Source organism: Pseudofrankia inefficax, assembly GCF_000166135.1.
GTDB lineage: Bacteria > Actinomycetota > Actinomycetes > Frankiales > Frankiaceae > Pseudofrankia > Pseudofrankia inefficax.
The window spans coordinates 6,364,604-6,420,481 of record NC_014666.1; the positions used below are offsets into that span (position 1 = coordinate 6,364,604).

The following is a 55,878-nucleotide window of genomic DNA, read 5'->3' on the forward strand; positions in this document are numbered from 1 at the left end:
GCGGCGTCGGTCAGCCGCAGGTTGCCGCCCTTGGGCAGGGTCACGCTCATCGGACACCGGCCCGGTCGTGGGCGCCGGCAGGTGCCCCGCCCAGGAGCTCGGGCGACGGCCCGGCCGTCACCGGGTCGGCGTCTTCGGCTGGACGCGGACGGTCCAGGTCTTCAGTGGTCAAGGCGGGTCGCCCGGTCAGTCGAGGTCGAGGTCGGAGCGGCGGAACTTGGAGTCCAGGAACCGCGCCTGGATCGCGAGCTTCGCGGCATCTCCGGTGTACACGAGATCCTGCAGCTCGTTCACGCCTTCGTCGAGCAGCACGAGCTGGCGCAGCAGGTCGTCGGCGGGCGAGCTGCCGGTGAGCCCCGGCCGTTCGGCGTACCGCGCCGGCAATGCCAGGTAGTCGCCGAGCGCCCGCGGCAGGTAGTCGCTGATGATCGCGGTGAGGTTGCGCAGCTCCTCGGCCTGCGCGGACCGGGCCTCGATGTAGCGCAGCAACGGGCGCAGGACGTCGTCGATGTCGCGTACGACCGGGACCGCGCCGGGTGGCAGCCTGGCGCCGTCCCGGTCCGCCTGGGCGACGATCCCGGCCAGCTCGGTCCCCAGCTCGCGGGCCCGCCCGGCGGCCGCCGTGCGCGGGTCGTTCTCGCCGGGGGCGACGCGGGTGCCGCTGCCTGGGTCCTCCGCGTCTCGCCGTCGCCGGAACACCGCTCCTCCTGTTCGTCACTCAAGCCGAGCGGTTCCGCGCGCGCCGGACCGCCGACGGTCGGCCCGCGTTCGCGGTCAGCGCTCGTTCGCGCGGGCCCGCTCCAGGTACGACTTCGATCGTCCCACCTGGGTCTCCAGCGCGGCGACCGTCGTGGCCATGCTGTCGACCGCCTTCGCGCGGTAGGTGTCGATCGCGTCCATGGTGGCGAAGATGTTGTCGAACGCGGTCTGCAGCGCCTCGACGCTGACCGTGCTCGAGGCGGCCTGCTCCTGGATCTCGGCGGACTGGGTGCGCAGCAGCTCGCTGGTCCGCACGATCATGTCGTTCGTCGTGGCGTTCAGCGCGTTGATCTGGTCGAGCACCAGCTTCTGGTTGGCCAGCGCCTGCGCGACGATCACCGCGGTGCGCAGCGCGGCGACCGTGGTCGTCTGGGCCCGGTCGACGCCCTTGATCAGCTCGATGTTGTTCTTGCGGACCAGGTCGAGGGCCAGGTAGCCCTGCACGCTGACGGCGAGCTGGGTGAGCAGGTCCTGCTGGCGCTGGCGGATCGGGAACAGGCCGTCGGAGCTGAGCGCCTCGGCCGCCTGCGGGTCGGTGTACCGCAGCTGCTCGACCTTCGCCGTGACCGCGCCGTCCAGCGCCTTGGCGAGGGTGGCGTACTCGGTGAGCTTGCCCATCGCCGCCCAGAGGTTCGCCTTCTCCTGCTCGATGGCGGCGTTGTCCTGGCGCAGCTCGTCCTGGCCGGAGCCCAGCGCGGTGATGATGGCGTCGAGCTGCTTCTGGGCCGACTGGTAGCGCTGGAAGTAGGCGGCGATCTTGTTGCCCATCGGCACCATGCCGAGCAGCTTGCGGGCGCCCTTGAGGTCGGCGCGGCCCGGGTCCAGGTCGGTGACCGTGTGCCGCAGCTCGACGAGCGTGCCAGCCACCCGGGTCTGGGCGTCGCCGACCGGGCCGCCGCGGCCGCGGCTGGCCTTCATCGCCGCCGCCGGCCGGTCGAGCATCCGGTTCGACACCCGGGCGGACGCGATGATCTCGCGCTCACCCATCCGGGCGATGTCGTTGATCTTTTCCTGGAACGCCGGGCTGCGCGGGTCCTGGCTGGCGAGGTCGTCCGCGAAGGCGGCGGCCCGCTGGCGCAGCTGGGCCCGCGTCGACTCGTCGATCGGGACCATGCTGTCGACCTGGTCGTCCGGGATCACGGCCACCGGCGCCGGCGGAGTGAGCTGTACCGGGCTCACGCCGGGCTTGGTCGTGGAGACGGTCGGCGGCGTCAGCGGCCCGCCGAGATTCAACGCATCCGACATGTCGGCCCTCCCGCCGCGCCCCGCCATCCGTCGCTCCGAGCAGTGCTCGCTCTCGAGCTCACGCGGGGTGTTCCACTGTGCTCGACCCTACGCCGACATATCTAGCAGACGGTCTCGCGCGCGTCGGTCGTCCAGCGGACAGGCTGGCAGCGGTGGGTGTCCGGGCCAGCGCGGTGATCGTTACCGGCTCGCCGGGCGGTGTCGGGGCGGGCGTGGCCCCGGGACAGCCGTCGGGCGTCCCGGGGCCACGCGCCCGTCGGGTCAGCCCATGATCGGGCCGACGGTGAGCTGCTGGACCGAACGGTTCAGGCAGGCGTTCGTGCCCTTGGCCGACAGGTAGCGCGGGAAGCCGCCGCGCGGGGCGGTGATCCGCAGGCCGGCCGCGGGGCGGTAGGTCTTCGCGGTCTCACAGCCGACCTGCAGGCCCGCGTGGACCTCGCGCAGGGTGATCGTCGCCTTCCCGCCGGGCCGCAGCGTCACGAGCTTGGGTGGGCCACCGGTGCGGGCGGCCGTGGCGCCGAGCTGGTGACCGTGCCCGTCCACGAACGCCACGCCCGGATAACCGCTCACGAAGCAGGTCCGCGACCCGACGTTGCGGTAGGTGATCGTCCAGTAGGTGCTGCCGGCGGCACCCTCGGTCTCGGTGACCGACGGGCTCAGCGCCACGCAGGGAATCCCTCGGTGCTCGGGGACCGGGTGCTGGGCCGGCGGTCCGCCCGCCGCGGCTCCGGTGGCGGCGGCGCACACGACGCCAGCCGACAGGGCTGCGGCCACCACAGACTGACTGATCCTTCGCATGGCCTCTCCCTTCGCGCCCACAGGCGCGCCGTCGCGACGGTCACGACGGTCGCCACGACTTCCCGCGCGGCGGCCCCGGTGACGGACCGCCAGTCGACGGTGACGCTCCGAGTCAGCCTCGCGAGAGCGTCCTTCCCCGTGAGCCGTCCGCCGAACACAGACAGTGACCGCGAGACTCGCCGCCGGGCCCACGCCACCACCCGGGAGGCGCACCGGCCAGGGCAACGCTCCGCGCCGTCGCGGCACCCTCACGGCGGATGCGCCCGGCTACGTAGTAGCTTGTAGTAGTCCAGGCGGCCGACGGGCGGAGACGATCGTGGTGCGTGCGGTGACGTCTCCACGAGTGGCGCCGACCAGCCCGCGCTCCCGCCCCGGCCGACGGCAGCGCGACCGGGCCTCGCGCGGGAGCCGCTGATGCGCGGGGCGGTCGCCGTCGTCGACGACGACCAGGTGCTGCGCGCGACGATCGTCCGGATACTGCGCCTGGAGGGGTTCGCCGTCGCGTGGTCAGCCGGCAGCGGAGGCGAGGCCCTGCGCCAGGCGCAGGGCTCGGCGCGGCCGGACGCCCTGCTCCTGGACATCGCGCTGCCCGACACCGACGGCCGCGACCTGCTGGGCGCGCTGCGCGGCCGTGGCGTCGCCGCGCCGGCGCTGCTGCTCTCCGCCAAGGGCTCGGTGGCCGACAAGGTGCTCGGCTTCGGCGCCGGCGCCGACGACTACCTGACGAAGCCGTTCGCGATCGACGAGCTGCTCGCGCGCCTGGACGTGCTGGTGCGCCGCTCGCCGGTGCCCGCGGCGCGCGAGCTGGTGCTCGACCCGGTCCGCCACGTCGTCGCCGGGCCGCACGCGGCGGTGCCGCTCTCGCCGACCGAGTACCGCCTGCTGGCCGCGCTGGTCAGCCGGCCAGGCGAGGTCGTCCGCCGGGCGAGCCTGATCTCCAGTGCGTGGCCGCCTGGCGCGGTGGTCCGGGAGAACACCCTGGACAGCTACGTCACGCGGCTGCGGCGCACCCTGCGCGTCGTCGGGGCTCAGGCGTCGATCGCCACCGCCCGTGGCGTCGGCTACCGGCTCGACTGATGCGCCGCCGGCTGGTGCTGCTCACGGTCACCGTGCTGGCGGCGTCACTCGCGCTGTTCACGGTCGCGTTCTGGCTGCTGCTGCACGGCTGGCTGCGCCACGACGCCAGCGCGCTGCTCGCCTCACGCGCCAGGGGCGCCACGGCTCTGGTCGCCGTGGACGGTGGCCGCCTGGTGCTGGAGGAGACCCCGGGAGACGAGGCGGTCGAGCCGGTCCTCTGGCTGTACGACCCCGGGCTGACGCTGGTCGCCCGCCCGCCTGGCGATCGTTCGCTCGACCAGGCGGCCCGGGCGTTGGCGTCCGGTGGTCCGGGCACGCGGGTGGTCGGCCAGGTGGAGCTGCGCGCCGTCGGCGTCCAGGACGGGACCCGTCACGTCGGCATGGTCGTCGTGGCCCTGAGCCTCGCCCCGTACACCCACAGCGAGCGGCTGGCCGTGGGTGCGGCCGTGCTGCTCGACGTCCTGGTGCTGGCTGGGGCGGCGCTGCTCGCCCGCCGGCTGGTCGGTTCGGCGCTGCGCCCGGTCGCCGCGATGACGGCCTGTGCCCGTGACTGGGGCGCGCACGCCCCGGACCAGCGGTTCGGGCTCGGACCGCCGCGCGACGAGATCACCGGCCTCGCCGCGACCCTGGACGGGCTGCTCACCAGGCTCGCGGCGAGCCTGCGCCACGAGGCTCTCGTGACCTCGCAGATCGCGCACGAGCTGAAGGCGCCGCTCGCCCGGCTGCGGGCCGTGGCGGAGACCTCGGCGCGCTACGACGCGGGCAGCGAGCCGTTGCGCGCCACCCTCGGCCAGGTCGTCGACGAGGTCGATCAGCTCACCGGAGTCGTCGAGACCCTGCTGAAGGCCCACGGCGGCTCCGCGACCACCGGCCGGGTTGATCTCCTCGCCGTCGCCACCCAGGCCGCGGGACCCGCGGGGCCCGCAACCGTGGTCAGCGTGAGCGGGACCACCGCGGTGGCCCTCTGCGACCCGGGGCTGGCCGAACGCATGCTGGCACCGATCGTGGCCAACGCGCTGCGCTACTCCCGTGGGTCGATCGTGCTCCGCCTGGACCAGCCCGGCGCGAGCGCCGGCTGCCGGGCGGTGGTCCGGCTCGCCGTCCTCGACGACGGGCCGGGGTTCGCCGCCGAGGAGGCGGAGGCGGTGTTCGAGCCCGGCTACCGGGGCAGCGGCGCGACCGGTGACGGCGCCGGGCTCGGCCTCCCGCTCGCGCGCAGGCTGGCGCGGCTCGCCGGCGGCGATGTCCGGGTGGTGCCCGAGGCCCGCGGCCACGTGGTTCTCACGTTGCCCGCGCTCCCGGAAACCGGCTGGGACGACGCCGGTCCCGACGCCACCGGACGGCCGCTCGCCGCCGCCGGCACCCTGGGGGGGCAGGGCGCCAGCGGCGGCGAGGTCGGAGCGACCGGATGACCGGCCGCCGTCTACCGCTGGCCGAACCGGCCAGCCGACTCGTCCATCCAGCTGTCGTCCCGCGACCCCGCGGCGTAGTCCCGGGCCGGTGGGATGACCGACGGGTCGGCTACGGCGGCACCGCTCGCCCGGCCCGCCTGGACGACCTCCGTCCGGTCTCGCCCGGTGATGCTCAGGTAGACCACCGTCAGGGTGATCGCGGCCAGGAACAGCAGGCTCGTACCCAGCGTGCCGAGGCCCGCGCCACCCTCGTCGGGGCCGAGGCTCAGGTAGTCCCCGGTCGAGCCACCGAGCGGACGGGTCAGCACGTAGGCGATCCAGAACGACACCATCGGCCCGAGGCCGAGGAACTGGTACGCCGCGAAGACGACCGCGAGCGCGGCCGCGTAGGTGATGACCGCGGTCAGCGGGGAGAAGCTCAGCCGGTCGATCAGCAGGTCACCGGCGGCCGTGCCGAGGGCGAAGGCGAACAGCACGACGAGCCAGTAGTACGCCTCACGCCGGCCGGTCACGATGCTGTGGATCGACAGCGTGCCCTCGGACCGGTACCAGAACGCGAAGGTCAGCGCCAGGAGCGCGGAGAACGCGATCGTGCTGACGATCAGGCTCACGTGCAGGCCGTCGGTCAGGTTGTCGGTCACCAGGGTGCCGACGACGCTGATCAGCACGACCGCCGTCCAGTAGACGCCCGGAACATACCGGTCCAGCCTGAACTGGGCGACCAGGGCGATGACGAGCAGCACCGCCATCACCGCCGTCGTGTTACCGAGGCCGAAACCCAACGTGCTGTTGATGTAGTCGGCGGCACTTTCCCCGACCGTCGTGCAGAGGACCTTGATTATCCAGAAGTAGACGGTTATCTCGGGGACCTTGTTGAGCATCGTCCGGCCCGCGCGCCGCCTGCTTCCCGCCGAATTTGTCAGGTTCACGGTCGAGACACTCGCAGCATCGACCTGAAAACAACCTGACCAGCCCCGACCGGCGGTGGGCCTGGGCGCGGAGCCAACCCGCCACGCTGATATGTATCAGTTCACGCGCCCTTTGACCGACAAGACCGAACAACCGCCTGGTGCGCCGCGACCGCGCGGCCCCCACCGGCTGCGACCCCGAAAGGAGCGCAATGACTTCGTCATCTCACGGCGGGAGATCCCAGGGCGGGAGGCACCACGCGGCACGGCAGGTCGCGGCGAAGGTGCCCGAGATCACCGTCATGTTCTGGATCGTGAAGGTCCTCACGACGGGAATGGGTGAGGCCGCGTCCGATTTCCTCGCGAACAAGAGCGTCCCGGTCGCCGCGGCGCTCGGGCTGCTCGGGTTCGCCGTCGGCATGATCCTGCAGCTGCGCACCCGCCGGTACGTCACCGCCGTCTACTGGTTCGCGGTCGCGATGGTAGCGCTGTTCGGCACGATGGCCGCCGACGGCTTCCACAAGCTGATCGGAATTCCGTATGCGGTGGTGACCGCCGGCTACGCGATAGCCCTGGCTGTGATCTTCTATCTGTGGCACCGGTCCGAGGGCACACTGTCGATTCACAGCATCAACACCCCCCGCCGGGAGATCTACTACTGGCTGACCGTGCTGGCGACGTTCGCCCTCGGCACGGCCGCCGGTGACTTCACCGCGTTCACGCTGAACCTGGGCTACGCGGCATCCAGCGTCCTTTACGCGGTCTTGATCCTGGTGCCGCTCATCGCCTACCGGATGCGTTGGATGAACGAGGTCGTCGCATTCTGGTTCGCCTATGTGCTCACCCGGCCGCTGGGGGCGTCGATCGCCGACTGGCTCGGCAAGGACAAGACGAAGAACGGCCTGGGTTACGGCGACGGGACCGTCACGATCGTCGCCGCGGTCCTGATCGCCGTCTTCGTCGCGTACCTGGCGTGGACCGGGGCTGACGTCCAGGCCCACGACGCCACGATGCCGGCCGCACCCGAGCGGACCGCACAGGGACGGACTGCGCCCACGCGAACGGTGCCCGGCCAGTACGGCGAGACCTACCGCGATGCCCCCTATGGCGAGCCCTACGGCAACCGGCGCACCGTCGAGGCGGAACCGACAGACTGGTGAGCGGCCGCGGACGCGCGGCGAGAGCGGGAGGTGGCGGGTGCGGGTAGACGGCACACTCGGCGGCCTGGAGACGGCGGCGCACCAGGCCACCGCGGCCGAGGCGGCGGGTTACGACGGGATGTGGACCGGCGAGGTCAGCTCGGACCCCTTCCTGCCGCTGGCGGTCGCGACCCCGGCCACGTCGCGGCTGCGGCTGGGCACGTCGATCGCGGTCGCGCTGGCCCGCTCCCCCGTCGCGCTCGCCTACACGGCCAACGACCTGCAGCGGTTCTCCGGTGGCCGGTTCTCTCTCGGCCTCGGCTCGCAGGTGAAGGCGCACATCACCCGCCGGTTCTCGATGCCCTGGGGCCGGCCCGCCGCGCAGATGCGGGAGTTCGTGCTCGCGATGCGGGCGGCCTGGACGAGCTGGGAGCAGGGCACTCCGCTCGCCTTCGAGGGCGAGTACTACCGCCACACGCTGATGCCGCCGGCCTTCGTGCCGGCGGCACACCCGTTCGGGCCGCCGCGGATCCTGCTCGCCGGGGTCGGCGACGGGATGACCAGGGCCGCGGGCGAGGTCGCGGACGGCTTCTTCTGCCACTGGTTCACGACGCCGCGCTGGATCCGGGAGCACACGATTCCCGCGCTGGCCGAGGGCCGCCGGCGCGCCGGCCGGACGCTGGAGGACTTCGACATCGTCGTCGGCGGCTTCGTCGCGACCGGCACCGACCAGGAGATCACCGAGGCGGTCGGGCGGATGCGCGCCCAGATCTCGTTCTACGGCTCGACGCCGGCCTACCGCGCGGTCCTCGAACTGCACGGCTGGGGGGACCTGGGCACCGAGCTGACCGCCCTGTCCAAGCAGAACCGCTGGACCGAGATGGCCGCCCTCGTCGACGACGAGGTGGTCGAGACGTTCGGCATCGTCGCCGCGCCGGACGACCTGCCCGCCCGCGTCGCGCAGCGTTACGGCGACCTGGCCACCCGGCTCACCCTCAACCCGCCGGCGTCCTTCACCGCCGAGCAGACCGGCGCGATGATCGCGGCCATTCAGGCCCTGCCGGGCGCCACACCGAAGACACTCGCCGCGGCCGCCGCGCCCACCTCCTGAGCCGGGCGCGTCCCGCGGCGTGGCGCCCGCCTCAACCGCCCGCGCCGCCGAACGGGGAGGTCAAAGGCCCAGGTCACTCAGCCCGGGATGGTCGTCGGGCCGGCGGCCGAGCGGCCAGTGATAGAGGCGGTCGGCCTCCGCGATGGGCAGATCGTTGATGCTGGCGTGCCGGCGGACCATCAGGCCCTCGTCGTTGAACTCCCAGTTCTCGTTGCCATACGAGCGGTACCACTGCCCGGAGTCGTCGTGGCACTCGTAGGCGAACCGCACCGCGATCCGGTGCCCGCCGAACGCCCAGAGCTCCTTGATGAGGCGGTAGTCCAGCTCCCTGGTCCACTTGCGGGCCAGGAACTCGGTGATCTCGGCCCGGCCGTTGACGAACTCGGCACGGTTGCGCCAGCGGCTGTCCGCCGAGTACGCCAGCGCGACGGCACCGGGATCGCGGCTGTTCCAGGCGTCCTCGGCCTTGCGGACCTTCTCGCGGGCGCTCTGCGCGGTGAACGGCGGCAACGGTGGGCGGGGTGAGTCGGGCATCGCCTCTCCTCGGGTGCTCCCGCGCGGCACCTGGCACCGCCCGGCCGGCTGACGACGACCACGATAGACAGCCCGCCACCGCGCCCCGCCACGCGACGCGGCCGACCCGGGCCGTACCGCGACCGCCCTCGATCCCATGATCGGGGTGACTCGACCGTCGACGGCACCGGCGGAGGACCGGTGACGCGCCGGGCGAAACGAACGTACGGTGACGAACAGGCAGCCATCGTCCGTCTGACCACGCCTGACCGGCGGTGGGCCCGCTGTCGCGCGCACCGCGACTGGCTCGGTGACCGGTGGTCCACGGCGACGGGAGTCGGATGCTGATCTTGACCTGGCAGGCGGCCGTCGTCGTGGCGGGCGTGCTCCTGGCGGCGGCGCTGACGTGCGCGGTGGTCAATCACTTCCGGCCCCACCGCGCGCTGGAGATCGTCTCGGCGGCCGCCCGGGAGTCGGGGATCATCCTCGCGCTGTTCGGGCTGTGGCAGGTCGTGCGCATCCTCGCGATCACCCGCGTGGCCGGCGGGATCCGCAACGGGGAGTGGCTCTGGCACACCGAGCAGCGGCTGCGCCTGCCCAGCGAGCTCGGCCTGGAACGGTTCATGCTCCGGCACGAGAGCGCGCTGCGGCTGGCCAACACCTTCTACAGCAATGTGCACTTCCCGGCCATGATCGCTTTTCTGTGCTGGCTGTTCATCCGGCACCGCGCCTGCTACCCGTCGGCGCGCAACACGATCGTGCTGCTGACCGGCTCGTGCCTGCTCATTCAGGTCTTCCTGCCGGTGGCGCCGCCGCGGATGCTCACCTCGGTCGGTTTCGTCGACGAGGCGGTCCAGCTCGGCCAGTCGGTGTACGGGGAGTTCGGCAGCGGCGTGGCCGCCCAGCTGTCGGCCATGCCGTCGGTCCACGTCGCGTGGGCGTTCCTCATCGCGGTCGAGGTGATCCGGGTCAGCCCCAGCCGCTGGCGCTGGCTCATCGTCGTGCACCCGGTCCTCACGACGTTCGTCGTGGTCGTCACGGCCAACCACTACTGGGCCGACGGGATCGTCGCGGTCGTCCTGCTGGCGCTGGCCGAGCTGGGTAGCTGGGCCATCGCGGAAGGGCGGCGCCGCCACTGGCCGGCCGGGACCCTGCCGGCCTGGCCCCGGCAGCGGGTCGGCCAGAGCCAGCCGAGCGGCGTTCCGGGGTCACGCACCAGCACCGACGAATGGGCGGTCAACGGCTGACGTCGAACGGCCCGCCACGCCGGGCCGCGGCGGCGCGGCGGCGCCGGGCCTGTGGCGCGCGGGGCGAACGTCGCGACGGACCGCGATAGTGTGCCGACTGACCTGGGGAGTGTGGATGAAGTACCGCAAGTTCGGCCGAACCGGCGTCGAGGTCAGCAGCCAGTGCCTGGGCGCGATGATGTTCGGGGTCATCGGCAACCCCGACCACGACGCGTGCGAACGCATGATCGGCCGGGCGCTCGACGCCGGGATCAACTTCATCGACACCGCCGACATCTACTCCCGCGGCGAGAGCGAGGAGATCGTCGGCCGAGCCGTCAAGGGGCGGCGCGACGACGTGGTCATCGCGACCAAGTGCTTCAACCAGATGGGCGACGACCGCAACCAGCGCGGCGGGTCCCGGCGGTGGATCATGAAGGCCGCCGAGGACAGCCTGCGCCGGCTCGGCACCGACTATCTCGACCTCTTTCAGGTCCACCGGCACGACTGGGACACCGACCTCGAGGAGACCCTCGGCGCTCTCACCGACCTGGTCCGCCAGGGCAAGGTGCGCTACCTCGGCTCGTCGACCTTCCCGGCGGACTGGATCGTCGAGGCGCAGTGGGCCGCCCAGCGCCGCGGCAGCGAGCGCTTCGTCAGCGAGCAGCCGCAGTACTCGATCTTCGCGCGGTCCGTGGAGCAGTCCGCGCTCCCGGCCTGCCTGCGCCACGGCATCGGCGTGATCCCGTGGAGCCCGCTGTCCGGTGGCTGGCTCACCGGCAAGTACCGCCGCGGCCAGGCCGAGCCGGCCAGCTCCCGGTACGCCGCCGGCAGCGTGTTCGCCCGGGGCCGCACGATCTCCGCCGACCCGGCCTCCGAGGACAGGTACGACGCGGTCGAGGAGCTGTCGAAGATCGCGGCGACGGCCGGCCTCTCGCTCACCCACCTGGCGCTCGCGTTCGTCGACCGCCACCCGGCGATCACCTCGACGATCATCGGCCCCAAGACCATCGAGCAGCTCGACGACGTGCTGGCCGCCGTCGACGTGGTCCTCGACGACGCCACCCTCGACGCCATCGACCAGGTGGTCCGCCCGGGCACCGACATCGCCGGCGTCTTCCACATGACCGGAGACCCGTCGCTGCGCCCCGAACATCGCCGCCGGCCCTGACGGGCCTCGGGCTCCGTCAGGCCGGGTGCGTGGACGGCGGGCTCACCGGCGCAGGGCGGTCTCCCGCTCGACGCGCGACAGCTTCTCGGGATTGCGCACCGCGTAGAGCCCGGTGATGAGGCCACCGTCGATCCGTACGGCCACGACGGTGTCGATCTCGCCCCCCAGCCGGAGCACCAGCGCCGGGTAGCCGTTGACCTGGACCGGCTGGAAGGACGCGGCAGCGACGGTCTTGCGAAGCCCGCCGGTCAGCAGGCGGGCCACCTTGTCGGACCCGACAACCGGGCGCGGCACGGCCTGCCTGACGCCCCCGCCGTCGCCGAGCAGGACGACGTCCGGGGCCAGAATGTCCAGCAGGCTCTGCAGATCGCCGGTCTCGACGGCTCGCTGGAACGCGTCGAGCGCCCCTCGGGTCTCGGCCGCCGAGACGACCTCACGCGGGCGGCGCGCGGCGACGTGCGCCCGGGCCCGGTGCGCGATCTGCCGGACCGCGGCCGGGCTCTTGTCGACGGCCTGCGCGATCTCGTCGTACCCGAAGGCGAACACCTCGCGCAGCACGAACACCGCCCGCTCGGTCGGCCCGAGCGTCTCCAGCACCAGCAACATCGCGATCGAGACGCTGTCCGCCAGCGCGACGTCCTCGGCCACGTCGGGCGCGGTCAGCAGCGGCTCGGGCAGCCACGGCCCGACGTAGGACTCCTTGCGCCGGCCGAGCGTACGCAACCGGCTCAGGGCCTGGCGGGTGGTGATCTGCACCAGGTAGGCACGCGAATCCCGCACCGCGTCGAGATCGACGCCCACCCACCGCAGCCAGCTCTCCTGCAGGACGTCCTCCGCGTCCGCGGCCGAGCCGAGCATCTCGTAGGCGACGGTGAACAGCAGGTTGCGATGGGCGAGGAACGCCTCGGTGGCGGGGTCCGGGCGGCCGTCCTGGTCCATTCGCTCCTCGCGATCTCCAGGCGCGGTCCTCGACGTGCCGGCCATGGGTGACTCCTGTTCGCGCTCGACGGTGTCACCCACCAGACGCCCGGGCCAGCCGGTTTGTGACACCGCGGCACGTCGTCAATCGGGCCGCGCGCTTGCCCGCCCCGACTGGGCGCGTCGACGGCAGGGCCGCCATGGTGACGCAGGTCACGCGGGCCGGGCCGTCACAAGGACCGGGGTCGGCGGCATCTGGTGCTCGTCCGCTGCGGCAAACCCGCGACGACCGAGGTGAGGACGACATCATGGAAGCCCGGTTCAACCTGTTCGACAACGAGATCTCCGCCAAGTTCGGCAAGCGGTTCGCCGGTGCGAGCCTGGTGATCGACCAGTCGGAGCTGCCGAAGGCCACCCGAGAGCTGGTGTCCCTGCGCGCCAGCCAGATCAACGGCTGTGGCTTCTGCGTCGACATGCACACCAAGGAGGCCGCGGCCGCCGGTGAGACCCCCGTCCGGCTCAACCTGGTCGCCGCCTGGCGCGAGGCCACCGTGTTCACCGACGCCGAACGGGCCGCGCTGGCGTTCGCCGAGGAGGGAACCCGGCTCGCCGACACCCACCACGGCGTCTCCGACGAGACCTGGGCCCACGTCCGCAAGCACTACGACGACAACCAGCTCGCCGCGCTCATCTCCCTGGTCGCCCTGATCAACGCGGCCAACCGGTTCAACGTCATCGTGCGCAACCCGGCGGGGTCCTACACGGCCGGCCTGGCCGCCAGTCTGAAGAGCTGACCGGCCGCCGCGTCCCGGCCCGACCTCGCGCGAGGCGGGCCGGGACGCCTGGCCCAGCCGTCAGCGGCTCTCGCCTTCCTCGGCGTAGACCCGGGCGGCGTATTCCTCCAGCGCCCGCTCGCAGGCGTCGAGGGCCTCCAGGGTGGATCTCGCGCGGGAGGCGCCGAAGACGTCGCGGGCGCGGACCTTGGCGTACCAGTTGCGCAGCTTGGTGAGGTCCTCGTCGTTCTCCTCGAGCTCGGCATAGGTGAAGTGGCTGGCGGCGTACTCCTTGCGCAGCTGAGCCTGGAAGTCCGCGCATTTGTCGACGATCTCGTCGTACTCGTCGTTACGCGCCGCCTCGAAGGCGGCGAGCACGTCGGCCTCGCCGGCCATCACGTCGCAGCCGAGCAGGTGGGCGGTGCCCCCCATGTCGGTGATCTCCTTGCGCAGTGTGCGCAGCGCACGCTCGCCGCCCGGGGTGATCACGGGCAGCGCGGCGACCGAGTTCTGAAGATAGATCGCGCCCAGTCCCTTGAGCTTGCGCCATACCCCGGCGCGCAGCCGGGTTGGCTCCGAGGGCACCCGGTACACGAGCAGCAGCCACCGGGTCCCGTCGGCCGCACCGCCCGCGGCGTCCGGACGGTCCTGTTCGGCGGGCGCGGCCCCGTCATGTGGCCGAGTGGGTGGCAAGATTGACCTCCAGCGAGCCGGCAACAGACGAGGCGGGCGAATATGTACGGAGTCCGACACCCGGCCGCCAGCCTATGACGCGCACACCGGGGCAGGCCTCCGCCGGTCCACCGGAGGGTGGTCCGCCGGAGGTCACGAGTGCCGGTCAACTATCGTCGCTGTAGTAGATGATCAGCCAGCGTTCACCGGGCCGCCATGCCCGTTCTCATTGCGGTACACGTCCATGCTCGATGTTTTCGTAACAGCCGTTACATCTTGAGTGAGACGACTCGTACTGGGAGAGAACGATGGCTGCTCGACGTCACAGGTGGGGCTTGGCTGTTGGCGGGGTGAGCGCCGCCGTCGCGGTCGCGCTGACCGCTGCCTGCGGCGGTTCGACGACCGGCGGCTCGACGCCGTCCGCGGCGGCGACCGCTGGCGCGTCCGGCGCGGCGAAGGTCCCGCTGACGGTGTACTCGGCGCAGGGCTACGACTCGGACGTGGTCAAGGCGTTCACCAAGGCGACCGGCATCGACGTCAAGCTCGTCGACGACTCCACCGGCCCGCTGCTGACGAAGATCTCGGCGGAGCGCAACAACCCGCAGTGGGGCCTGCTCTGGGTCGACGGTGACACCGCGTTCGCCGCACTGGACAAGCAGGGCCAGCTGCTGCCCTACACGCCGTCCGCGCCCCTGACCGACGTGGGCCAGCAGATCGTGCCGTCCGACCACGCCTACGTGCCCACCGGCACCACGGTGATGGCCGCCCTCATCTACAACGCCGCCAAGGTCACCAATGTCCCGACCTCCTACCAGGACCTGCTGACCCCGGCGTACAAGGGCCTCGTCGGCATGAACGACCCGTCCCAGTCCGGGCCGACCTACCCGTTCATCGCCGGCCTGATGAACCAGCTCGGCGGCCAGGCCGACGGCGTCGCCAAGGGCGAGGACTTCTTCACCCAGCTGAAGAAGAACGGCCTGCACGTGAACCCGACCAACGGCGACACGCTGCACGCCCTGGAGACCGGCCAGATCCAGTACGGCCTGATCCAGAGCTCCGCCGCCACCGGCGAGACCCTCAAGGCCCAGAAGAGCGCCACCTTCGACCCGAAGGTCGTCTACCTGCCCAAGTCGACGCTGCTGCCCAGCGTCATCGGCATCGACAAGGCCGCGCCGCCCGCCGAGCAGGCCGAGGCCAAGCAGTTCATCGACTTCGTGCTGTCGCCGGCCGGCCAGAAGGTCATGCAGGGCGCCGACGCGACCGGCGACTCGCTGTTCTGGCCGGTCGTCCCGGGCGTGACCGCCCTGTCGGGTCTGTCGGCCTTCCCGACCGACTACCAGAAGATCGACCCGTACTTCTGGGGCCCGCTGGAGGGCCAGGTCAACTCCTGGTTCGACGGCAACATCAAGTAACCCGGTGACCTCTGCCGTAAAGGACGATGCCCGGGCCGACACGGCCCGGGCATCGTCGCGCCTCTCGCGCCTACGTGGCGTCCCTGGCTTCGACCCGACCAGAGCGCGGCTCGCGGCCTCCCGGCTGGGCGGGACGCCGCTGGTCGCGTTCTGGCTGCTCATCGTCGCGATCCTCGTCCTGCCGATCGTCCTGTTCCTGTTGAACGCCTTCCTGCCGCGGCTGTTCGGCCAGGGGCAGGCGTGGTTCACCCTGGCCGGTTTCCGCGCCGCGTTCACCGGCGTCCTGCTGCGCGGAACGCTCGACTCCCTGCTCGTCGGCGTGACCAGCGCGGTGGTCGCGACCGGGGCCGGATTCGCGGTCGCCTGGCTGACGGGGCGTACCGACGTGCCGGGCCGTCGGCTGTGGCCGGGGGCGATGTTCGTGCTGCTGCTCGCCCCGAGCTACCTGATCGCGCTCGGCTGGGAACGGCTGCTGGAGCCGGCGGGTGTGCTCGACCTGTTCGGCGTTCCCGACGCGACGGCGCGACGGCTGCTGTACGGGCCGGTCGGGGTGATCGTCGTGCTGACCGTCAAGGGCGTGCCGTTCGCGTACCTGGCGATCTCGGCGGCGCTGCGCGGGCTGGGCGAGGAGTTCGAGGCGGCGGTCCGGGTGCACGGCGGGGGCCGGGGCGCCGCGTTGCGGGTCGTCGTCGCGCTGCTCGCCCCGGCGGTCTGGTCCGCGCTGGCGATCGTGTTCGCCGAGTCGGTCAGCGACTTCGGCGTCGCGGCGACGCTCGCCAACGACGCCCACTTCCCAGTCGCGACGTACACCCTCTACAACGCCGTCGACGCGTTCCCGGTGCGGTTCGCCGTCGCGGCGGCCGTCGGCTGGGTGCTGCTGGGCCTCGCGGGGATCGCGCTGGCCGCCCAGTCGCTGGCCCTGCGCGGCCGCAGCTACCAGGTGCTCGGCGGCCGCAGCCGACCGGCGCGCCGGCACGTGCTGTCGCCGCCGGCGAAGGCGGGCGCCGTGGCCTTCCTCGCCGCCGTCGTCATCGTCGGGCTGGGCGTACCAGCCTTCGGCGCCGTGTCGGCCTCACTGATCAACGGGCTCGGCTCGCTGGTCGGTGGCCACGGCTTCACTCTCGCCAACTACGACCGCGTGTTGCGGGACGCCGACATGCGCGCGTCCCTGGCCTTCTCGGCCAGGCTCGCCGCGATCACGGCGACCGCGGCGACCGCGCTCGGCCTGGTCACCGCCCGGCTGCTTACCCAGCGAGGGAGCAAGGTCGGTGCGCGCGTCCTGGACATGGTGCTGCTCACCGCCGTAGCGCTGCCCGGGATCGTGTTCGCCGCCGGCTACATCTTCACCTACAACCTGCCGTGGGTGGCCCACGCGGGCATCCACCTGTACCAGACGACGACGCTGCTGGTCCTCGCCTACGTCGCCACGGCGCTGCCGCCGGTGTCCCGCGTGCTGGTCGGCGCGGTCGGCCAGGTGCAGGACTCCCTGCGGTCCGCCAGCCGGGTCCACGGCTCGGGCGCGCTGGGCTCGTGGCTGCGGGTGGTCCTGCCGCTGCTGGCCCGGCCGTTGGTCACCGCGTGGCTGCTGACGTTCGCCGCGACGCTGCTGGAGTTGCCTGTCTCGCAGCTGCTCTACCCGCCGAACCATCCTCCGGTCGCGGTCGGCATCGAGAAGGCGCTGGCCAACTACGACTTCGGCGGTGGCACGGCGATGGAGGTCATCGCGATCGGTCTCGCGCTGGCCGTCGTCGCGGTGGCCTGGGGCCTGTACCGGCTGCTGTCCCCCGCCGGCTGGCGCCGCGTCGGAACCACCCGATGAGCGTGGCCCTCGACCGCGACCGCCACCCCATCCGAGCGGAAGGAAACCTCGTGACGGCTACCGCCGCATCCGACGCTCCTTCGAGCCGCGGCCATCGGCTGCGGGTCGCTGGAGCGGTCAAACGCTACGGCCAGGTCACCGCGCTGCGCGACGTCGGGCTGGACATCGCCGCCGGCCGGTTCCTCGTCCTGCTCGGCCCGTCCGGCTCCGGCAAGTCGACGCTCGCCCGGCTGCTCGCCGGTGTCGAGAAGCTCACCGACGGCACCATCCGCCTGGGCGACGCCCTGGTCGCCGACGGCCGCAGCCACCTTCCGCCCGAGCGGCGGGACCTGGCGATGGTCTTCCAGGACTACGCGCTGTGGCCGCATCTGACCGCCGCAGGCAACGTCGGCTACGCGCTGCGCCGCCGCAGGCTGCCGACAGCCGAGGCCCGCCGCCGGACCCACGCCGCGCTGGAGCGAGTGGGCCTCGGCGCGCACGCCGACCGCTACCCGCATGAGCTCTCGGGTGGTGAGCAGCAGCGGGTCGCGCTCGCCCGCGCCGTCGTCGCCGAGCCGGGCCTGCTCCTGTTCGACGAGCCGCTCTCCAACCTGGACGCCGACCTGCGCGAACGGCTGCGGGTCGAGATCGCCACGCTGACCCGTGAGTGCGGCGCGACCGCTGTCTACATCACCCATGACCAGTCCGAGGCGTTCGCGCTGGCCGACGAGATCGCGGTTCTCGACCGCGGCCGGCTCGTCCAGCTGGCCACCCCCGAGACGGTCTACCGGCGACCGGCGACGCCGTTCGTCGCCCGCTTCACCGGCCTCGCCGGCGAGCTGCCCGGCAGCCTCGCCACCGCCCGCGACGAGATCGCGACCGTTCGCGTCGCGGGACGCACCGTCACGGGCCGCCTGGCCGGCGACGCCAGGCCCGACGAAGCCGTCAGTCTCCTGGTCCGTCCGGCCGCCACCCACCTGCTCCCGGCGAGGCCCGGCGACGGGGACACCGCTGGCGACGGGCTACCCGGCACGGTCCTCGACCTCGCCTACCGCGGCCGCGGCTACGACCATGTGATCGTCACTCCCGCCGGCACGCTCACGTCCGTCTTCGACCAGCACCCGCATGCCCGCGGGACCGCCGTCACGGTGTCGCTCGACCCGGACGGTTGCTTCGTGTTCCCGGTCAGGCCTGAACCGGCCGGCCTGGTCAGCGTGCCGGATCTGCGCTCGCCGCCGCCCGGCGCGAGTTCGAGCCCGCTGCGCATCCCAGCGTGATCCGTCCTGGCGAGCGGCGGACGTCGACCCGGTCGTCCTGATCTTCGGACCAACCGACCACCTCGCCTACCTTCAATCGTTCGCTGCCAGATCTAACAGCCGTTAGACTTGCGACGAATTGATCGGGCGCCCGCCGAAGGACGCCCGCACACGATGCGTCGAAGGGCGACGGCGTCCCAGTCCAGGCATCGTGGTCCGAGTGAGCCTGTCCCCACCGGGGCAGCTAGGAGGTCACATGACCACCGCATCGCTGTTCATTGCCGTGTTTCTCGCCTGCGCGGTGGAGGCCGTCGAGGCGACGACGATCGTGCTGGCCGCCGGTACCGCCCGCGACCGGCGTTCGACGGTTCAGGGCCTGTTCTGCGCCCTGATCGTTCTCGCCGTGGTCGTCGCCGCGCTCGGACCCGCTCTCACCGCCGTGCCGCTGGGGGCGCTGCGCGTCGTCGTCGGCACCCTGCTGCTGATCTTCGGCCTGCAGTGGCTGCGCAAGGCGATCCTGCGCGCGAGCGGGCACAAGGCGCTGCACGACGAGAACGCGCTCTACGAAGAGCAACTGGCCGAGGCCCGGCTGGCCGCGGCGACGAGCCGTGGCGTGGTCCGCGACTGGTACGCCTTCACCCTGTCGTTCAAAGGTGTCCTGTTGGAGGGCCTGGAGGTCGCGTTCATCGCGGTCACCTTCGGCTCCAACCAGCACGACATCCCGACGGCCGCGATCGCGGCCGTCGCCGCCGTTGTCGTCGTCGCGGGGGCTGGGCTCGCGGTGCGAGCGCCACTGGCCCGGGTGCCCGAGAACACCATGAAGTTCGTCGTCGGCGTGATGCTGACCGGCTTCGGCACCTTCTGGGCCGCCGAGGGCGCCGGCGGCCGCTGGCCCGGCTCCGACGCGGCCCTCCTGATCCTCGTGCCGGCCATCGGCCTGTTCGCGCTCGGCCTCGTCGCCGTCCTGCGCCGACACCCGGCTTCGCCGGCCCTGAGCGCCGCCGCGCCCGCCACGAAAGCGAGCTGACCGATGACCGCGAAGATCCGCGCGTTCTTTGCCTTCTGGTACGACTTCATCGTCGGTGACGACTGGCGCGTCGCCCTCGGGGTCGCGCTCGGAGTCGCCGCCACCGGTGCGATCCACACCGCCATCCCGGCCTGGTGGCTGCTCCCACTCGCGGTGGCCGTCCTGCTCCCGTTCACCCTCTGGCGAGCGAGCCGGTCGCACTGACTCGCCGGGTGGTCGGTCCCGACAGGGCCTGCCAGCAATGCAACAGCGCCCTGCGAAACCACTGGTCAACGGCCCGAAATCGAGTTCGGGCGCGGCTACGTGAAGAAGGACGGAATACGGATCTTCCCGATGTCGATCTTCCAGTCCTTGGCCGGACCTGGTGGTCCGGGAGGCCCAGCCGGCCCGGTAGGTCCAACGGGTCCGGCAGGTCCGGCGGGCCCCTCGGGTCCGGCAGGTCCGGCGGGCCCACTGGGTCCTGCGGGTCCAGCAGGTCCTACCGGTCCTGCGGGCCCAGCGGGTCCGGCAGGACCAGCCGGACCGGGCGGCCCAGCGGGTCCGGTGCCGGAGTGCAGGGGGATCGAGGTGATCGAGGGCTTCGAGGTCACCGTGGAGCCCGAATTTGGCGTCGCGCTCGCGGTCGCCACGTTCTCGACCTTCCCCGCGTCGACGTCCGCCTGCGTGGTCACGTAGTTCGCCGTGCAGATCGTCGTCACGGCGACGGCGAGAGTCGTCACCGGGCAGTCGACGGCCGACAGGCCGGGCATCGGGTCGTTGACCACGAGCTTGCTGAGTGTGACCGGGCCGCCGTTGGTGATGATGTAGAGGTAGGTCAGCCGCTCACCCGCCGCGGTGAAGGACGTCGCGTTGACGGTCTTCACCAGCGACAGGACCGACACCGACAACGTCGTGATCGCCGGCTCGGAGACGGCCGACAGACCGGACGGTGGCGTGCCCGCCGCCCACGCGCTGTTGCTGAGGGTGCCCTTGTCGACGTCGGCCTGTGTCGTCACGTAGCTGGCGGTGCAGCCCATCGACTGGTTCGCGGCGAGGGCCGTCGCGTCGCAGCGCAGCGGCGACACACCCGCCAGCGCGTCGTACACGAACACGTTGGTCAGCGGCTGGCTGCTGGTGTTCGTCGCACGGTAGGTGTAGTCGATCTGCTCGCCCGGCCCGGTGAAGGACCTCTGGGCCGTGGACTTCGTCAGCGAGATCGTCGCTGGCACCAGCGTCGCGGTCGTCCGGAAGGGCGTCGAGGTCACCGGTGGCCCGGAGGCGCCCTGGCCGGTCGCCACCGCGAGGCTGTACACCGAGCCCCGGGCGAGGTCCTGAGCGTCCGTGGTGTGCTGGGCGGTGCAGATCATCGACACACCAGGCGGCAGTGGTGGACCGCTCGGGCATGACACCGGAGTCGTGTGCAGCGCCTCGGTGAGCCTCACATCCAGCGGGACATCGCCGGTGTTCGTCACCAGGTACGAGTAGCTCAGCGACTGGTTCACGGCGGAGAAGGTGGTCGGCTGCACCTGCGCCACCAGGGCGATGCCTGGACTGGGCTGTCGCGCGGGTGGGCCCGGCGTCGTCGTGGCCGCCGCGGCGGAGACCACCGGCGGAGCGCCGGGCACCGATCCGTAGGCGAACGCGACGTTGTTGACCTGGCCGGCGTTCGCGGCGGCGTCGCCGGTGACGTAGGAGGCGGTGCAGGTCATCGCCGCTCCGGCGGCCAGCGTCGTCGCCGGGCAGGTGACCGGGCTCAGCCCAGGCAGGCCGTCCAGGATGCCGATGTTGGACAGCCCGACCACGCCGGTGTTCGTCACCAGGTACGAGTAGCTCAGCGTCTGGCCCGTGCCGGTGAACGTGGCTGGCGCGACGGACTTGGCCAGGGAGAGCGCGCCAGTGGCGGGCGGGACGGGCGGGCCACCGGTGCTCGGCGTGGCGGTGGCCGACGGCGGCGACGCGACCAGCACGCCCGCGGGGTCGAACCCGACGAAGTAGGCGACGTTCGCGAGGAAACCGGCGTTGACGTCGGCCTGGGTCGATACGGCCGAGAGACTGCAGGAGGTGCGTTGGCCCGCCGGCAGTGTCTGCGCGCAGCTCACCGGTCCAGAAGTTGATCGGGACGACACGAGTCGCACCCCGGTCAGGGTGACGTTTCCGCTGTTGAACGCGCTGTAGGTGATTTCGACCCGCTGGCCAGCCGCGCTGAAGCTACCGGCAAAAAGCGGGGTCAGCTGAAGGCTCGGCTTCTGAACGGCGGCCACGGAGGCCGTCGCCGGTGCCGAGGTCACCCACTGGCCGCCCGGGAGCCGGCCGCTGGCGACGGCGCTGACGTAGATCGCTCCTCGGTCGAAGTCCGCGGGAGTCGAGGTTGTCTGCAGGGCGCAGGTCATCGACTGACCGGGCGCGAGTACCTGCGCCGGGCAGGTGGCCGCGGGGCCGGGCCGGCTCGTCTCCAGGATGGAGACCTCGCTCAGCGGCGCGGCGCCGGTGTTGGTCACGACGAAGGTGAAGCTCAGTGGAGTGCCGCTGGCGCTGAAAGAGGGCTGATCCGCCGAGCCAGTGATGCTGAGCGAGCCGGGCAGCGCGGTGGACGTGAGGCTGTGCGCCGGGTCGGAGGTCACCGGAGGGCCGGACGGCGGCGTGCCGTTCGCGACCGCGGTGTTCACGACCCGTCCGCGGTCGACGTCCGCCTGGGTCGTCACGTAGGTGGCGGCGCAGGTGGTGGTCGCCCCCGGGACCAGTTCCGCGGCCGTGCAGGTCACCGGCGACACGCCCGCGAGCGCGTCGTGGACGACGACGTTCGTGAGCGGGGTGTCGCCGCTGTTCGTCACCAGGTAGGAGAAGTCGAGCGTCTGCCCGGCGCCGGAGAACGAGCCCGGGGCCGCGGAGGTGGCGACCGTGATCGCGGGAGTCAGCGTCGCCGCGGCGAGTGGGAGTCTGCCGGAAGCGGACGGATCGCCGGCAGCGGGCCTCGCGACGGCCATCGCCGGCGCCGCCGTCGCAGTCAACACGGTCAGCGCGACCACGGCCGCGACGAGCCAGGCCATTGGGCCCGCGGATCCGGCTGATGCGAGCAGCCGCTCGCGGCGCCCCGCTGGACGTCTCGACATGCTCGCTCCTCGGCGTGGCCACCCGCCGAGACCCGAGACTCTGGCGGGCCGGCGGCAGACGTTGATGGACCGGCACAGCGCGGTCCCACGTCCCAGCCAGGTCCGGGACGCCCGGCGAGGATTACACAGAGTGATCGAAGATCGGCGGAGCTCGTACGCGGCGAGTCGGGTCTCGGGCCGAGCCCTCGGAAGCGGCGGCTGACGTCCGCCACACCCGTGCGCGGACGCGGACCGAGCCGCGGAGATCGGCGCGCTACGGCGATTTCGTCGCGACGACGACCGTCAGCACCTGGGAGCGCGATCTCCGCAACCTTTTCGCCCTGGGCTGGCCGAGCAGGAAGTTCGCGGGCCGCAGGGTGAATTCCGGGGCCCTCGACAGCGCGTAGACCCTACGGTCGGTCAATCCGTGGCCGCAGCCGTGCCTTCAGCCGGCCGTGATCGGCTTCGATCAGTTGTTCGCGTACCGGGCGTCCACGTGATGGGCAGCGGGCAGCTGCTCGTCGAGGACCCGTGGGTAGGCCGCGGCCCGGTCGGTGGTCACCTCGACCGGCCGGGCTGTGGCGGCACGGCCGGGCCACGTCGATCAGCAACGGCGTGAACCGTGCCACCCACCTGTAGACACTGACGTGATCGACCACGATGCCGCGCTCGGCCAGCAGCTCCTCCACGTCTCGGTAGGACAGGCCGAAGCGCAGGTACCACCCGACTGCCAGCACGATCACTTCCGCAGGGAACCGGAACCCCGCGAACTCGGAGGCCGGAACCACGGGACGGACACGCCGACGATGCACCGGCCGATCATGCCCGAGCGGCTAGCCGGATCACGGCGCCCCGCCAACACAACAGGGCCACCTCCGACCGCGACCCATACACATCAGAACGATCTTCGCAACCGTACGCACAGGCATGGCGACGGTACGCAGGTTCGCACCTTGCCTGGATTGGCGCGCCCGGCAGGGATCGAACCTGCGACCCAGTGCTTAGAAGGCACTCGCTCTATCCGCTGAGCTACGGGCGCTCATGTTCCATTGTGCGGCCTCGTGTTCGCCACACCGTGGGACGAGACGGCCCGCGTCCGCGCCAGTCCGGAATGTCGGATCGCCCGGGGCGATCCACGGTGGCTGGCGGGAGTCGGAGAGCGCTCAGAACAGGTGCTTCCGGCGTCCTCCTGCGGGCCGCGCCCATGATGCCCGGACAGAGGCCCCGGCGCCACAGGCTAAAGGTCCCGACGCGCGACCCCGCTTGACCTGAGTTCGATCACTCTAGCGGTGCCGTCGTCTGTCCCGGGACCGGGCGCGCTCGGAGCGCCCGGTCCCGGACAGGCGGACCACAGCCGAGTCACCAGCCGCCGAGGCTGGCCTGGCTAGGTCAGCGGCCGGCGGCCTCGAGGGTCTCGAACTCCTCGTCGGTGAGCGTGATCTCCGCGGCGGCGACGTTCTCCTCGAGGTGGGAGACCGACTTGGTGCCCGGGATCGGAAGCATCACCGGCGAGCGGCGCAGCAGCCAGGCAAGCGCGAGCTGCGCCGGCGTCGCGCCGTGTGAGGAGGACGCCGCGTCGAGCGGGCCGCCTGGGCGGGCGAGAGAGCCGGTGCCGACCGGGAACCACGGGATGAAGCCCAGGCCCTCGCGCTCCGCGTACTCCAGCACGTCCTCGGAGGCACGGTCCGCGAGGTTGTACCGGTTCTGCACGCTGACGACGTCGACGATCGACCGGGCCTGCTCCAGCTGGTCGACGGTGACCTCGGACAGGCCGATGTGGCGGATCTTGCCCTCTTCCTGCAGCTTCTTCAGCTCGCCCAGCGACTCCTCGACCGGGGTGCGCGGATCGATCCGGTGGAGCTGGAACAGGTCGATCCGCTCCACCTTCAGCCGCCGCAGCGACATCTCGACCTCCTGGCGGAGGTACGCGCCGCGGGCGAGCGGAACCCAGACCGACGGCCCGGTCCGGAGGAGGCCGGCCTTCGTCGCGATCACCAGGTCTTCCGGGTACGGGTGCAGCGCCTTGGCGATCAGTTCCTCGCTGACGTACGGACCGTAGGAGTCCGCCGTGTCGATGAAGTTGACGCCAAGCTCGACAGACCGCCGCAGCACCTGGACCGCGCCGTCCGGGTCCGCGGGCGGCCCCCACACCCCCGGCCCCGTGATCTGCATCGCGCCGTAGCCAAGCCGGTTCACGGTCAGGTCGCCGCCGAGCCGGAAGGTCCCGCTGGCGATGGCCGACGGCTGTGACGTGCTCGTCGCACTCGACATGTTCGTCCCCTCACTGGTCAGACAGGGCTCGCACTCCGCCGGGTCCCCGCCCCGGCCCGTGCGGGCGCGGCGTCGCGCAGGCCCACGCCGCGGGGGCTACGCCGACCACCGATCGCTGGCAACCGCGGCTCCGGGGTCAGTGTTCCCAGCTCGACCGGATCGTGCTCGCCGACCCGGCCGAGCTGTGGACAGATCGGCGTCGTCCACAGCCGGCACCGGCCCTCTTCCCTCGCCTTCCGCGAACAGCCACTCTGGCGGCGCGCCGGGGGCCCACGCTCCCCCGGCGCGACCACCCCTCGCGCACCAGTCCCCAGCGAACCCCGTGTCCCGGGAGGTCGGCATGCTCGACGCGAACATCACCCTGGTCGGCAACCTCATCGACAACCCCAACCTGAGGATCACCCCGACGGGCGCCTACGTGTGCTCGTTCCGGATCGCCTCGACGGCCCGCCGGTACGACCGCGCGCAGGACCGTTGGATCGACAGCGCCCCGCTGTTCATCGACATCATCTGCTGGCGCCGGCTCGCCGAGCACGTCGCCGCCAGCCTCGGCAAGGGCGACCGCGCGCTGGTGTCCGGCCGGCTCCAGCAGAACGAGTTCCAGACCCTCCAGGGCGAGCGACGCCGTCGTTACGAGATCTACGCGGAGGCGGTCGGCCTGGAGCTCACCTGGCATCCGGCCCGGATCAACCGCGCCGTCCGTGGCGACGGGACCATGACGGTCCAGACCGGCCGGGCGGACGCCACCCCGGCGCCCGGTGGCCCGCCGGACGCCGTCACCCAGGACAGCTCGGCCGAGCTCGCGGACGTGTCCTGGGCCGACGGGGACATTGCGGCGGAGGTCGACGACGGGCTCCCGTCGGTCCCCGACCTCGACGAGGCGGCCGGGGAGGTCGCCGCTGGCTGGGCGGCCGTCGGCGAGGACGACCAGCCATGACGGGCACGCTCCTGACGGCCGGCGCCCGACCCATCCGTGGGTCGGCGCGCCGGCCGCCAGGCCTCGGAGTTGGCGCCCGCCAGCGCTCCGATGGCGAGAAACCACCGTCGGCCCAGCCTCGCCCGGCGCAGGGGCTGTCCGCCTGGGCGGATACGCTCACGCTGGTGGAGAGCGTGCGGGATGACCGGGAAGGGCAGGCCGCGGCGGCCGCCGTCCCGGGGCAGATCGTGACTCTGCCCGCCGAACGAGACGGCGAGGCAGCCGAGCCCGCCATCGACGACGCCGTCGACGGTCCCCGCGGCGCCGCCGTCGAGCAGACCCCGGACACTCCTCCGAGTCCTGCCGGCCGACGGCGACTCGTGGCCATCATCGGCGGCCGGGTGCGAGCCGTGAGCCCGACCGGCTGGTACGTCGCGGCTTTGGCCGTGGTCGCGGCCGGGATCGCGCTGCTGGTCAAGTACCTGCTGTTCCCGCACCTGTCGATCAACAACGACGAGGCCCTGTACCGCCTGCAGGCGCAGACGTTGGCCTCCGGGCACCTGTTCCCGCGGGCCGGAACGCCGGCCGGGTCGTTCGCGCCCTGGCTAGCCAAGGGCGTGCACGGCCACTACGTCCTCAAGTACACCCCCTTCGTACCAGCGCTTTTCGCGCTCAGCCTGCTGGCGACCGGTGGCTTCGGCACCGGGCTCGCCGTGATGGCCGCGCTGGCCGTCGTGGTCACCTACCGGCTCGGGCTGGCGCTGTTCGACGATCGACGGGTGGCGGCGGTGGCCGCCACGCTGTTCACCACGTCACCGTTGGTCGTGCTGCTCGACGGCATGCTGCTCGCGTACCTGCCGGTCCTGGTGATGATCGAGCTGGCCGTTCTCGGCCTGCTGCGTGGCGTGGCCGCGGCCCGGGCACCGGCGACGCGGCGCGGCTGGCGGGACCGGCGCGGCTGGGCGCTGGTCGGCGCGGGGCTGGCGGCCGGCATCGCGGCCGCGGTACGGCCCTTCGACGTGCTGACCCTGCTGGCCCCGCTGGCGGTGTGGGCCGTCGTGACCGCCCGCGGCGGGCGATGGTGGCTGGCCGGCCGGGCGGGCATCGGCCTCGCGGTGCCGGCGGCGCTGTTGCTCGCCTTCGACGCGGCCGCGACCGGATCGCCCTTCCAGCTGCCGTTCACCTACCTCGAGTCCGAAGACAAGATGGGCTTCGGGGTACGCCGGCTCTACCCGACGGACCGGGCACACCACTTCACCCTGCTCGACGGCCTGTCGTCGGTCGGCCTGCACCTGTTCCTGCTGGGCGGGTGGGCCTGCGGCGGCGTGGTGCTGCTGGGCTGCGCGATCGGTGCGCTCGCCCGGCGCCGGATCGGCGGTGCCGGGGTCATGCTCGGCATCGGCGCGCTGGTCTTCCTGGCCGGATACGTCGCCTTCTGGGGCGCCTGGAACGCGGCCTTCCTGTGGGGCGGCATCCGTTTTCTGGGACCGTTCTACGTGCTGCCGGTGCTGGCCGTCCTGGTCCAGCTGGGCGCTCGGGGGCTGGTGGACCTCGCGGCCTGGCGGCCCAGGCTCGGCGGCGCGGCGGTCACCGTCATCGCGGGACTGACCTGCCTGGTCCTGGCGACCGCGGTCCCGGCCAACGCGACGCTGACCCGGCATGACCGCGACCTCGACCGGATCGTCGACGCGCTACCGGGCCGCGCGGTGATCTTCCTGTCGGTCGACCCGATCTATCTGATGCACCCGACCTCGCTGGCCGCCAACCCACCGGGCCTCGACGGGCGCATGTTGTGGGCGGTGACGCGCGGCGGCGGTCCCGACGAGGCGGTGCTCGCCAGATACGCCGGCCGGCCGGCGTATCTGTTGCGCATCCCGGCCGCGTACAACCGGACCCCGGACTCGCCAGCCGGCGCGCGGCTCGAACGCCTGGCCAACCAGGTCGGTGCCGAGGTGACGCTGGACGTGACCATCGACCCGTCGCGCGACCCGGCGAAGGCCGCCCGGCTGGTACTCACCACCGACGCCGGCGACGTCTCCTACCCGATCGACCCGACCCGGCCGGTCCACGCCCAGCTGGTCATCACCGCGCACGGAACGACGCTGCGCGGCCTGACGGCCTCGACCGGTCTGCGGGGCACGCCACGGTGGCTGCACCACAGGAAGGCGCCCGCCGCCAGCAAGGTCGGTACCCGCACGGTCGGGCTGGCCCTCTACACGACCCCCACCGCGTCCGGGAAGGAGCAGTGGGTCGACCGGGAACTGGCACCGACCGTCGTCGGCCGGGACGGCCAGGTCGCCGTCCTGGCCTCCACAGGTCAGGTCAGTGCCACGCCCGACCCGGCCGCCCCCCCGATCCATCTGGCCGCGGCACACTGACGAGCACGCTGACCGGCCCTGCCACGGCGATGCAGCTGGGATGACCCAGCTCTGCAACGGCGGTGCCGCTGGGGTGGCCGCGGCCACCTGGCCGCCCGGCCCGGTTCGGGCCCGGCGGACCGAGGGCGGCCGCGGCGAGGAAGAGCGGAGCTAGCCGAGAAGGGCTTCGAGGTCCGGGCGGATCTCGTCCGGGGTCACCGACGGCTCGTAGCGCCGGATGACCTCACCGTCGGTGCCGACGAGGAACTTGGTGAAGTTCCACTTGATCTGGTCCGTACCGATCCGATCCGGAAAGGTCGTCGAGATGAAGTCGTAGAAGCCGCCGAACTGCGGCCCGAAGTCGCCGGGGGCCTCGGCCCGCAGATAGCCGTACAGCGGCGCGGCGTCGGAGCCGTTCACGTCGACCTTGCTGAACACCGGGAAGGTGACGTCGTACGTGGTCCGGCAGAAGTCCTGGATCTCCGCGTCGGTGCCCGGCTCCTGCTCCAGGAACTGGTTGCAGGGGAAGCCGAGGATCTCCAGGCCCTTGCCCTGCAGGTCCTGGTACAGGGACTGGAGGCCCTCGTACTGCGGCGTGAGGCCGCACTTGCTGGCGACGTTGACGATGAGCAGGGCCTTGCCGGCGTAGTCGCCAAGCGAACGGGTTCCACCGTCGGCGGTGGCGACCGTGTAGTCGTAGACACTCATGATGCGGTCCGACACTCCCGAAAGGTCCGAATACTGACAGTCCTGACGTCCAACACGAAACGCCGACTTGCCTCTCGTCAATTCCCGCCGCGGAAGGCCATTTTTTCCAGCAGCGCCCGGCGGTCCGGTGGGACCGGGGTCGTCGAGCCCTCGACCCGGTGGACCAGGACCGCGTCGGCCAGCCCGAGGCACCGGCCGTCGCGGAACAGCCCGGCGTAGTAGATCACCGACGACCGACCGATCGGGCCGATGGCGACACCGACCTGGAAGGTGCCCGGGTAGTGCGCCTCGGCGAGGTAGTCGACCTTGGACTGGGCGACCAGGAAATGGAACGGTCCGGCCTTCGCCGAGCCGTGGAGGCTGAACAGGCCGAGCAGTTCGTTGTTGAACGTCGCCCGGGCGTCCTCGTAGTACGAGACGACCGCGACGTTGTTGATGTGGCCCAGGTTGTCCACGTCGGCGAACCGGGCGCGGATCTCATGCACCCACGGGTACCGCGCCAACTCCCTGCGTTCAGGGTCCGGCGTCATCCGCACCGGTGTCTCCACACCTGCTCCTCTGACTCGGAGGTTCGTCTGAACGAGTCAGACCGCGGCGGTGACCGCGGCGAGAAGCTCCGACCACAGCGCAGGCTCGGCGTCGTAGCCGCTGTAGAACGTCAGGCGCTCGTAGACCTTGCCGACCTTCGCGACGAGCTTCGGCCCGACCTCGGCGGGAGTGCCGACGACGGAGAACTCGTGCAGCATCTCGTCGGTGATCACGTCCGCCATGTCGTCCCAGCGGCCCTGCTTGGACAGCGTGTTGAGCTCGTCCTGGGCCTCGCCCCAGCCGTGCAGCTCGAGAACCTGGCGGTAGGCGGGCGTCGAGCCGTAGAAGGCGATCCGGGCCTTGGTGCCCTGGATGGCGGCGGCCAGTTCCTCCTCGGTGCGCCCGATGGTGACGAACGAGGGGCCGTTGATGACGAAGCCGTCCAGGCCGTCCTTGCCGGCCTTCGCCCGGCCGCGCAGCAGAGCGGGGACGGTCACCTGCTCCAGGTACCGCATGGTGGTGAACGGATGGACGAAGAAGCCGTCCGCGACCTCGCCCGCGACCTCGGTCATCTTCTCGCCCACGGCGGCGAGGAAGACCGGCGGCGGTCCATACTCGTGCGGCTCGGGGGTGAAGAACGGCGTCATCAGGGTGTGGGAGTAGAAGTCACCGCGGAAGTCGAGCTTGACGCCCTCGTGCCAGGTGGCCCAGATCGCCCTGGTGGCCAGGATGAGCTCCCGCATCCGGGCCGCGGGGGCTGACCAGGGCATCGAGAAGCGCCGCTCGATGTGCGGCTTGATCTGGGAGCCCAGGCCCAGGACGAACCGGCCTTCGGCGTAGCGGGCCAGGTCGTAGCTCGTCGAGGCGAGTGTCATCGGGGAGCGCGCGAACCCGATCGCGATGGCGGTGCCGATGGTGATCGACTCGGTGGCCATCGCGGCCTGCAGGCACTGCAGGAACGGGTCGTGCTTCGTCTCGGACGTCCAGCCCCCGGCGTAGCCGTCGCTCTCGATCTTCGCGGCCGCCGTCCGCGTGGCGCCGATGTCGTCGGACAGGCTCGCGTCGATCTTCATCCGGTTTCCTCCCACTGGCTGCCGTCTGAGCATGGCCCGCCGCCGAGAGCCAGGGGCGCCGGCCCGGCCTGACGGCGTGGTCCCGGCCCACGCTCCCGCCCGGCGGGCGGATGGGGCAACCGATCGGGTGCTCGGCCGTGGTGTGACATCCGCGACGCCCGCGCCACCGACGGGCTCGGGTCAGGAGTCGACGCAGGGCGACGCGAACCAGTCGCACGCGGCGCAGCACCCCGGAGAACGGGCCTCCGGGGCCGGCATGCCGCTGAGCGCACCGATGGAGGCCGAACGCGCCACTCCGACCGGGTAACGGCGAAGCGCGGTGTGTCGCGCCCGAACCGCCGAACGTTGACTACCTAGCGCAATCAATCGCTACTCTGCGTATACGGTCGCGGCGTTCAGGAGTAAGACGGGCCTACGGATGGCCAACCAGAGTCATCCGGCCCGGGACGAAGGGATGATCTGTGCCCCTGGGAGCCGCCGGCGAGCCGACCGAACCCACCTCTGCGCCGGTCTCGGCCGGCGGCCAGGTGGCCAGACGGGGGGGACCGCCGGTGCCTGCGGGGAGACACCGCCGCCGGGCCCGCGACCCGATCCTGGCCTGGCTGGGCGCCCCTGCCGCCGACGCGGCCGCCCCAGGCCCCGCCGCCCGCGCGGCGCGACGCCGGCCGCGGCCGGGGTCGCGACTGCGGCCACGCCTCACCAGCCTGGCCGTCCTGACCGTCGCGCTGGTGCTCGGCGCGGTCGTGACCCCGAACGCCGTCTACGCCGCCTCACCCGGGATCCCCGGTTCGGATGTGGACCCGAGCACCCTGCCCGGAGTCCTGCGCAGCGCGGCGCCGCCGCCGACGATGACCGGGATCAGCCAGGTCCCGATCCTGACGACCACCGCGCCGGCCACCGAGCCACTCGCCGACGCCGACCTCCAGCACACGATGATCCAGACCGGCGGGATCACCCCGCTCGCCGCCACCCAGTCGGCCGTCATCGAGGACACCAACGTCGGGGCCGGCGTCGGGCGGGTCAGCTACGGCGGGAACTGGACCGTCTGCGGCGGCTGCGTGCCGTCAAGCCCGAACCGTTCGTTCGAGTACTCGCTGGCCGCCGGTGACACCGCCACCGTCCAGTTCACCGGCACCCAGGTCAGGATCTACGGCGTCAAGGAGCGGGCCGGCGGCCTCGCCAGCGTGCAGGTCGACAACGGGGCGACCACCAACGTCGACACCTACGCCCCCAACTCCAGCAACGCGCTGCTCTACGACTCGGGAACGCTCCCGAACGGCGTCCACACGGCGGTCCTGACCAACCTCGGGCAGCGCAACGCCGCCTCGGCCGCGTTCGCCGTCTCGTTCGACCGCGCGGAGATCTTCACCGACCCGGGCTCGGGCAGCGGCGGGACCAACCCGCCGCCGACCGGAACCAAGACCACGATCGAGGACACCGCGATCGGCGCGGACAGCAACCAGGTTGTCTACAACGGGAACTGGACGCTGTGCGGCGGCTGCGTGCCGTCCACGCCGAACAGGTCCTTCCGCTACTCGCTGACCGCCGGCGCCACCACCACGATCCGCTGGACCGGGAACCGCATCCTGATCTACGGCGTGAAGGAGCAGGCCGGCGGGCTGGTGACCGTGAGCGTGGACGGCCGGGCGACCGCCACCGTCGACACCTACGCGCCCACCTCCAGCAACGCGCTGATCTACGACTCGGGCCAGCTGTCATTCGGTGACCACGTCGCGGTCGTGACGAACATCGGCCAGCGCAACTCCGCCTCCGCGGCCTTCGCGGTGTCGTTCGACCGCGCCGAGACCTACACCAGCGCGGACACGGGAGGCGGCGGCGGCACGGGCGGGGGCGGCACGGGCGGCGGCGGCACGGGCGGGGGCAACCGGTCCGGCCAGCCCTGGCTGTCCGGCGCGAACGGCGACCCGCTGATCACCCCGCAGGACGTCGACGGGTTCTGCTCGTTCCGCGGCAACCTGTGCGACATCGCGCAGGTCTACGTCGCGCGGGACAGCTGGTCCTCGATCGTCCAGCCGTCCTTCGCCGAGACGAACTTCAACGGCTGGCCGGGCAAGCTCGTCCTGACCGTGCCGCCGTTCCCGGAGGACCACACCTCCAACCTGGCCACCTGCGCGACCGGCGCCTACAACAGCTACTGGCAGCAGTTCGGCCGGACGCTCAACGCGACCGGGAGGCAGAACTCGATCGTCCGGCTGGCCTGGGAGGCCAACGGCGACTGGTACCCGTGGGCCGGCACGAACGCCTCCAACTACATCAACTGCTTCCGCCAGGTCGTCAACGCGATCCGCTCGACCGCGACCACCAGCCCGCTGTTCGACTGGACGATCAACGCCCACTACTCGCAGAACCCGCCGAGCCACGTCCCGACCGACCTCTACCCCGGCGACCAGTGGGTCGACATCGTGTCGATCGACGCCTACGACCACTTCCCGCCGTCGTTCACGCTCGACCAGTTCAACGACCAGGCCGAGGCCATGGGCGGCATCACCTGGCTGTACAACTTCGCCCGGGCCCACGGCAAGCTGTTCGGCGTCCCCGAATGGGGCGTGGCCTCCGGGTCGGGCGACGACGGCGGCGGCGACAACGCCAGCTACATCCAGTTCATGCGCGACTGGATGGTGGCGCGCGCCGGTCACGGCATGTACTACGAGTCGTACTTCAACAACTGCGAGATGGAGAACGTCGGCTCGAACCTCTTCCGGCCGGTCGGCGATCACTGCCTCTACCAGAACACCGCGGCGGCTACCCGCTACGCGCAGCTGTGGTGAGGTCGGTGACGGCGCGGTAGCACCGCGCCATCACCAGCAAGGCGTCGGCGCGCCGCTGGGCCGGGTTCCTGGCATCACCCGGCCCAGCGGCGACCCGCGCGGCCAGGCGCAACGCGTCCAGCAGCGTGCGGGCATCGTCGACGGGAACCGTCCCGCAGATCGTCACCCGGCCGTCCGGGCAGCCGGCGGCACCAGCCGGGACCGTCAGCAGTGACAGCGACCGGGCCCGCCGGGCGGCCTCGGCGTCACCCGCCACCCCGCGAGGGTCGACGTCGCGCAGCCACCGGTCGACGGCGGCGCGGACCTCGCCCGGGTCGGCCCGGCGGGCGAGCGCCGTGAGCTCCGCCTCGGCCGGCCCGGCCAGCGCGACCAGCCTGGGGGCCGACGCCGTCGGGATCGTCAGGGCCAGCACGTGGTCAAGCCCCACGTCCCCGCGCCGGAAGGCGTCGGCCAGCACCGGCAGGGCGGCCAGCGCCCGCGCCGCGACGAGCAGCGCGGCCGCGGCGGCCCACGTCAGCCGGGTCCGCTGGGCAAGCCAGCCGGCCGGTTGCGCGGCGTCGCCGTCGGACCGCGGCCCGGCGGCTCCCGCCCGGGCGCGCGAGCCGGCCGCGGCGCCGACCGCCCGCACCAGCGCCGCCTGCGCGGCCGCCACGACCCCGACCAGCTGGCCGATCAGCTCGGCGGCCGCCTCGGGCGGGAGTGCCGTGGGCTCGATCGCGGCCAGCGCGCGGCGCAGCGCGGCCAGGGAATCCCGCTCCTCCTGGTCCATGTCATCGTCCTTCGAGCCCCCGAAGGTCCGGACGGCCGGGCAGCCGCCAACGCGTCCGATCTCGAACGCCTGTTCGATAATAGGTCAGCCTGGGCGCCGCTTCAACCGGCCGTGCCACCGGGTGGCCGCTGCCGGTCGACGAGGACGTCGACGAGATGGTCCAGCTCGGCCGCCGGGTCGGCGGTGACGCCGGTGTGCACGGGCGACGTCTGCACCACGGTGCTGCGCGGCGCCGTGAGCCAGCGGAACCGCTCCCCCGGCGACATCACGCCGGCCGCGCCCGCCGCCGGACCGCCGACGCACACCTTGTGCAGCGCGTCCAGGTGGGTGCGCACGGCGCCGAGGTCGAGGAACGGGTCCAGCGCGGCGAGCCGGTCGCCGTCCAGGAGGCAGCGCAGCTCCAGGTAGCCGGCGCCCTGGCACCACAGCAGCACGCCGACGTTCATGCACTCGCCGCGCTCGACCCGCGGCACGACCCGCACCAGCGCGTACTCGAACAGCTCAGCCACGGCGGTCCTCCCGGGCCCGGGTGAGCGCCGGGCGCAGCCACGCCGGTGGGGCCCGGCGCTCGTCCGCGGCCGCGGCCTCCCGCCGGGCCGCGGCGACCGTCCCCGGGTGCACCGCCGTCATGGCCTCCAGCCAGGGCCGGTCCCCCGCGACCCGGGCGGTGAGCCAGTCGACGTACCGCCCCGGCTCGACGTCGAGCCAGCTCGCCTGGACCGCGGCCACCACCGGGGCCAGCAGGTCCGGGCCGACCAGCGGCGCGAGCGCGGCGTCGGCGGCCCGCAGCGCGCCGGCCGGGTCGTCGCCGAGCGCCGGCAGCAGCACGTGCTCCTCCCAGCGAGGCAGGACCCGCAGGTCGGGTTCCGGGGGCGGCCCGGGCGCGGGGTCCGGCCCGGCCGACCTGGCCACCCAGCCGTGGTGGGGGTACAGCGCGGCGCCATGGTCGATGAGCCACAGCCGGCCGCCCCAGACGAGCAGGTTCGGGTTGCGCCACGACCTGTCGACGTTCAGCGTCAACGCGTCCAGCCAGATCACCCGCGCGGCCAGCCCCGGGTCGACGGTGAACGCGAGCGGGTCGTAGGTGATCGAGCCGGGCAGGTAGTCGATCCCCAGGTTCGGGCCGGCGCTGGCCCGCAGCAGGTCCTGGATCTCCTGGTCGGGCTCGACCCGGCCGAGCACCGGGTCGACGTCGATGACGACGAGCTCGGGCACCGGGAGCCCGAGCGCGCGGCCCAGCTCGCCGACGACCACCTCGGCGACCAGCGCGCGCACGCCCTGCCCCGCGCCGCGGAACTTCACCACCCAGGTCCCGAGGTCGTCGGCCTCCATGATCCCGGGCAGGCTGCCGCCCTCTCGCAGCGGCGTGGCGTACCGGATCGCGCGGACCTCTCGCAGCACCACCTCTCGCCGCACCTCTGCCACCACCGCTCCGCCAGACCTGGGCCGACGCCGTTCCACCGGGCGCGCCAGCCAGGCGGGGGCGGGCCGTGCGGCGGGAACCCCGGGCGCAGGTCGCCCACCGAGATCCAGCGTGTTCGGCGTCGAAGATTACCCGGGGGGCAGGCCGGCCGCGATCCGCAGGGCCGGCAGGTCCCGGATCTTGATGCGCCGGTAGCCCCACTCGATGACCCCGTCCTGGCGCAGCGCGCGCAGCGCCTTGTGCACCGTCGGGTCCTTGGCGCCGACGAGGGCGGCGAGCTCCCCCTGGGTCAGCGGCATGCCCAGCGCCCGTAGCCCGCCGCCGTCGTCGACGCCGTAGGCGCGGTCCAGCTCGACGAGCACCCGGGCCACCCGGACGGCCACCGAACAGCCGGCGAACTCGACCCGCCGGCGGATGCTGAACCGGGTCTTCGCGACGATGCTGTGGCTGATCGCCGCCGCCGCGCTCGGGTCGGTGGCCAGATAGGCGGCGAACTCCTCCGCCCTGATCACCTTGGCCAGCACCTTGCCGACGGCGGTGACGGTCGCGGAGCGCGGCTGGGAGTCGATGCCCGCGAACTCGCCGACGACGTCACCCCCGTGCCGGACGGCGAGCAGCGCAACGCCCCCGTCCTCGGTCAGCGCCGTCACCTTCGTCCAGCCGCGCAGCAGCACCGCGACGAACGTCGTCGGGTCACCCTCCCGCATGATCGGTATTCCGGAGGTGAACTCCCGGAACCCGCCGAGGGCGAGCATGCCCGCCTGCGAGTCCGCCGGCAGCCGGCCGAGCAGCGTCTGCTCGGGCCAGCGCCGGGCGGACCCGGCCGACCACTGCGCGTGTGCGTCCTGCTCCCCCACGGTGCCCCCAGCCGCCGGCGCGGAGCACCCCGCCGCCGCGTCGCAGATGTCGGCGCCCGGCCTGCCCGTCGCGCCCACACAGTCCAGCCATAGTGACCTATTTCTGGAACTTGCACCGGCCGATCGGCCAGCCGGAGCGACGGATCACCCGCTCCAGCTGGCCCCTGCGCGCCTCTCCACGCCGGTCGGGGCACCGCCGGCCGGCGTCAGCCGGTCAGACGCGGTGCGGCATGAGGGCGTTGGCCGGGATCACCCCGAGCTTGCCCTTCTGGAAATCCTCGACGGCCTGCTCCAGCTCCTGGCGGGTGTTCATGACGAACGGGCCGTACTGCGCGACCGGCTCGCGGATCGGCTGGCCGCCCAGCAGCAGGACCTCCAGGTTCGGGGTGTGCGCGTCCTGGTGGGCGCTCGCCGCGAAGACCAGCCGGTCCCCGGCGCCGAGCACGGCCAGCTGACCGGTCTCGATGGGCGCGTCCTTCGGGCCGATGGTCCCGGCACCGGCGAGCACGTAGGCCAGCGCGTTGAACTCGGTGTTCCACGGGATGTCGACCCGGGCGCCGGGGCTGACGGTCACGTGCGCGAGCGTGATCGGGGTGTGGGTCGAGCCAGGGCCGCGGTGGCCACCGATCTCGCCGGCGATGATCCGCAGCAGCGCGCCGCCGTCCGCGGTGCTCACCAGGCCCGCCTGGCCGCCCTCCAGGTTCTGGTAGCGCGGCGGGGTGAACTTGTCCTTGGCCGGCAGGTTGACCCACAGCTGGATGCCGTGGAAGAGGCCGCCGCTCTCGACGAGCGCGGCCGGCGGCGTCTCGATGTGCAGGATGCCGGCGCCGGCGGTCATCCACTGGGTCGCGCCGTCGGTGATGATCCCGCCGCCGCCGTGCGAGTCCTGATGCTGGAAGGTGCCGTCGATCATGTAGGTGACCGTCTCGAAGCCCCGATGCGGGTGCCACGGCGTGCCCTTGGGCTCGCCGGGCGCGTACTCGACCTCGCCCATCTGGTCCATGTGGACGAACGGGTCGAGGTCGGCCTTGCTCACCCCGGCGAAGGCCCGCCGGACCGGGAAGCCCTCGCCCTCGTAGCCGAGAGGAGCAGTAACGATCTTCCGGACGGGGCGCGGGATGTCTCCGAGCCCCGGCCCGGCAAGCCGAGGCAACGAGACGGTGTCGGCGGTGACGGCGGGCATGGGACTTCCTCCTTGATTGCACGCGCAACTATCGACCACTGTAACGAAGGTCGGCCCCCCAAGCTTCCGCGTCCCCCGGGGGGCGTTTTCCAGCGAGACGGCCCGGTCCGGCCGATGTCACGGCCGGGGTCGGACGGGCACCGGGCCCGGCACGACGACCCCGGCCCGCGGGGCACGGTTCCCTCACTCCGAGTAGCGCCAGAGCACCACGGGACTACGCCGCGTATGGCCAATGCGAGTGATGACCCGGTCCGCGTCGCTCATGACACGCCGGGACTTTGGTAAACACCGTGTGACGATGGACACCGGATGCTCGACGGAACGCTACCTTCGGGGACGTGGATCGCCGATGCTCACGGCAAGAGCGGATCATCCAGGAACGCATCCTGGGCGTCAGCCGGCTACGTGGGCGCCAACGCCCCCGTGACAACCGCGGCGGCGCGCACCTCGCGTCCCGGCCGCCGGACCGTCGCCGGCCTCGCTGACCTGGCCCGCGGCCGTTCTGGTCGCGCCGGACGAAGCCCGCACGGGTTCGCCCGCGGCACGTTCGGGCCAGTCAGCCCGAGCGCCCGGCCACGCCCCGGAACGGGGCCGGGCCGGCTCGAAACCCTGTTGTCGCTCCGGCCGTTCCGCCCGGTACTATGGCGAAGCCCAGTCAGGACGGTCTTGCGCCGCCCCGCATCGGGCCGCCTTCACCGGTACTCCGGCGAGGCATGGTGGGTGTAGCTCAGCTGGTAGAGCACCGGGTTGTGGTCCCGGTGGCCGCGGGTTCAAGTCCCGTCACCCACCCCAGTTCAGCGGGCAACAGGCCGGCCGCGAGGAAGCCCTCGCGAGGCCGGCCACCGCCGCCGCTCCCAGGAAGATCAGTCCGCCGTCGGGCCCGCGGTCGCGGGCGCCGCGTCGGGGGCGCTGCCGTTGTCCGATGGTGCCGCCGCCAGCTCGGCGTCGGACTCGGCCCGAATCTCGGTGGCCGCCGCGCGCGCCTCGTCGGTCGTGGGACCGGGCGCGCCGACGAAGACAGTGCGGCGGTAGTAGCGCAGCTCCTCGATGCTCTCGCGGATGTCGGCGAGGGCACGGTGGCCGCCACGCTTGGCGGGGGCGGCGTAGTAGGCACGCGGGTACCAGCGGCGAGCCAGCTCCTTGACCGACGACACGTCGATCATCCGATAGTGCAGGTAGCTGTCCAGCTCAGGCATGTAGCGGGCGAGGAACGTGCGGTCGGTGGCGATCGAGTTCCCGCACAGCGGCGCCCGCCGGTTCTCCGGGACGAGGGTGCGCACGTAGGCGAGCACCTGCTGCTCGGCCTCGGCGACGGTGAGTGTCGAGGCGCGGACCGCCTCGGTCAGCCCCGAGGTCGCGTGCATGTCCCTGACCACCGGCACCATCGTCTCAAGGACCGGGTCCGGCGCGGAGATGACCAGGTCGACCCCGTCGCCGACGACGTTGAGCTCCCCGTCGGTCACCAGGCAGGCGACCTCCAGCAGCACGTCCGAGGCCGGGTCGAGGCCCGTCATCTCACAGTCGATCCACACCAGGCGGTCCATCTGTCTGACACTAGGGTTTCCCCGCGTCAGCGTCACGCGGCCCCCACCTGACGGCCACCCTGACGGGCCAGTCCGGGCCGGTCAGGGATTCTGGACCAGGAAGTGCACGGAGCGAGGACTGATCTGGGCGTTGAGGGGTGTCGCGGTCAACGTGTAGTCGCCGTTCGAGACCTGCGTGGTGCGCCAGCCGCCCGGATGCGGGGAGAAGAGGTAGGGCGAGCTCTCGGCCAGCCACTGGCCGGGGGCGCCGGCCAGGGTGTAGTTGATCGGCCCGACGTCACCGGTGGTGATCAGCGTGATCGCGACGTCCCCGCGTAGTGTCTGGCCGTCCTCGACGCCCTGGAACGTGACGATCACCGGGCGGAACTCGACCGGCGCGGTCGACGCGCCCGTGCCGCCGCCGGCCGGGGCCGGCAGCGAGGCGCCGGCCAGGGCGGGAGACTTCGCCCCGCCGTTGTCCGTCTCGGTCTGGCGGTGGTAGTCGATGACCAGCAACGGCATCAGCACCAGCGCGATGATGAACAGCATCAGGCCCAAATATCCACGCCTGACCGCGTCCATGCTGCTCGTACCCTTCCGTCGGCACCGACCGGAATGTGGTCCCTGGGGGTGTCACTGTAGCCCGCCGCTCCCGGTGACCTTGACACCAGCCCGCCGTCCGACCCGCCCGCCCAGCCCGCCGCCCATGGCCGTCAGCCGGGGGTGCGGTCACCTCGGAGCGCGGCCGGGCGACGACGGGCCGGCGCCCAGCACGCAGTCCTCGCAGACGGCACGGGCGCCGCCCTGGGCCAGCCGGTAGATCAGGCAGCAGCTGCGCCGGCGGAACCGGGCCGGGCCGACCCGCCCCCCGGTGTCGAGCAACGGGCCGCCATTCCCGCCGCACAGCTCGTCGACGACGCGCCAGGCCGCCGCGGCGAACGCCGGCTCGGCGAGCCCGATCATCTTCGCGGCGCCGGCCACGGCCGAGGCGACGTTGCCCCACAGCACCTTCTCGGACACCGGGTAGCCCCGCCCGACGGCCTCGACGATGGGCGCGACGACCGGCAGCAGCGTCCCGGCCGCGAACCGCTCCGCTCCCCCGGGCTCCGGGGCGTCGCCGGCGGGAGGCGACGGCGCGTCGGTGAAGGCGAGGGGGAACGGTCCGCCGAGGACGTCGCGCCAGTAGAGCCTGCGCGGGTCGAGCGCGAGCGGGCGGCCGACCACCGTCAGCGCGAGCGCCGGCGCGACCAGCCGGGCGCACAGACCGAGCTGGGCGACGGACACGGCCACGCGCTCGTCGACGGTCTCGGCCGGGCCCGAGCGGGCGGCGGCGAGCGCCGAGCGGACCGCGCGGACCCGCCTGTCGAAGGCCCCGGTCGCGGGGTCGGCCAGGTCGGCGACCACCGCCCAGCCCGCGGGTGGAGGCCCGCCACCCGGAAGCCGGTCCAGCGCGAAGTACGGCCCGAACCGCGCTCCCAGCTCGGCGGGCCCGCCGGGGTCCTCCCGCACGCCGACCATGCTAGGCCGGGCGCCCGCGGACAGGCCTGCCCCGCGGGCCCGGTCCTGCCCGTCCGGTGGGTCAGGCCCGGTCGGGACCGCGGCGGGGGTCCGGGACCGGCGGGGCGAGGACCTCCAGCCGCGAGCCGACCTCGGCCAGCACGTGGGCCCAGGCGTCCCGCAGGTCGTCGTTGCCGTCGGGGCACAGGTCGTCGATGGAGAGCATGATCACACTGCCGTCGCCGGCCGGCAGGACCTCCCAGGTGACGATGACGGTCGCGTCCACGCCGTCGGGCAGCGGCGCGCCGAGGGTGTAGGTCAGCCGGTGGGGCGCCGTGGCCCGCAGCACGGTGCCGAAGACGTCGGTGCCGCCGGCGGTCAGCCGGACCGGCGAGCCGGCCTGCCAGTCGGACACCAGCCGCCGGTCGGGCAGCATGGCGCCCGGTCCCTCGACGCCCGGCTCATCGTCACCGACGAGCACCCACCACACCTCGTCCGGCCCCGCCGCCACGGACGTGGACAGGAAGCTCGTCCGGAACGGCTCACGCATGGCTCTCATCCCTTCAGCCGCACCTGGCCCCGCTGACACAGGTGGACGCGCGCGACAGGGCGCGTGAGGACCATGCTGACGTCCGGATCAGGCCGCTGAGCTGCGCTGTCGCGCCGCGGACGTGTAACGACACGGACACCACCCGTTCCGCGCGGCCCGGCGGCGCCGGCCGTCGAGCCGGTGGACGGATCGGCGGGACCGGCCCGGCGTCGCCGGTGCCAGGGTCCCGGCCGCGGGCCAGGGGCCATGTGTCGAGCCGGTGAAGCCTTGGCGAGATCGGCGGAATCAGCTGGACCGCGGGGCCGGTGCTCATAAGGTTCACCGGGGGGTGATGGGAGGAGGCTGGTGACCACCTACGCGGCGCTGTTGCGGGGGATCAACGTGGCCGGGCACGCGAGCGTCGCGATGGCGGACCTACACGCCGTCTTCGCCGGCCTCGGGTTCGCCGGTATCTCGACCTACCTGCGGTCCGGCAACGTGCTGTTCGGCACCGAGGCACCGCCCGCCGCGCTGGCCGCGGACATCGAGGCGCGGCTGAACCGGGAGATCGGGGTCCGCACCACCGTCCTGCTGCGCACCCGCGACGAGCTCGCAGCGCTGGCCGCCGCGAACCCGTTCCTGGACCGGCAGGACGATCCGACCAAGCTGCACGTCACCTTCCTCGCCGAGGAGCCGGGCCGGGCCCGGGCCGCCAGCCTCGCGGCGCTGGCCGGCGCGGGCGAGGAGGTCACGGTCGTCGGGCGGGACGTCTACCTGCACTGCCCGAACGGCTACGGGCGCACGAAGCTCAACAACACCAACATCGAGAAGAAGCTCGCGGTCACCGGGACGACCCGCAACTGGCGCACCGTCGTGGCGCTGCGCGACCTCACCTGCGCCGTCTGACGGTCAAGCGCTCGACCGGCGTGGGGCGCCACGCGAGGATCACGCTGTCCGACGCCGCCGCGACCGGCTGCCGCGAGCGCCGACGGACCGGAGTTCGCGGTAGGTGTCGGCGTCGTCGCCTTTGCGCGCCGGCTGGGAGGGTTCACGATGAGGCGTGGCTGAGCGCGGGCAGACCGCCGGATGGTCGGGCGGCCGGGTGGTCGTCATCGGTTCGATCAACATGGACGTCGTCGTCACGGTGGAGCGGATGCCGCTGCCCGGCGAGACGGTCGCCGGCGGCTCGGTGCACCAGATTCCCGGCGGCAAGGGCGCGAACCAGGCGGTCGCCGCCCGCCGGCTCGGCGCCCCGACGGCGTTGGTCGGCGCGGTGGGGGCCGACGGGTTCGGCGCGGTGCTCGCCGGCTTCCTGGGAGCGGAGCGGATCGACACCTCGCTGGTCCGCATGGAGCACGGGCCGTCGGGCACGGCCCTGATCACGGTCGCCAACGGCGGCGAGAACACGGTGATCGTGGTGGCCGGGGCGAACGGCTCCGTCAGCCCGGCCCGGGTGGCCGAGGCGACGATCCGGGCCGGCGACGTGCTGCTGCTCCAGGACGAGATCCCCGGTGAGACGAACGAGGCCGCCGCCCGCGCGGCCAGGGCCGTCGGGGCGAGGACGGTCCTCAACCTCGCGCCGTTCCGGGCGCCGAGCCCCGGCCTGTTGGCCGCGACCGACGTCCTGATCGTCAACGAGACCGAGTTCGCCGAGCTGGTCGAGGCCCCGCGTGCCGACGCCGCGGCGATCGCCGAACGCCTGCGCGCCGAGTTGACCGCCTGCAACGGCCAGCCGGTCGGCGACGTCGTGGTGACCCTCGGCGCGCAGGGCGCGCTGGCCCGGATCGGCGGCGAGGTGCTGGCCCTGCCCGGCCGGCGCGGCCCGGTGGTCGACACGACCGGCGCCGGGGACTGCTTCTGCGGCGCCTTCGGCGCCTCGCTCGCCGCCGGGCTGCCGGCCACCGCCGCCCTGGAACGGGCCAACGCCGCCGCGGGCCTCGCGGTCGGCCGCTTCGGCGCCGGCCCGGCCATGCCAACCGCGACCGAGGTCGACGCCGCCCTCAGCGGCGTCTAGCACCGTGTATGGCCACAGCCAGCCGGCGTGATCGCCGTTCGGCCGCTACGTCTCCGGGTACAGGCCGCTACGTCTCCGGGTACAGGGAGTAGGACGGGAAGTTGCCGTAGAGGTGCTCGTGGGGGTCGCTGCCGACGGTGACGGCGTGGACGAGGTGTTCGCCGCCGACGAAGGCGCCCTTCCAGGAGGCGCCCCGGCCGCCGAACGGCTCGGCGCGGTCGCCGCGGGACCGGGGCTTGTTGATCCCGATCTTGAAAGCGGCCAGCTCGGCGGACATCCGTCGGGCCTTGTCCTCGTCGTCGCAGGCGAGTGAGGCGACCAGCGCGCCGTTCGAGGCGTTCATCGCGGCCAGCAGCTCGGCCTCGGAGTCGACCAGCACGATCGTGTCCACCGGCCCGAACGGCTCCGCGTGGTGCAGCGCGCAGGAGGTCGGCGGGGACAGGATGGCCGTCGGTGTGGCGTAGGCGGCGGTGTCCTGGCCGGAGAGGAACCGGCCGTCGGCCAGGCTGCCCCGATAGAGCGGGACGCCCCCCTTCGCGATCGCCTCGTCGACCCGGCTGGCGAGCTCGGCGGCCTTCACCGAGTTGATCAGAGGACCGAAGTCGAGATCCGGCAGGTCCTCGTCGTCGGCGCCTACCGCCAGGGGGTGGCCGAACCGGATCGACTCGACGACCGGCAGGTACATCCTCAGGAACTCGTCGAACAGCTGGCGCTGCACCACGTAGCGCGGATAGGCCGTGCAGCGCTGCTTGGCGTACTCGAAGCCCTTGCGCAGGTGCCCGGCGAGCAGGTCCCACTGCGAGAACTCCCAGATGCCCCAGGCGTTGAGGCCCTCCTGCTCCAGGAAGTGCCGCTTGCCGGTGTCGACGAGCGCGGCCGCGACCTGGCCGCCGGCCGAGCGGCCGCCGACGAACGCGAGTGCGCCGATCTCGGGCGCCCGGACCAGCGCTCCGGACAGCCGCGAGCCGGGGCCGGACACGAGCGAGACCGGCAGCCCGGCCCGGTGCGCGAGCGCGCACGCCAAGGTCAGGCAGGCCGCGCCGCCGTCCGTCGGCGTCTTCGCGATCGCCGCGTTGCCGGCGAGCACCTGCACGAGCATGGCGTGCATGAGCACGCTCATCGGGTAGTTCCAGCTGGCGATGTTGCTGACCGGCCCGGGCAGCGAGGCGCGTCCGGCGACCATCCCGCCGATCTCGTCGAGGTACCAGCGGACGCCGTCGATCGCCCGGTCGACGTCGGTCCTGGCCAGCCGCCACGGCTTGCCGATCTCCCAGACGAGCAGCTGCGCCAGCGTGTCCCGGTGGGCGTCGAGGGCGTCGACCGTGGCGGCCACCCGGGCGGCGCGTTCGGCCAGCGGCACGTCCCGCCAGGCCCGGTGGTCGGCGAGCGCCGCGCCGATCGCCTCCCGGGCCTCGCCGAGCTCGATCATCGGCGGGCCGGCGATCGGGCGGCCGTCGACAGGCGAGACGCTGCTCGACAGCGGGACACCGGTCGCGCGCCAGGTACCGCCCCACAGGTTGAGCAGCCGGCCGTCGCGGAACGCCTCCGGCGCCGCCGTCTGGGCCCGGGCGAGGACGTCGTCCCAGCCGGTGCCGGGCTTCAGCCGCAGGCGGCGGCTCGCGGCGGGATCGACCCGGCCGGCGGGCTGATCGCCGGCGGCGGTGCTGGTGGCGCGACGCGCGCCCGCGGCGGTAACCATGTCTGCACGGTGCGCCATATCGCGGCCGGACGCCATCGGGGACAGCCGGAGTCGATCAGCCAATGGTCGCGCGGATATCGCTGTGACGCGCGGACCCGCGGCAGGCTCACGGCAATTCGGCATCCAGTGCAGAAAATACGTAAAGAAGTCTGATGGAAAGAGGAGGCCTGGTTACGGCCCGGCGATCATCAGACGAGCGCCGCTTGGGACCGACGTCACGCCGGTCCGCGTGAATCCAGGGAACCGTCCCGTCTGGTCGGTGTTGTGGCAAAAGATTCCGGTTCACAGAGGTATCATCCGGTCATGTCGGAAGCGTTCCGCCCGGAGGCGCCCAGCAGCGGGCACAGCTCGCTGGCCAGCACCATCGCGCGTCGGCCGACGCTACCGACGGACATCTTTTGATGACGCGGGATTCAGCCCGGCGGTGCCACCGGGACTCGCGGCATGACACGGCACGAACGTCGACGCAACCACTGGTACACGTCTCATCACGTAGAGTGGACAGGTACTCGAACCGCTATTCGCCGGTAGTCCCATTAGTTACTTCCGAACGATCCGTTCGTAGATTTCCGGGTGTGTGATGACGGCCAGTGTCGTTCCGCCGTCGGCCGCCGCCGAGGCCGACCCGATCCGTCAGACGAGTCCGATCCGGGTTCTCGTAGTGGACGACCATGAGCTCTTCCTCCAAGGCCTGCAGACCGTCCTGGAGATAGAAGATGACATCCGCGTCGTCGGCCGCGCCGGCAACGGCCAGGAGGCCGTGTCGCTGGCCGCCGGGACCACGCCGGACATCGTGCTCATGGACGTCCGGATGCCGCTGCGCGACGGGATCGCCGCCACCGGTGGCGTGAAGAGGGCCGTCCCCGGCGTGAAGATCGTCATGCTGACGGTCAGCGACGAGGAGAACGACCTCTTCGAGGCGATCAAGGCCGGCGCCGTCGGGTACCTGCTCAAGTCGATCCCGCCGCACGAGGTCGCCGACGCGGTCCGCTCCGTCCACCACGGCCAGAGCCTGATCAGCCCGTCGATGGCGTCCAAGCTCATGGCCGAGTTCGCAAGCATCGCCCGTGGCACGGACGACCGGCCCCGGCTGCACACCCCGCACCTGACCGCCCGCGAACTCGAGGTGCTCAAGCTCGTCGCCGAGGGCCGGGCCAACCGCGAGATCGCGCGCAAGCTGTTCATCAGCGAGAACACGGTCAAGAACCACGTCCGCAACATCCTGGACAAGCTGCAGCTGCACTCGCGGATGGAAGCCGTCATGTACGCCGTCCGTCAGGGCCTCTTCGACATCGAATAGGGCCGCGCCGGCGGCAATTCGCCGCCGGCGCGGCCGGTCGGGCGCCGAGCGCCCGCCCAACGCCTGCTGTCCCATCATGTGGACGTCGATGGCCGGGCTGATCAGGGGTCGGTGTCCCGGCGCGACACGCTTCGCGGTGGCGGCGGTGGTAGGTGATCGCTCTCGCGCTCAGGAAGGTCTGCCGGTGTTCGACCGCGCGTGTCACGATGTTGTGGGCGGCAACGACGCACCGTCGACGAGGGTGCGGCCCCGGGCCCCGGGAGGTCAGATGGCGAGCGCGGCCAGGGCACGGCGGGCGGCAGGAACGGCGGCCATGGCCGTGTCGACGGCGACAGTCGCCGTGTCGGCGGCCGCGACGGCCGCCGTCGTCGGCTCGGTGGCCGCCGTCGCGTTCACCGCGCGGGTCGCCGCCGCGGTGGCCTCGGGCGCCCTCTCCGCCGCGTCCGGGCCCGCCGCCGCGGCGTCGTCACGGGCTGCTGCCGCCGCCGCGAGCGTCACCGCGGCCACGCCCGCGACCGTCGCCGCCGCCTCGGCGGCCCTCGCGTCGGCCGCGATCGCCGTCCGCGCCCGCTCGGCCGCCCTCGCCGTCCGGGTCGACAGCCGGTCGGGGGCATCCTCGGACGGGTGAGCCTTCGACGTTTTCCGCCGTTCACCCGTCGAGCGGCCCGCGCGACGGCGCCGGGCCGCCGGGTCCTGATCACCGGTGGTGCGCGGTCCGGCAAGTCCCAGCTGGCCGAGGACATGCTCGCCGGCCGGGCCCAGGTCGTCTACCTGGCGACCGGCGCCGTGCCCACGGCCGACGACCCCGAATGGTCGGCCCGGGTCGCGACGCACCAGGCACGCCGGCCGGCGAGCTGGACCACGGTCGAGACCGCGGACGCCGCAGGCATCCTCGCCGCCGACCCGGCCGCGGCCGGCCCCCGCGCGGTGCTGTTCGACTGCGTCGGCACCTGGCTGACGGCCGCGATGGACGCCAGCGGGATCTGGGCCGCCGACGAGGCCGGCGGCACCGTGGCGACCACAGCGGACGCGGCGCTCGCCCAGGCCCAGGACCGCCTGGTCGCGGCCTGGGCGGGCACCACGGCCGACGTCGTCGCGGTGACGAACGAGGTCGGGTCTGGAGTCGTCCCGGCGACCAGGTCCGGCCGCCGGTTCCGCGACGAGCTCGGCCGGCTCAACACCCGGCTGGCCGCGGTCGCGGACGAGGTCTGGCTGTGCACGGCCGGTATTCCGCTACGTATCCGGTGACTTCTCCGACCATCGCAGGAGTGTCGGGCTTGGGTGGCCTGCCCGAGATGGGGCAGGATGATCAGGGACCACCTGGCGCGGAGCGTGCATGGGCACGCGAAAACCACCTTGTACGTCGATACCGTCGAAAGCGGCGGCAGAGGAGGACCGGCCATGACGACACCGGACGGTGGTGGCGGCCCCGGCGACGAGCCTGGCTACCCGAACGAGCGCTATGCGGGCTTCGACCCCGGCGACGACACCGGTAACTACACCCAGCCCCTCGGCGGCGCCGCACCCAGAGGCCCGGCGCCCGGCGCCCCGATACCCGGGGGTGGCGACAGCTGGCGACGCGGCGACGTCGAGGACGTGGGCGTCGAGGGCCTGCTGTCCTACGGCGACCAGGACCTGCCCGACCAGCGCCAGTCCCGCCGGGGCTGGAAGGTCCCGACCAGCGGCGGTCACCGGGCCCGGCCGCGCGCCGACGGCTACCCCGCCGACGCCCCCGGGACACAGCCCCGTTCGGGGCAGCGCCCGCCGACCCAGGCGACGGCGGCCTTCGGCCGTCGGGTCGGCGACGGTGTCGGCTGGGTCCGCGAGCGGGCCGCCGGCGGCGTGACGGCGCTGCGCGGCCGCCGGGCCGAGACGCCGGCGGCGAGCCGGCGCCGGGGCGCGGGAGGCGAGCCGGCGGCGCTGCGCGCGCTCCCGCTCGCCGTCGGCATGTTCACCGTGATCCCCCTACCGGCCAGCCGGTCCGGACGCGACGCCGTCGACACGGGACTCGCCGGGTGGGCGCTGCGCTGGCTGCCGGTGCTGGGCGGGCTGCTCGCCCTGGTCGGCTGGGCGGTCTCACTGATCTTCTGGCGCGGCTACGGCACCGGCGCTGGTTTCCTCGGCGCGGTGGCCTGGGTCGGCGTCATGGCGCTGCTCACCCGGGGGTTGCACCTCGACGGGCTGGCCGACCTGGCGGACGGGCTCGGCAGCCGGCGACCCGCCGAGGAAGCCCTGACGATCATGCGACGCTCGGACATCGGGCCGTTCGGGGTGACCTCGCTGATCGCCGTCCTGCTGCTGCAGCTGGGCGGCGTGCTGACGGTGATGGCGTCGGCGAGCCGGGCCCAGGGGCTCGTGGTCCTGGTGGTCGCCGCGGTGGCCGGCCGGCTGGCCGCGCTCGACGCCGCCCGCCCGGCCGTCCCACCGGCCCGGCCCGGCGGCTTCGGCGCGCTCGTCGCCGGGACCGCCCCGGCCGCCGTTCGGGCGGCCGCCGTGGGCGCGACCCTGCTACTCGGCTGGCTGCTGCTCGCGCTGACCTCGACCAGCCTCGCGCGGGCCCTGTGGCTGCCGTTCGCCGTCCTGGTCGGGCTCGCCGCCGGCCGGCTGGTGACCTGGCACACTGTCCGCCGGCTCGACGGCATCACCGGTGACGTCTTCGGCGCCGTCATCGAGATCACCACGACCGTCACCCTGCTGGCGGTCGGGGCGATCATCGCCTGGGGCGGCATCTAGCCGCCCGCGACCGGCCGTGGCCGGCTCCCGCGTGCAGGCGCGGGGCCGGTCCCGGCCGGGACCGCGGCGTTCGGGAACCGCGGTCCGTCGGTCACGTTCGGCCGCCGTGCACCATGGACCTTCGGTAACGTCCGGGCCGGACCGAGGGAGGCGCCAGATGAGTCCCGAATCGCCGGACACGGCCATGCTCGACGCGTTGATCGCCCGTATCGAGGTGACCGACCCGACCGTCGCCCAGGCCGCGCGGGAGCACCAGGACCGGCTGACCAAGCCGCGCGGCTCGCTCGGCCAGCTGGAGGACGTGTCGGTCCGGCTCGCCGCGCTGGCCGCGGTGGTGCCCGCGCCCGTGCCGGCCACCCCGGCCGTCGCCGTGTTCGTCGGCGACCACGGGGTGCACGCCCAGGGCGTGTCCCCGTGGCCGCGCGAGGTGACCGGGCAGATGGTGGCGAACTTCCTGGCCGGTGGCGCGGTCGTCAACGCGCTCGCCCGCCAGGTCGGCGCGACGGTCCGGGTGGTCGACGTCGGCATGTCGCCGGAGGCCGCGGCCGTCGTCGCCGCGGCACCGGGGCTGGACCGCCGCTCGGTGCGCGCCGGTACCGGTGACATCACGGTCGAGCCGGCGATGAGCCGCGCCGAGGCGCTGGCGGCGATCGCCGCCGGGGCCGCGGTCGCCGAGGGCCTGCTGGCCGAGGGGCACGACCTCCTGGTGACCGGCGACATGGGCATCGCCAACACCACGCCGTCTGCCGCGCTCGTCGCCGCGCTGCTCGGGGCCGACCCGGCCGCCGTGACCGGGCGCGGCACCGGCATCGACGACGCGACGCTCGCGCACAAGGTCGACGTCGTGAGCCGCGCGGTCGGGCGTGCCACGGCGGACGGTGTCACGGCGGACGACCCGCTCGGGGTGCTGGCGGCGGTCGGCGGCGTGGAGCACGCGGCGACGGTCGGGTACCTGCTCGCGGCCGCGGCCGCCCAGGTGCCGGTCGTGCTCGACGGGGTGATCGCCTGCTCGTCCGCGCTGGTGGCCGCGCGGCTCGCGCCCGCCGCCCGCGCGGCGATGTTCGCCGGCCACCGGTCGGTCGAGCCCGGCGCGTCGGCGGCCCTGGCGGCGCTCGACCTGGTGCCCCTGCTCGACCTGGGCATGCGGCTGGGCGAGGGGTCCGGCGGGGTGCTGGCCGTGCCGGTCATCCAGGCCGCGGCCCGCGTCCTCGCCGAGGTCGCCACGTTCGACGGCGCCGGCGTCACCGACAAGACCGCCGGCCAGGAGTAGTCCCCCGGCCGGCGTGGGCCCGTCAGCCTGACGGGACGTCCGACGTGCCCGGGCCCCGATCGCGGAGCCCGGGCACCTGGTCAGCGAACGTCGCCGGTGGCGCCGCGTGGAGTCGCCGGCTGGTTCTCGCCGCCCGCGCGGGTGGCGGTTCGGCGCGGTGTGCCGGCCGCGGCCCGGCCCGAGCCAGTGGCGGCCCGGCCGGAGCCAGTGGCCGCTGCCTTCGGCGCCGTGATCGTCGCGGCCTTCGTGGGCCCTCGCCTCGCCGTCGCGGCCTTCGCCGGCCCAGGCTTCGCCACGGCGGCCTTCAGGGTCCCGGTTCTCGCCGTCCCGGGCGCCTTCACCGCCCCGGGCGTCACGGCGGACGGCTTCACGGCGGCGGCCTTGGACGTCCCGGGCCTGACTGTCCCGGCCTTGGCTGTCCCGGCCTTGGACGTCACGGCCTTGGACGTCACGGCCTTGGACGTCACGGCCTTGCCGGTCGCGGACCTGGCTGTCGCCGACTTGGCGGTCGGGGCCTTCACCGGCGTCGGCTTCACGGCCTCAGGCTTCACGGCTCGCGTCTTCGCGGGCTCGGCCCTCAGCGTCGCCGCTCTCCCGGTCGCCGCTCGCGCCGTCGCCGCCTTCGGGGTCACCGCCTTCGGGGTCACCGCCTTCGGGGTCGTTCCCTTCACGGTCACCGGCTTTCGAGTCGCCGCCTTCGAGGCCTCGGACCTCGGCGTCCCGGGTCTCAGGGAGCCGGCCGCCGTCGAGGACGGGGTCACGGCCCGGGTGCCCAGGCGGCTGGCCGCTGTCCCGACCGCGTCGGCGGGGCGGGCGACGGGGCGCCGGGCGACGCGCTGGGCCGGCGCGCCGTCGGGGATGCCGGCGTGCGCGCGCCAGGTGCGGGCCAACGCGCGGCCGGCCAGGTCCGCGATCCTGGGGTCGTTCCAGTACCAGACGTGCGACAGCGGGCCGCGAGCCGCCCACCAGGGCCCCACCGTCATCCGGACGTCCTCGCGGACCGCGAGCCGGTACTCCTCGGACAGCGGCCGCAACGGCTGGCTGACGAGGTCATACGGCGAGTAGACGTTCACCCAGCCGCCGGCCCCCGTCCGGCCGGGCGCCTCCCGCCGCCGTGGGCTCGTCGCCAGGCCCTCGGGGTCGCCGTCGAGGCCGGCGGCCGGCGCCGGCACGAGCAGCGGCCGGTGGAAGCCGCGCGAACGCAGCGAGTAGAGCCCCAGCGGACTGCCCAGGGTGATCAGGTCGGTGAGGGTCTCGCCGCGCTCCAGCCGGGACGGCGTCGGGCCGATCGCCAGCCTCGTCGCCGCCGGGATCAGCCGGCGCGGTGTCGGCTGTTCGTCGGCCGCGCCGCGCAGCTGCGGCGGCACCCGGCCGGGACCGGTCGGGACGCCACCGCGGGCGAGCGGCCCGCCGCGCGGGTACTGACCGTGCTCGACCTGCAGGTCATAGAAGTAGTTGCTCGCGATCACCGAGCCGAGGCTGTGCCCGAGGACGCACAGCGGCGCGTCCGGGCCGGCCGCGACGGCCAGTTCCCGCAACGCCACCGCGACCCGGGTGTGGATCGCGTCGTAGACGGTGTGGTCCCGCTCCCCGGCGATCTGGTAGGCGATCGCGTCGCCGGCGAACTCGGTGGTCACCCAGCGCAGCGTCGGCCACGGCAGCGGGCCGGCGAACGGGACCCGCGGCAGCAGCGCGGACGACGACAGCGCGAGCATCGCCAGCCGGGAGCCATGGTCGACCCGGCTGGTCTGGCGCTTCAGCCAGCGCACATAGCGTGCCTGGCCCGGGCCGAAGCAGCGCTGGAACAGCTCGTCCTCGGCGGACTGGAGCACCGGCGCCCAGAAGGTCGGGCGCACGATGAGCGCGTCGTCCGGGTCGGCGCCGGAATGCTTCGCGAACGCCCGTCGCAGCAGCTCGACGGCCCGGTCGCCGTAGCCGGCGTCGGCCGTCTCCACGCCGTGGATCAGCGTGACGGCGATCCGCGGGGTGGCCGTCATCGGGCCACCGCCGCCCGGCGCGCACCGGCGCCGCCCGTGGCGGCGCCAGGCACCGCACCGCGCACCGCCGAGCCGGCCGGACCGGCGGCCTGGAGCGGCACGTCGACCGCCGTGGCGGCGCCGGACCTCAGCCCGCTCGCGTCGACCGGTCCCTTCCCGGCCGGGCGCTCGCCGGCCGGTCGGCTGGCCACGCCACGGCCACCGCTCGACGCCCTGGTACCCGCGCCGCCGGCCTTCGCCGTGCTCACCCGGCCAGCGGCCTTCGCGGTGGACGCCTGGCCAGCGGCCTTCGCCGTACTGGCTCGGCCGGCGACCTTCGCCGTGGTCGACCGGCCAGCCGAAGTCTTGGACATCGCCTGACCGGCCGGCTTCGCCGTTCGCGCCGGCTCCGCGATCTTCGCCGTGGTCGCGCGGCCAGCGGACGTCGTGGTCACCGCCTGACCGGCCGGCTTCGCCGGGCCGAGTGCCTTCGCCGGCGTCGCCCGGCCCGCGGCCTTCGCCGCCGTCGCCCGGCCAGCAGGCTTCGCCGCCGCCGTCCCGCCGGTGGCCCTCGTCCCGCCGGTCCCGGTGCTCTGCCGTGCCTGGGTGGTGGCGGTCCTCGTGCCCGCCGCCCGGCTCCCGGTGGGGGCCGTCGTGGACGCCTTCATCGCCGTCGATCCCTTCGTCCCGCTGCTCGTTCTGGGGGCGGACGTCCGGCCGCCCGCGCTCGTGGCCGCTCTGGACACCGAGCCACCGCCGTGAACCGAGCCACCGCCGGCCGCCGAGGCGCCGGCCCTGGCGGACGTCGTCGACCGGGCCGTCCTGGTACGGGTCGTGCCGGATGGAACGGCCAGGGCGCGAGTGCCCGGCGAGGTTCGCGGCCGGGGCACCGTCCTGGCACGGCGGCGGCCGTCGGCGACCATCCGCTGGGCGGCCCGGTCGGCGAACGCCGCGATCGTGAGCGCGGGCGCCGCGCCGACCGGACCGGGGAAGACCGCCCCGTCCACGACGTACAGGCCGGGATGCCCGAACACCTGCCCGAACTCGTCGACGACGCCGTCCCGCGCGCTGGTTCCCATCGACGCGCCGCCGAGCGGGTGCGCGGTCGTCCGCTGGTGCGCGGTCCCCGGGCCTGCCTCGAAGCGGCCGCCGAGTTCCGCGGCCAGCTCGGCCATCGTCGCGCGGACCCGCTCCAGGTACTCGTCGTGGCCGGCCCCGGACCGCTCGACGGCGAGCCGGTCGCCGTCCAGTCGCAGCACCCCGTCGGTTCCGGCCCGGCCCACCGCTAGCAGCGCGAGCAACGGCTCGGCGGCGGCGCCCGCGTCGGCCAGCCGGGCGAGCCGCCCTCGCAGGTCGCCGCCCGCGCCACCGAACAGCCGCGCCGCCACCCATTCCCGCGCGTCCCTGGCCAGCCGCAGCGAGCGGCCGACACCGGGTAGCCCCAGACCGGCCGGCAGTCCGGGCACGCCGTGGCCGCCGGAGCCGTGCAGGGCCACCTCGCGGGCCGCGAGCAGCCAGGACAGGAAGGCCGGGACGCCCGCGTCGTGCAGGACGAAGCCGGGCCCGCTGCCCTGGAGCGCGGCCGGCAGCTGGACCGCGCCGGTGATGGTCGGGGCACCGCCGGCCGGCCAGGCCGGCCGGTCGCCGTGCCGGGCGCCGACGACCAGCCCGAGCACGTCGCCGTTGCCGCTGAACTCGTGGCCCAGCAGCGGGCTCACGGCCGGCAGGCCCGGACGGGCCCGCAGGAGCAGATAGGTCGAGCCGAGCGCACCGGCCGCCAGCACCACCCGCGAGCAGCGCACGGCCCGCATCGGCAGGGCGACGGTGTCGACAGGTGTGCCGTCGACGGCCCGATGGTGCTCCACATAGCTGACGACCCAGCCGCCCTCGCCGTCGGGCGCGATCCCACGCACCTCACAGCGGGTTCTGATCTCCGCGCCGTGGTAGGCGGCGGCGGACAGATAGGTGTGGTCGAGGCTGTTCTTGGCGCCGTGGTTGCAGCCGAGCACGCAGTCGCCGGCGAGCTGGCAGGTGGTGCGGGCTCGGCCGTGCACGTTGCCGTAGGCGGCCTCCGGCAGCGCGAGCCCCGGTGCGGTGGTTCCACGCACGCCGAAGCTGACGGCGAGCGCGGGCGCGCGCCAGTCCAGCCCGGCGCGCCGCGCGGCCGCGCGTACCGCGGCGGGCCGTCCGGCGTTCTCGTAGCCCGGCCGGCCGGCCGGGAACGGCGTCGCGCCGAGCATCCTCTCGACGGCGTCGTAGTGCGGCTCCAGGTCGGCGCGGCCGACCGGCCAGGGCTGGCCAGCGGTGGCCCGGCGGCGGGTGGAGCCACGGCCGGCCCCGCTCCCCCGCGAGCCGGCCCCGCCGCGGGCCGCGCCAGCGCCCGGCGGGTCCGCTCGGGCGAACCAGCGCTCCTCGGCTCGCTCCAGCGCGTTCGCGAAGATCAGCGAGCCGCCGCCCAGCCCTGCGGACACCACGGCGTCGCTCCCGCCGAGGGACCAGACGTCGAAAAGCCCGTGCCTGCCGGCATCGGGGTCCCAGAAGGCCCCGGCCAGCTCGGCGGGCGAACGAGGAAAAGAGCCTGGCGGGTACGCCCGGCCACGTTCTAGCACCAACACGTCGCGCCCGGCCTCGGCGAGCCGGAACGCGGTGACCGATCCACCGAAGCCCGACCCTACGACGACGGTCTCGACCTGTTCGGGCGCGGACTTGCGGACCATGCGGCCTCGGCCCCTTCGCTGCGACAGTCGGTCAGCACCGATTCGTAGCGCACGGTAGTCGACTGGCTGCCGTCTGTCGAAGGGGCGGGGACCCGCGCCGAGCGTCCGCGCTCCGCGCCTCGTCTCGACCCGCTGCGCCCCAGCGCCTCCTCACGTCGCCGGGCGCTCATGACCGGCGGCCGGTCGCAGGGGCGCCCGGTCTCCCAGCCGGGTCACGCCACAAGGTCGGTCGCGGCGCCGTTACCCGATGGTGGTGACCGGCGCCGACCAGCTGAAGTCGGCAAGCCGACTGGATTGGCGACATGGCCGAGGTGAATGAAGTGGCGGAGCGCACGGGGCGTGGCGTAAAACACCCGGAGCCGGCCAGGCAATCCTGGCCGGCTCCGAAAGGTGCGCCGCCGCCGGCATCGGCCGGCGGGTTTAGGCGGGCCATCCGAGCGGCGCCTGACGGCCGATCGGATGGCTGTTACCAGGCCTCTTGCCCGGCCGCATTCGAGCCGAATGACCCTCCGCACAACAACGGCCGTCGGGTACTCGGGTAAAGCGGCTCTCGAGAGGACGAAGAAAGGTGACAGAGGCCACTGGGGAGCCGTGGGCGGGCCGCCCACGGCTCGGCGGGCGTTCTTACCAGGCAGCGCCCTGGCGGAAGAGGATGACCTCGATCTCCTGCCGGGCGTTCGGCGACAGGGCGTCCTGGGACAGGTAGGTCTCGAGGGCCCGGCGCTCGCGACGGGCGGCACGACGGGCGCTGGCGGTGGTGAGCAGACGCTCGATGGGGGAAGTCTCGTTACGCATGTCTGGCTCCTGGGACAGGTGTGGCGGCTAACGCTTTCCGATGGCCGCACATTTATTCTGAACCTTCTTTCCGGACTTTTCGAGCTTCCGCGACGTGAGCTGGAACGCATACCAGAAGCGTGTGCGGAACGCCATCAGTGCGACGTGGCCCGGACCACAATCACCTGGGAATACCGTCCATTTCAGTGGCGCCGGTCACAGGCTTTCCCATTCGGTCCGTACTCCACGCATTCCTTTGGATTGGCCGCCGCCAGTCGGACCGCCCGACGCCTTTGCGCAGGTCATCGCCGGGAATCGAGCGAGCACCGCGGGCCGCCGACGAGCTCGGTCCGGCGGGGTCGCGGGGTCGTGCCCGGCTCGGCTGGCCGGCACCGCCCGTCGAGGCGACTGGCCACCGAGCGTGACCACGCGATGCCATCCAGCCGATTCGGGAGGCGGGCTCGGCCTCGACAGAGGGCCAACCGAGGACAACACGGCGAGCCACGTCACAGCGTCGCCATTCCTTTACTGTCTGGTAGAAGTTCGTTGCAGGGAGCGAACGGCCAGACCGGCGGACCGCGGTGACGCGGCGCCGACGCGACGGGAGGTTGCGTGTTGCGCCACCAGCTGCGGCGGGCGGCCGCGGTCATCGCGGCGGCCAACGACGAGGACCTGCTGCGCCTGCGCGG

Annotated in this window: 49 protein-coding genes, 2 tRNA genes and 1 pseudogene (2 of these 52 only partly in view); 24 read left to right on the forward strand and 28 right to left on the reverse strand. The window is 73.2% G+C overall.

What is annotated here, in order from left to right:
* From FRAEUI1C_RS37240 to FRAEUI1C_RS25685, 4 genes are all read right to left on the reverse strand, one after another.
* Positions 1-50 carry the beginning of a TerD family protein gene (locus FRAEUI1C_RS37240; RefSeq protein ID WP_013426277.1) on the reverse strand. The gene continues 1,867 nt to the left of window position 1, outside the view, so only the first 50 of its 1,917 coding nucleotides appear in the window; it begins with the start codon at positions 48-50; the stop codon falls past the left edge of the window.
* A gap of 136 nt (positions 51-186) precedes the next feature.
* Positions 187-699, reverse strand: coding sequence for a hypothetical protein (locus FRAEUI1C_RS25675; RefSeq protein ID WP_013426278.1), 513 nt, complete (start codon positions 697-699; stop codon positions 187-189).
* 75 nt (positions 700-774) lie between these two features.
* Entirely contained in the window at positions 775-2,004 is a 1,230-nt protein-coding gene (locus FRAEUI1C_RS25680) for a toxic anion resistance protein (RefSeq protein ID WP_013426279.1), read from the reverse strand.
* A gap of 261 nt (positions 2,005-2,265) precedes the next feature.
* Positions 2,266-2,802, reverse strand: a complete 537-nt coding sequence (locus FRAEUI1C_RS25685) for a DUF4232 domain-containing protein (RefSeq protein WP_013426280.1) — start codon at positions 2,800-2,802, stop codon at positions 2,266-2,268.
* A 414-nt stretch (positions 2,803-3,216) separates the two neighbouring features.
* Between FRAEUI1C_RS25685 and FRAEUI1C_RS25690 the strand changes: the two genes are divergently transcribed.
* Both FRAEUI1C_RS25690 and FRAEUI1C_RS25695 read left to right on the forward strand, forming a co-directional pair.
* Positions 3,217-3,879, forward strand: coding sequence for a response regulator transcription factor (locus FRAEUI1C_RS25690; RefSeq protein ID WP_013426281.1), 663 nt, complete (start codon positions 3,217-3,219; stop codon positions 3,877-3,879).
* On the forward strand, positions 3,879-5,291 hold the full coding sequence (locus FRAEUI1C_RS25695) for a sensor histidine kinase (protein WP_013426282.1): 1,413 nt from the start codon (positions 3,879-3,881) through the stop codon (positions 5,289-5,291). The genes FRAEUI1C_RS25690 and FRAEUI1C_RS25695 overlap by 1 nt, the downstream gene beginning before the upstream one ends.
* A gap of 11 nt (positions 5,292-5,302) precedes the next feature.
* On the opposite strand, the gene FRAEUI1C_RS25700 is transcribed toward FRAEUI1C_RS25695, so the two are convergent.
* A complete protein-coding gene (locus tag FRAEUI1C_RS25700) occupies positions 5,303-6,220 on the reverse strand; it encodes a COG4705 family protein (protein WP_013426283.1) in 918 nt (305 codons plus the stop codon).
* Between the two features lie 191 nt (positions 6,221-6,411).
* Between FRAEUI1C_RS25700 and FRAEUI1C_RS25705 the strand changes: the two genes are divergently transcribed.
* A complete protein-coding gene (locus FRAEUI1C_RS25705) occupies positions 6,412-7,359 on the forward strand; it encodes a COG4705 family protein (RefSeq protein WP_013426284.1) in 948 nt (315 codons plus the stop codon).
* A 37-nt stretch (positions 7,360-7,396) separates the two neighbouring features.
* Positions 7,397-8,449: a TIGR03617 family F420-dependent LLM class oxidoreductase gene (locus FRAEUI1C_RS25710; RefSeq protein WP_013426285.1), complete on the forward strand. Its 1,053-nt coding sequence runs from the start codon at positions 7,397-7,399 to the stop codon at positions 8,447-8,449.
* 60 nt (positions 8,450-8,509) lie between these two features.
* Here the strand turns inward: FRAEUI1C_RS25710 and FRAEUI1C_RS25715 are convergent, their stop codons facing one another.
* Positions 8,510-8,983 carry a nuclear transport factor 2 family protein gene (locus tag FRAEUI1C_RS25715; RefSeq protein ID WP_013426286.1) on the reverse strand — a complete coding sequence of 158 codons (474 nt, stop codon included), beginning with the start codon at positions 8,981-8,983 and terminating at the stop codon, positions 8,510-8,512.
* A gap of 320 nt (positions 8,984-9,303) precedes the next feature.
* On the opposite strand from FRAEUI1C_RS25715, the gene FRAEUI1C_RS25720 reads away from it, so the two are divergent.
* Together FRAEUI1C_RS25720 and FRAEUI1C_RS25725 are read left to right on the forward strand one after the other, a co-directional pair.
* Positions 9,304-10,209 carry a phosphatase PAP2 family protein gene (locus FRAEUI1C_RS25720; protein WP_013426287.1) on the forward strand — a complete coding sequence of 302 codons (906 nt, stop codon included), beginning with the start codon at positions 9,304-9,306 and terminating at the stop codon, positions 10,207-10,209.
* 115 nt (positions 10,210-10,324) lie between these two features.
* Positions 10,325-11,359, forward strand: a complete 1,035-nt coding sequence (locus FRAEUI1C_RS25725; protein ID WP_013426288.1) for an aldo/keto reductase — start codon at positions 10,325-10,327, stop codon at positions 11,357-11,359.
* Between the two features lie 42 nt (positions 11,360-11,401).
* Here the strand turns inward: FRAEUI1C_RS25725 and FRAEUI1C_RS25730 are convergent, their stop codons facing one another.
* Positions 11,402-12,343: an RNA polymerase sigma-70 factor gene (locus FRAEUI1C_RS25730; protein ID WP_013426289.1), complete on the reverse strand. Its 942-nt coding sequence runs from the start codon at positions 12,341-12,343 to the stop codon at positions 11,402-11,404.
* Between the two features lie 242 nt (positions 12,344-12,585).
* Here FRAEUI1C_RS25730 and FRAEUI1C_RS25735 point away from each other — a divergent pair, with 242 nt between their 5' ends.
* Positions 12,586-13,071, forward strand: a complete 486-nt coding sequence (locus tag FRAEUI1C_RS25735) for a carboxymuconolactone decarboxylase family protein (RefSeq protein WP_013426290.1) — start codon at positions 12,586-12,588, stop codon at positions 13,069-13,071.
* Between the two features lie 60 nt (positions 13,072-13,131).
* Here the strand turns inward: FRAEUI1C_RS25735 and FRAEUI1C_RS25740 are convergent, their stop codons facing one another.
* On the reverse strand, positions 13,132-13,743 hold the full coding sequence (locus FRAEUI1C_RS25740) for a Chromate resistance protein ChrB (protein ID WP_013426291.1): 612 nt from the start codon (positions 13,741-13,743) through the stop codon (positions 13,132-13,134).
* Positions 13,744-14,072: 329 nt separating this feature from the next.
* Here FRAEUI1C_RS25740 and FRAEUI1C_RS25745 point away from each other — a divergent pair, with 329 nt between their 5' ends.
* The 5 genes from FRAEUI1C_RS25745 (at position 14,073) to FRAEUI1C_RS25765 (ending at position 19,419) form a co-directional block, all read left to right on the forward strand.
* Complete coding sequence (locus FRAEUI1C_RS25745) at positions 14,073-15,134, forward strand: extracellular solute-binding protein (protein WP_049806993.1); 1,062 nt, start codon at positions 14,073-14,075, stop codon at positions 15,132-15,134.
* A gap of 4 nt (positions 15,135-15,138) precedes the next feature.
* Positions 15,139-16,953, forward strand: a complete 1,815-nt coding sequence (locus FRAEUI1C_RS25750; protein ID WP_013426293.1) for an ABC transporter permease — start codon at positions 15,139-15,141, stop codon at positions 16,951-16,953.
* Between the two features lie 50 nt (positions 16,954-17,003).
* On the forward strand, positions 17,004-18,209 hold the full coding sequence (locus FRAEUI1C_RS36675; RefSeq protein WP_198318633.1) for an ABC transporter ATP-binding protein: 1,206 nt from the start codon (positions 17,004-17,006) through the stop codon (positions 18,207-18,209).
* A gap of 235 nt (positions 18,210-18,444) precedes the next feature.
* A complete protein-coding gene (locus FRAEUI1C_RS25760) occupies positions 18,445-19,215 on the forward strand; it encodes a COG4280 domain-containing protein (protein WP_013426295.1) in 771 nt (256 codons plus the stop codon).
* Between the two features lie 3 nt (positions 19,216-19,218).
* Positions 19,219-19,419, forward strand: coding sequence for a hypothetical protein (locus FRAEUI1C_RS25765; RefSeq protein WP_013426296.1), 201 nt, complete (start codon positions 19,219-19,221; stop codon positions 19,417-19,419).
* A 95-nt stretch (positions 19,420-19,514) separates the two neighbouring features.
* Here the strand turns inward: FRAEUI1C_RS25765 and FRAEUI1C_RS25770 are convergent, their stop codons facing one another.
* The 4 genes and pseudogenes from FRAEUI1C_RS25770 to FRAEUI1C_RS25785 all read right to left on the reverse strand — a co-directional run bounded on the left by FRAEUI1C_RS25770 (position 19,515) and on the right by FRAEUI1C_RS25785 (position 24,554).
* Positions 19,515-22,304, reverse strand: coding sequence for a CLIPPER-2 domain-containing protein (locus FRAEUI1C_RS25770; protein WP_013426297.1), 2,790 nt, complete (start codon positions 22,302-22,304; stop codon positions 19,515-19,517).
* A gap of 407 nt (positions 22,305-22,711) precedes the next feature.
* Positions 22,712-23,095: pseudogene (locus FRAEUI1C_RS38630) on the reverse strand (DDE-type integrase/transposase/recombinase); the annotation flags it as partial.
* 151 nt (positions 23,096-23,246) lie between these two features.
* Positions 23,247-23,322, reverse strand: a tRNA-Arg gene (locus tag FRAEUI1C_RS25780).
* A 350-nt stretch (positions 23,323-23,672) separates the two neighbouring features.
* Complete coding sequence (locus FRAEUI1C_RS25785; protein ID WP_013426298.1) at positions 23,673-24,554, reverse strand: aldo/keto reductase; 882 nt, start codon at positions 24,552-24,554, stop codon at positions 23,673-23,675.
* Positions 24,555-24,894: 340 nt separating this feature from the next.
* Between FRAEUI1C_RS25785 and ssb the strand changes: the two genes are divergently transcribed.
* Both ssb and FRAEUI1C_RS25795 read left to right on the forward strand, forming a co-directional pair.
* Positions 24,895-25,491, forward strand: a complete 597-nt coding sequence (gene ssb / locus FRAEUI1C_RS39130) for a single-stranded DNA-binding protein (protein ID WP_013426299.1) — start codon at positions 24,895-24,897, stop codon at positions 25,489-25,491.
* Positions 25,492-25,655: 164 nt separating this feature from the next.
* Positions 25,656-27,848, forward strand: a complete 2,193-nt coding sequence (locus FRAEUI1C_RS25795) for a DUF7846 domain-containing protein (protein ID WP_232425124.1) — start codon at positions 25,656-25,658, stop codon at positions 27,846-27,848.
* 150 nt (positions 27,849-27,998) lie between these two features.
* Here FRAEUI1C_RS25795 and FRAEUI1C_RS25800 read toward each other — a convergent pair whose 3' ends face one another.
* The 3 genes from FRAEUI1C_RS25800 to FRAEUI1C_RS25810 form a co-directional block, all read right to left on the reverse strand.
* The gene (locus FRAEUI1C_RS25800; protein ID WP_013426301.1) at positions 27,999-28,535 is read right to left on the reverse strand and encodes a glutathione peroxidase; all 537 of its coding nucleotides are present in this window, start codon (positions 28,533-28,535) and stop codon (positions 27,999-28,001) included.
* A gap of 77 nt (positions 28,536-28,612) precedes the next feature.
* Complete coding sequence (locus FRAEUI1C_RS25805) at positions 28,613-29,083, reverse strand: acyl-CoA thioesterase (protein ID WP_013426302.1); 471 nt, start codon at positions 29,081-29,083, stop codon at positions 28,613-28,615.
* 36 nt (positions 29,084-29,119) lie between these two features.
* Positions 29,120-30,136 (reverse strand): LLM class F420-dependent oxidoreductase, encoded by a 1,017-nt coding sequence (locus FRAEUI1C_RS25810; protein WP_013426303.1) that lies wholly within the window; start codon positions 30,134-30,136, stop codon positions 29,120-29,122.
* A gap of 551 nt (positions 30,137-30,687) precedes the next feature.
* On the opposite strand from FRAEUI1C_RS25810, the gene FRAEUI1C_RS25820 reads away from it, so the two are divergent.
* Positions 30,688-32,925 carry a glycoside hydrolase family 26 protein gene (locus FRAEUI1C_RS25820; RefSeq protein WP_232425125.1) on the forward strand — a complete coding sequence of 746 codons (2,238 nt, stop codon included), beginning with the start codon at positions 30,688-30,690 and terminating at the stop codon, positions 32,923-32,925.
* Here the strand turns inward: FRAEUI1C_RS25820 and FRAEUI1C_RS25825 are convergent.
* From FRAEUI1C_RS25825 to FRAEUI1C_RS25845, 5 genes are all read right to left on the reverse strand, one after another.
* Positions 32,900-33,694: a DUF222 domain-containing protein gene (locus tag FRAEUI1C_RS25825; protein WP_013426305.1), complete on the reverse strand. Its 795-nt coding sequence runs from the start codon at positions 33,692-33,694 to the stop codon at positions 32,900-32,902. The genes FRAEUI1C_RS25820 and FRAEUI1C_RS25825 overlap by 26 nt on opposite strands.
* Positions 33,695-33,795: 101 nt before the next feature.
* Entirely contained in the window at positions 33,796-34,203 is a 408-nt protein-coding gene (locus FRAEUI1C_RS25830; RefSeq protein WP_013426306.1) for a DUF3037 domain-containing protein, read from the reverse strand.
* Positions 34,196-35,119 (reverse strand): HipA family kinase, encoded by a 924-nt coding sequence (locus FRAEUI1C_RS25835; RefSeq protein ID WP_013426307.1) that lies wholly within the window; start codon positions 35,117-35,119, stop codon positions 34,196-34,198. Before FRAEUI1C_RS25835 ends, FRAEUI1C_RS25830 begins: the two co-directional genes overlap by 8 nt.
* Before the next feature lie 126 nt (positions 35,120-35,245).
* On the reverse strand, positions 35,246-35,974 hold the full coding sequence (locus FRAEUI1C_RS25840; RefSeq protein ID WP_013426308.1) for a Crp/Fnr family transcriptional regulator: 729 nt from the start codon (positions 35,972-35,974) through the stop codon (positions 35,246-35,248).
* A gap of 214 nt (positions 35,975-36,188) precedes the next feature.
* On the reverse strand, positions 36,189-37,157 hold the full coding sequence (locus FRAEUI1C_RS25845) for a pirin family protein (protein ID WP_013426309.1): 969 nt from the start codon (positions 37,155-37,157) through the stop codon (positions 36,189-36,191).
* 716 nt (positions 37,158-37,873) lie between these two features.
* On the opposite strand from FRAEUI1C_RS25845, the gene FRAEUI1C_RS25850 reads away from it, so the two are divergent.
* Positions 37,874-37,949 (forward strand) — tRNA-His (locus tag FRAEUI1C_RS25850).
* A 71-nt stretch (positions 37,950-38,020) separates the two neighbouring features.
* Here the strand turns inward: FRAEUI1C_RS25850 and orn are convergent.
* The 4 genes from orn to FRAEUI1C_RS25870 all read right to left on the reverse strand — a co-directional run bounded on the left by orn (position 38,021) and on the right by FRAEUI1C_RS25870 (position 40,727).
* A complete protein-coding gene (gene orn / locus FRAEUI1C_RS25855) occupies positions 38,021-38,701 on the reverse strand; it encodes an oligoribonuclease (RefSeq protein ID WP_049806995.1) in 681 nt (226 codons plus the stop codon).
* Positions 38,702-38,782: 81 nt separating this feature from the next.
* On the reverse strand, positions 38,783-39,229 hold the full coding sequence (locus FRAEUI1C_RS25860; RefSeq protein WP_232425126.1) for a hypothetical protein: 447 nt from the start codon (positions 39,227-39,229) through the stop codon (positions 38,783-38,785).
* A gap of 180 nt (positions 39,230-39,409) precedes the next feature.
* On the reverse strand, positions 39,410-40,198 hold the full coding sequence (locus FRAEUI1C_RS25865) for a (2Fe-2S)-binding protein (RefSeq protein ID WP_013426312.1): 789 nt from the start codon (positions 40,196-40,198) through the stop codon (positions 39,410-39,412).
* Positions 40,199-40,259: 61 nt separating this feature from the next.
* Positions 40,260-40,727, reverse strand: coding sequence for an SRPBCC family protein (locus FRAEUI1C_RS25870; RefSeq protein ID WP_013426313.1), 468 nt, complete (start codon positions 40,725-40,727; stop codon positions 40,260-40,262).
* 345 nt (positions 40,728-41,072) lie between these two features.
* On the opposite strand from FRAEUI1C_RS25870, the gene FRAEUI1C_RS25875 reads away from it, so the two are divergent.
* Both FRAEUI1C_RS25875 and FRAEUI1C_RS25880 read left to right on the forward strand, forming a co-directional pair.
* Positions 41,073-41,612 carry a DUF1697 domain-containing protein gene (locus tag FRAEUI1C_RS25875; RefSeq protein ID WP_013426314.1) on the forward strand — a complete coding sequence of 180 codons (540 nt, stop codon included), beginning with the start codon at positions 41,073-41,075 and terminating at the stop codon, positions 41,610-41,612.
* 154 nt (positions 41,613-41,766) lie between these two features.
* Positions 41,767-42,720, forward strand: a complete 954-nt coding sequence (locus FRAEUI1C_RS25880) for a ribokinase (RefSeq protein WP_232425127.1) — start codon at positions 41,767-41,769, stop codon at positions 42,718-42,720.
* 67 nt (positions 42,721-42,787) lie between these two features.
* On the opposite strand, the gene FRAEUI1C_RS25885 is transcribed toward FRAEUI1C_RS25880, so the two are convergent.
* Positions 42,788-44,419 (reverse strand): aldehyde dehydrogenase family protein, encoded by a 1,632-nt coding sequence (locus FRAEUI1C_RS25885; RefSeq protein WP_013426316.1) that lies wholly within the window; start codon positions 44,417-44,419, stop codon positions 42,788-42,790.
* 580 nt (positions 44,420-44,999) lie between these two features.
* Here FRAEUI1C_RS25885 and FRAEUI1C_RS25890 point away from each other — a divergent pair.
* From FRAEUI1C_RS25890 to cobT, 5 genes are all read left to right on the forward strand, one after another.
* Positions 45,000-45,719, forward strand: a complete 720-nt coding sequence (locus FRAEUI1C_RS25890; protein ID WP_013426317.1) for a response regulator — start codon at positions 45,000-45,002, stop codon at positions 45,717-45,719.
* A 313-nt stretch (positions 45,720-46,032) separates the two neighbouring features.
* A complete protein-coding gene (locus tag FRAEUI1C_RS41290) occupies positions 46,033-46,347 on the forward strand; it encodes a hypothetical protein (protein WP_232425128.1) in 315 nt (104 codons plus the stop codon).
* The gene (gene cobU / locus FRAEUI1C_RS41295) at positions 46,344-46,967 is read left to right on the forward strand and encodes a bifunctional adenosylcobinamide kinase/adenosylcobinamide-phosphate guanylyltransferase (protein ID WP_013426319.1); all 624 of its coding nucleotides are present in this window, start codon (positions 46,344-46,346) and stop codon (positions 46,965-46,967) included. The genes FRAEUI1C_RS41290 and cobU overlap by 4 nt, the downstream gene beginning before the upstream one ends.
* Before the next feature lie 153 nt (positions 46,968-47,120).
* Entirely contained in the window at positions 47,121-48,452 is a 1,332-nt protein-coding gene (locus FRAEUI1C_RS25905; RefSeq protein ID WP_013426320.1) for an adenosylcobinamide-GDP ribazoletransferase, read from the forward strand.
* Positions 48,453-48,609: 157 nt separating this feature from the next.
* Positions 48,610-49,722 (forward strand): nicotinate-nucleotide--dimethylbenzimidazole phosphoribosyltransferase, encoded by a 1,113-nt coding sequence (cobT, locus tag FRAEUI1C_RS25910; RefSeq protein ID WP_013426321.1) that lies wholly within the window; start codon positions 48,610-48,612, stop codon positions 49,720-49,722.
* Positions 49,723-49,802: 80 nt separating this feature from the next.
* On the opposite strand, the gene FRAEUI1C_RS25915 is transcribed toward cobT, so the two are convergent.
* The 3 genes from FRAEUI1C_RS25915 to FRAEUI1C_RS40460 form a co-directional block, all read right to left on the reverse strand.
* Complete coding sequence (locus FRAEUI1C_RS25915) at positions 49,803-51,719, reverse strand: hypothetical protein (protein WP_013426322.1); 1,917 nt, start codon at positions 51,717-51,719, stop codon at positions 49,803-49,805.
* Positions 51,716-54,415, reverse strand: coding sequence for a GMC oxidoreductase (locus FRAEUI1C_RS25920; RefSeq protein WP_013426323.1), 2,700 nt, complete (start codon positions 54,413-54,415; stop codon positions 51,716-51,718). Before FRAEUI1C_RS25920 ends, FRAEUI1C_RS25915 begins: the two co-directional genes overlap by 4 nt.
* A gap of 624 nt (positions 54,416-55,039) precedes the next feature.
* A complete protein-coding gene (locus FRAEUI1C_RS40460; protein ID WP_013426324.1) occupies positions 55,040-55,210 on the reverse strand; it encodes a hypothetical protein in 171 nt (56 codons plus the stop codon).
* 591 nt (positions 55,211-55,801) lie between these two features.
* On the opposite strand from FRAEUI1C_RS40460, the gene FRAEUI1C_RS25925 reads away from it, so the two are divergent.
* Positions 55,802-55,878: the start of a hypothetical protein gene (locus tag FRAEUI1C_RS25925; RefSeq protein ID WP_013426325.1), read on the forward strand. Its footprint extends 133 nt past the window's final position; only the first 77 of its 210 coding nucleotides appear in the window; it begins with the start codon at positions 55,802-55,804; its stop codon lies beyond the right edge, outside the window.

What these genes read in the sequence shown, in the direction of transcription:
- FRAEUI1C_RS25885 (WP_013426316.1), bottom strand. Translation starts at nt 44,419, where the DNA reads ATGGTTACCGCCGCGGGCGCGCGTCGCGCCACCAGCACCGCCGCCGGC.
- FRAEUI1C_RS25865 (WP_013426312.1), bottom strand. Translation starts at nt 40,198, where the DNA reads ATGGTCGGCGTGCGGGAGGACCCCGGCGGGCCCGCCGAGCTGGGAGCG.
- FRAEUI1C_RS25890 (WP_013426317.1), top strand. Translation starts at nt 45,000, where the DNA reads ATGACGGCCAGTGTCGTTCCGCCGTCGGCCGCCGCCGAGGCCGACCCG.
- FRAEUI1C_RS25690 (WP_013426281.1), top strand. Translation starts at nt 3,217, where the DNA reads ATGCGCGGGGCGGTCGCCGTCGTCGACGACGACCAGGTGCTGCGCGCG.
- FRAEUI1C_RS25860 (WP_232425126.1), bottom strand. Translation starts at nt 39,229, where the DNA reads ATGCTGTTCATCATCGCGCTGGTGCTGATGCCGTTGCTGGTCATCGAC.
- FRAEUI1C_RS25770 (WP_013426297.1), bottom strand. Translation starts at nt 22,304, where the DNA reads ATGTCGAGACGTCCAGCGGGGCGCCGCGAGCGGCTGCTCGCATCAGCC.
- FRAEUI1C_RS25765 (WP_013426296.1), top strand. Translation starts at nt 19,219, where the DNA reads ATGACCGCGAAGATCCGCGCGTTCTTTGCCTTCTGGTACGACTTCATC.
- FRAEUI1C_RS25695 (WP_013426282.1), top strand. Translation starts at nt 3,879, where the DNA reads ATGCGCCGCCGGCTGGTGCTGCTCACGGTCACCGTGCTGGCGGCGTCA.
- FRAEUI1C_RS25685 (WP_013426280.1), bottom strand. Translation starts at nt 2,802, where the DNA reads ATGCGAAGGATCAGTCAGTCTGTGGTGGCCGCAGCCCTGTCGGCTGGC.
- FRAEUI1C_RS25730 (WP_013426289.1), bottom strand. Translation starts at nt 12,343, where the DNA reads ATGGCCGGCACGTCGAGGACCGCGCCTGGAGATCGCGAGGAGCGAATG.
- FRAEUI1C_RS25920 (WP_013426323.1), bottom strand. Translation starts at nt 54,415, where the DNA reads ATGGTCCGCAAGTCCGCGCCCGAACAGGTCGAGACCGTCGTCGTAGGG.
- FRAEUI1C_RS25810 (WP_013426303.1), bottom strand. Translation starts at nt 30,136, where the DNA reads ATGAAGATCGACGCGAGCCTGTCCGACGACATCGGCGCCACGCGGACG.
- FRAEUI1C_RS25825 (WP_013426305.1), bottom strand. Translation starts at nt 33,694, where the DNA reads ATGGACCAGGAGGAGCGGGATTCCCTGGCCGCGCTGCGCCGCGCGCTG.
- FRAEUI1C_RS40460 (WP_013426324.1), bottom strand. Translation starts at nt 55,210, where the DNA reads ATGCGTAACGAGACTTCCCCCATCGAGCGTCTGCTCACCACCGCCAGC.
- FRAEUI1C_RS25735 (WP_013426290.1), top strand. Translation starts at nt 12,586, where the DNA reads ATGGAAGCCCGGTTCAACCTGTTCGACAACGAGATCTCCGCCAAGTTC.
- FRAEUI1C_RS25680 (WP_013426279.1), bottom strand. Translation starts at nt 2,004, where the DNA reads ATGTCGGATGCGTTGAATCTCGGCGGGCCGCTGACGCCGCCGACCGTC.
- FRAEUI1C_RS25905 (WP_013426320.1), top strand. Translation starts at nt 47,121, where the DNA reads ATGACGACACCGGACGGTGGTGGCGGCCCCGGCGACGAGCCTGGCTAC.
- ssb (WP_013426299.1), top strand. Translation starts at nt 24,895, where the DNA reads ATGCTCGACGCGAACATCACCCTGGTCGGCAACCTCATCGACAACCCC.
- FRAEUI1C_RS25715 (WP_013426286.1), bottom strand. Translation starts at nt 8,983, where the DNA reads ATGCCCGACTCACCCCGCCCACCGTTGCCGCCGTTCACCGCGCAGAGC.
- FRAEUI1C_RS25705 (WP_013426284.1), top strand. Translation starts at nt 6,412, where the DNA reads ATGACTTCGTCATCTCACGGCGGGAGATCCCAGGGCGGGAGGCACCAC.
- cobT (WP_013426321.1), top strand. Translation starts at nt 48,610, where the DNA reads ATGAGTCCCGAATCGCCGGACACGGCCATGCTCGACGCGTTGATCGCC.
- FRAEUI1C_RS25800 (WP_013426301.1), bottom strand. Translation starts at nt 28,535, where the DNA reads ATGAGTGTCTACGACTACACGGTCGCCACCGCCGACGGTGGAACCCGT.
- FRAEUI1C_RS25870 (WP_013426313.1), bottom strand. Translation starts at nt 40,727, where the DNA reads ATGCGTGAGCCGTTCCGGACGAGCTTCCTGTCCACGTCCGTGGCGGCG.
- FRAEUI1C_RS41290 (WP_232425128.1), top strand. Translation starts at nt 46,033, where the DNA reads ATGGCCGTGTCGACGGCGACAGTCGCCGTGTCGGCGGCCGCGACGGCC.
- FRAEUI1C_RS25845 (WP_013426309.1), bottom strand. Translation starts at nt 37,157, where the DNA reads ATGCCCGCCGTCACCGCCGACACCGTCTCGTTGCCTCGGCTTGCCGGG.
- FRAEUI1C_RS25720 (WP_013426287.1), top strand. Translation starts at nt 9,304, where the DNA reads ATGCTGATCTTGACCTGGCAGGCGGCCGTCGTCGTGGCGGGCGTGCTC.
- FRAEUI1C_RS25785 (WP_013426298.1), bottom strand. Translation starts at nt 24,554, where the DNA reads ATGTCGAGTGCGACGAGCACGTCACAGCCGTCGGCCATCGCCAGCGGG.
- FRAEUI1C_RS25725 (WP_013426288.1), top strand. Translation starts at nt 10,325, where the DNA reads ATGAAGTACCGCAAGTTCGGCCGAACCGGCGTCGAGGTCAGCAGCCAG.
- FRAEUI1C_RS25915 (WP_013426322.1), bottom strand. Translation starts at nt 51,719, where the DNA reads ATGACGGCCACCCCGCGGATCGCCGTCACGCTGATCCACGGCGTGGAG.
- FRAEUI1C_RS25760 (WP_013426295.1), top strand. Translation starts at nt 18,445, where the DNA reads ATGACCACCGCATCGCTGTTCATTGCCGTGTTTCTCGCCTGCGCGGTG.
- orn (WP_049806995.1), bottom strand. Translation starts at nt 38,701, where the DNA reads ATGGACCGCCTGGTGTGGATCGACTGTGAGATGACGGGCCTCGACCCG.